At 66.7% G+C, this 57,671-nt stretch carries 51 protein-coding genes and 3 pseudogenes (2 of these 54 cut by a window edge); 32 read left to right on the top strand and 22 right to left on the bottom strand.

The window, feature by feature from the left end:
• Window positions 1-666, bottom strand: the 5' end (the start) of a protein-coding gene (locus HDA40_RS42055) for a sensor histidine kinase (protein ID WP_253754220.1). 735 nt of this gene lie to the left of the window's left edge; the window shows 666 of its 1,401 coding nt (coding positions 1-666); the start codon lies at window positions 664-666; the stop codon falls past the left edge of the window.
• Window positions 667-776: 110 nt separating this feature from the next.
• On the opposite strand from HDA40_RS42055, the gene HDA40_RS09925 reads away from it, so the two are divergent.
• The 10 genes from HDA40_RS09925 to HDA40_RS09970 all read left to right on the top strand — a co-directional run bounded on the left by HDA40_RS09925 (window position 777) and on the right by HDA40_RS09970 (window position 11,106).
• A complete protein-coding gene (locus HDA40_RS09925; RefSeq protein ID WP_253754222.1) occupies window positions 777-1,358 on the top strand; it encodes a hypothetical protein in 582 nt (193 codons plus the stop codon).
• Window positions 1,355-2,095, top strand: a complete 741-nt coding sequence (locus HDA40_RS09930; RefSeq protein WP_253754224.1) for an ABC transporter ATP-binding protein — start codon at window positions 1,355-1,357, stop codon at window positions 2,093-2,095. Before HDA40_RS09925 ends, HDA40_RS09930 begins: the two co-directional genes overlap by 4 nt.
• A complete protein-coding gene (locus HDA40_RS09935) occupies window positions 2,092-2,787 on the top strand; it encodes an ABC transporter ATP-binding protein (protein ID WP_253754226.1) in 696 nt (231 codons plus the stop codon). Before HDA40_RS09930 ends, HDA40_RS09935 begins: the two co-directional genes overlap by 4 nt.
• On the top strand, window positions 2,787-5,387 hold the full coding sequence (locus tag HDA40_RS09940) for an FtsX-like permease family protein (RefSeq protein WP_253754228.1): 2,601 nt from the start codon (window positions 2,787-2,789) through the stop codon (window positions 5,385-5,387). The genes HDA40_RS09935 and HDA40_RS09940 overlap by 1 nt, the downstream gene beginning before the upstream one ends.
• A gap of 228 nt (window positions 5,388-5,615) precedes the next feature.
• Window positions 5,616-6,302: a VTT domain-containing protein gene (locus HDA40_RS09945; protein WP_253754230.1), complete on the top strand. Its 687-nt coding sequence runs from the start codon at window positions 5,616-5,618 to the stop codon at window positions 6,300-6,302.
• A gap of 268 nt (window positions 6,303-6,570) precedes the next feature.
• The gene (locus tag HDA40_RS09950; RefSeq protein WP_253754232.1) at window positions 6,571-7,275 is read left to right on the top strand and encodes a phosphatase PAP2 family protein; all 705 of its coding nucleotides are present in this window, start codon (window positions 6,571-6,573) and stop codon (window positions 7,273-7,275) included.
• A gap of 360 nt (window positions 7,276-7,635) precedes the next feature.
• Window positions 7,636-8,391 (top strand): ABC transporter permease, encoded by a 756-nt coding sequence (locus HDA40_RS09955; RefSeq protein WP_253754234.1) that lies wholly within the window; start codon window positions 7,636-7,638, stop codon window positions 8,389-8,391.
• Between the two features lie 155 nt (window positions 8,392-8,546).
• On the top strand, window positions 8,547-9,815 hold the full coding sequence (locus HDA40_RS09960) for a serine hydrolase domain-containing protein (protein WP_308197684.1): 1,269 nt from the start codon (window positions 8,547-8,549) through the stop codon (window positions 9,813-9,815).
• 13 nt (window positions 9,816-9,828) lie between these two features.
• On the top strand, window positions 9,829-10,581 hold the full coding sequence (locus tag HDA40_RS09965) for a MerR family transcriptional regulator (protein WP_253754238.1): 753 nt from the start codon (window positions 9,829-9,831) through the stop codon (window positions 10,579-10,581).
• 234 nt (window positions 10,582-10,815) lie between these two features.
• Complete coding sequence (locus tag HDA40_RS09970) at window positions 10,816-11,106, top strand: DUF4287 domain-containing protein (protein ID WP_253754240.1); 291 nt, start codon at window positions 10,816-10,818, stop codon at window positions 11,104-11,106.
• Window positions 11,107-11,753: 647 nt separating this feature from the next.
• Here the strand turns inward: HDA40_RS09970 and HDA40_RS09975 are convergent.
• On the bottom strand, window positions 11,754-14,840 hold the full coding sequence (locus tag HDA40_RS09975; RefSeq protein WP_253754242.1) for a putative bifunctional diguanylate cyclase/phosphodiesterase: 3,087 nt from the start codon (window positions 14,838-14,840) through the stop codon (window positions 11,754-11,756).
• 494 nt (window positions 14,841-15,334) lie between these two features.
• Complete coding sequence (locus HDA40_RS09980; protein WP_253754244.1) at window positions 15,335-15,583, bottom strand: hypothetical protein; 249 nt, start codon at window positions 15,581-15,583, stop codon at window positions 15,335-15,337.
• 26 nt (window positions 15,584-15,609) lie between these two features.
• On the opposite strand from HDA40_RS09980, the gene HDA40_RS09985 reads away from it, so the two are divergent.
• A complete protein-coding gene (locus HDA40_RS09985; protein WP_253754246.1) occupies window positions 15,610-15,858 on the top strand; it encodes a hypothetical protein in 249 nt (82 codons plus the stop codon).
• 115 nt (window positions 15,859-15,973) lie between these two features.
• On the opposite strand, the gene HDA40_RS09990 is transcribed toward HDA40_RS09985, so the two are convergent.
• The 3 genes from HDA40_RS09990 to HDA40_RS10000 are packed head-to-tail and all read right to left on the bottom strand — an operon-like array spanning window position 15,974 to window position 19,450.
• The gene (locus HDA40_RS09990; RefSeq protein ID WP_253754248.1) at window positions 15,974-16,777 is read right to left on the bottom strand and encodes an amidohydrolase family protein; all 804 of its coding nucleotides are present in this window, start codon (window positions 16,775-16,777) and stop codon (window positions 15,974-15,976) included.
• A 1-nt stretch (window position 16,778) separates the two neighbouring features.
• Complete coding sequence (locus HDA40_RS09995; RefSeq protein WP_253754250.1) at window positions 16,779-17,909, bottom strand: alpha/beta hydrolase; 1,131 nt, start codon at window positions 17,907-17,909, stop codon at window positions 16,779-16,781.
• Window positions 17,910-17,947: 38 nt separating this feature from the next.
• Window positions 17,948-19,450 (bottom strand): FAD-dependent monooxygenase, encoded by a 1,503-nt coding sequence (locus HDA40_RS10000; protein WP_275978215.1) that lies wholly within the window; start codon window positions 19,448-19,450, stop codon window positions 17,948-17,950.
• Window positions 19,451-19,657: 207 nt separating this feature from the next.
• On the opposite strand from HDA40_RS10000, the gene HDA40_RS10005 reads away from it, so the two are divergent.
• The 8 genes and pseudogenes from HDA40_RS10005 (at window position 19,658) to HDA40_RS10035 (ending at window position 25,578) form a co-directional block, all read left to right on the top strand.
• A complete protein-coding gene (locus tag HDA40_RS10005) occupies window positions 19,658-20,281 on the top strand; it encodes a TetR/AcrR family transcriptional regulator (RefSeq protein ID WP_253754253.1) in 624 nt (207 codons plus the stop codon).
• Between the two features lie 1,216 nt (window positions 20,282-21,497).
• Window positions 21,498-22,079, top strand: a complete 582-nt coding sequence (locus HDA40_RS10010) for a hypothetical protein (protein WP_253754255.1) — start codon at window positions 21,498-21,500, stop codon at window positions 22,077-22,079.
• 138 nt (window positions 22,080-22,217) lie between these two features.
• Entirely contained in the window at window positions 22,218-22,556 is a 339-nt protein-coding gene (locus tag HDA40_RS10015) for a chymotrypsin family serine protease (protein WP_253754257.1), read from the top strand.
• Window positions 22,557-22,762: 206 nt separating this feature from the next.
• A complete protein-coding gene (locus tag HDA40_RS10020; RefSeq protein WP_253763599.1) occupies window positions 22,763-23,287 on the top strand; it encodes a SigE family RNA polymerase sigma factor in 525 nt (174 codons plus the stop codon).
• Window positions 23,274-23,984, top strand: a complete 711-nt coding sequence (locus tag HDA40_RS10025) for a hypothetical protein (protein ID WP_253754259.1) — start codon at window positions 23,274-23,276, stop codon at window positions 23,982-23,984. The genes HDA40_RS10020 and HDA40_RS10025 overlap by 14 nt, the downstream gene beginning before the upstream one ends.
• Before the next feature lie 168 nt (window positions 23,985-24,152).
• Window positions 24,153-24,470, top strand: a pseudogene (locus HDA40_RS42510) (prolyl oligopeptidase family serine peptidase); the annotation flags it as partial.
• 118 nt (window positions 24,471-24,588) lie between these two features.
• Window positions 24,589-25,302 (top strand): IS6 family transposase, encoded by a 714-nt coding sequence (locus HDA40_RS10030; protein WP_308197824.1) that lies wholly within the window; start codon window positions 24,589-24,591, stop codon window positions 25,300-25,302.
• A gap of 87 nt (window positions 25,303-25,389) precedes the next feature.
• The gene (locus HDA40_RS10035) at window positions 25,390-25,578 is read left to right on the top strand and encodes a DUF4287 domain-containing protein (RefSeq protein ID WP_308197685.1); all 189 of its coding nucleotides are present in this window, start codon (window positions 25,390-25,392) and stop codon (window positions 25,576-25,578) included.
• 57 nt (window positions 25,579-25,635) lie between these two features.
• Here the strand turns inward: HDA40_RS10035 and HDA40_RS10040 are convergent, their stop codons facing one another.
• Window positions 25,636-26,313, bottom strand: coding sequence for a helix-turn-helix domain-containing protein (locus HDA40_RS10040; RefSeq protein WP_253763601.1), 678 nt, complete (start codon window positions 26,311-26,313; stop codon window positions 25,636-25,638).
• A 174-nt stretch (window positions 26,314-26,487) separates the two neighbouring features.
• On the opposite strand from HDA40_RS10040, the gene HDA40_RS42060 reads away from it, so the two are divergent.
• Both HDA40_RS42060 and HDA40_RS10050 read left to right on the top strand, forming a co-directional pair.
• Window positions 26,488-32,079 carry a LamG-like jellyroll fold domain-containing protein gene (locus HDA40_RS42060; RefSeq protein ID WP_253754263.1) on the top strand — a complete coding sequence of 1,864 codons (5,592 nt, stop codon included), beginning with the start codon at window positions 26,488-26,490 and terminating at the stop codon, window positions 32,077-32,079.
• A gap of 38 nt (window positions 32,080-32,117) precedes the next feature.
• A pseudogene (locus tag HDA40_RS10050) lies at window positions 32,118-32,618 on the top strand (IS6 family transposase); the annotation flags it as partial.
• A gap of 376 nt (window positions 32,619-32,994) precedes the next feature.
• On the opposite strand, the gene HDA40_RS10055 reads toward HDA40_RS10050, so the two are convergent.
• Together HDA40_RS10055 and HDA40_RS10060 are read right to left on the bottom strand one after the other, a co-directional pair.
• On the bottom strand, window positions 32,995-33,537 hold the full coding sequence (locus HDA40_RS10055; protein WP_253754265.1) for a dihydrofolate reductase family protein: 543 nt from the start codon (window positions 33,535-33,537) through the stop codon (window positions 32,995-32,997).
• 74 nt (window positions 33,538-33,611) lie between these two features.
• Window positions 33,612-34,409 (bottom strand): alpha/beta fold hydrolase, encoded by a 798-nt coding sequence (locus tag HDA40_RS10060; protein WP_253754267.1) that lies wholly within the window; start codon window positions 34,407-34,409, stop codon window positions 33,612-33,614.
• A gap of 141 nt (window positions 34,410-34,550) precedes the next feature.
• Here HDA40_RS10060 and HDA40_RS10065 point away from each other — a divergent pair, with 141 nt between their 5' ends.
• A complete protein-coding gene (locus HDA40_RS10065) occupies window positions 34,551-35,189 on the top strand; it encodes a TetR/AcrR family transcriptional regulator (RefSeq protein ID WP_253754269.1) in 639 nt (212 codons plus the stop codon).
• Window positions 35,190-35,289: 100 nt separating this feature from the next.
• On the opposite strand, the gene HDA40_RS10070 is transcribed toward HDA40_RS10065, so the two are convergent.
• Both HDA40_RS10070 and HDA40_RS42515 read right to left on the bottom strand, forming a co-directional pair.
• On the bottom strand, window positions 35,290-35,559 hold the full coding sequence (locus tag HDA40_RS10070) for a hypothetical protein (RefSeq protein ID WP_253754271.1): 270 nt from the start codon (window positions 35,557-35,559) through the stop codon (window positions 35,290-35,292).
• Between the two features lie 1,582 nt (window positions 35,560-37,141).
• A pseudogene (locus HDA40_RS42515) lies at window positions 37,142-37,336 on the bottom strand (RHS repeat-associated core domain-containing protein); the annotation flags it as partial.
• Between HDA40_RS42515 and HDA40_RS10080 the strand changes: the two are divergent.
• From HDA40_RS10080 to HDA40_RS10090, 3 genes are all read left to right on the top strand, one after another.
• Entirely contained in the window at window positions 37,335-37,589 is a 255-nt protein-coding gene (locus HDA40_RS10080) for a hypothetical protein (RefSeq protein WP_253754275.1), read from the top strand. The pseudogene HDA40_RS42515 and the gene HDA40_RS10080 sit on opposite strands and share 2 nt — an antisense overlap.
• Complete coding sequence (locus tag HDA40_RS10085) at window positions 37,553-38,794, top strand: tetratricopeptide repeat protein (RefSeq protein WP_253754277.1); 1,242 nt, start codon at window positions 37,553-37,555, stop codon at window positions 38,792-38,794. The genes HDA40_RS10080 and HDA40_RS10085 overlap by 37 nt, the downstream gene beginning before the upstream one ends.
• A gap of 207 nt (window positions 38,795-39,001) precedes the next feature.
• Window positions 39,002-39,259, top strand: a complete 258-nt coding sequence (locus HDA40_RS10090) for a DUF4873 domain-containing protein (RefSeq protein WP_253754279.1) — start codon at window positions 39,002-39,004, stop codon at window positions 39,257-39,259.
• Window positions 39,260-39,306: 47 nt separating this feature from the next.
• Here HDA40_RS10090 and HDA40_RS10095 read toward each other — a convergent pair whose 3' ends face one another.
• Window positions 39,307-39,954: a site-specific integrase gene (locus HDA40_RS10095; protein ID WP_253754281.1), complete on the bottom strand. Its 648-nt coding sequence runs from the start codon at window positions 39,952-39,954 to the stop codon at window positions 39,307-39,309.
• Window positions 39,870-40,481, bottom strand: coding sequence for a tyrosine-type recombinase/integrase (locus tag HDA40_RS10100; protein ID WP_253754283.1), 612 nt, complete (start codon window positions 40,479-40,481; stop codon window positions 39,870-39,872). Before HDA40_RS10100 ends, HDA40_RS10095 begins: the two co-directional genes overlap by 85 nt.
• A gap of 689 nt (window positions 40,482-41,170) precedes the next feature.
• Here HDA40_RS10100 and ligA point away from each other — a divergent pair.
• From ligA to HDA40_RS10115, 3 genes are all read left to right on the top strand, one after another.
• The gene (gene ligA / locus HDA40_RS10105) at window positions 41,171-43,459 is read left to right on the top strand and encodes an NAD-dependent DNA ligase LigA (protein WP_253754285.1); all 2,289 of its coding nucleotides are present in this window, start codon (window positions 41,171-41,173) and stop codon (window positions 43,457-43,459) included.
• Between the two features lie 372 nt (window positions 43,460-43,831).
• Window positions 43,832-44,638: a class I SAM-dependent methyltransferase gene (locus HDA40_RS10110; protein WP_253754286.1), complete on the top strand. Its 807-nt coding sequence runs from the start codon at window positions 43,832-43,834 to the stop codon at window positions 44,636-44,638.
• A 231-nt stretch (window positions 44,639-44,869) separates the two neighbouring features.
• On the top strand, window positions 44,870-45,571 hold the full coding sequence (locus tag HDA40_RS10115) for a hypothetical protein (RefSeq protein WP_253754288.1): 702 nt from the start codon (window positions 44,870-44,872) through the stop codon (window positions 45,569-45,571).
• A 37-nt stretch (window positions 45,572-45,608) separates the two neighbouring features.
• Here the strand turns inward: HDA40_RS10115 and HDA40_RS10120 are convergent, their stop codons facing one another.
• A complete protein-coding gene (locus tag HDA40_RS10120) occupies window positions 45,609-46,559 on the bottom strand; it encodes a S66 peptidase family protein (protein WP_253754290.1) in 951 nt (316 codons plus the stop codon).
• A gap of 128 nt (window positions 46,560-46,687) precedes the next feature.
• Between HDA40_RS10120 and HDA40_RS10125 the strand changes: the two genes are divergently transcribed.
• Window positions 46,688-47,608, top strand: coding sequence for a phosphotransferase family protein (locus HDA40_RS10125; protein ID WP_253754292.1), 921 nt, complete (start codon window positions 46,688-46,690; stop codon window positions 47,606-47,608).
• Here the strand turns inward: HDA40_RS10125 and HDA40_RS10130 are convergent.
• Together HDA40_RS10130 and HDA40_RS10135 are read right to left on the bottom strand one after the other, a co-directional pair.
• Window positions 47,568-48,434: an HAD family hydrolase gene (locus HDA40_RS10130; RefSeq protein ID WP_253754294.1), complete on the bottom strand. Its 867-nt coding sequence runs from the start codon at window positions 48,432-48,434 to the stop codon at window positions 47,568-47,570. The genes HDA40_RS10125 and HDA40_RS10130 overlap by 41 nt on opposite strands.
• Before the next feature lie 91 nt (window positions 48,435-48,525).
• Window positions 48,526-48,750 (bottom strand): hypothetical protein, encoded by a 225-nt coding sequence (locus HDA40_RS10135; RefSeq protein WP_253754297.1) that lies wholly within the window; start codon window positions 48,748-48,750, stop codon window positions 48,526-48,528.
• 555 nt (window positions 48,751-49,305) lie between these two features.
• Here HDA40_RS10135 and HDA40_RS10140 point away from each other — a divergent pair.
• Window positions 49,306-50,415, top strand: a complete 1,110-nt coding sequence (locus HDA40_RS10140; RefSeq protein WP_253754299.1) for a helix-turn-helix domain-containing protein — start codon at window positions 49,306-49,308, stop codon at window positions 50,413-50,415.
• A gap of 17 nt (window positions 50,416-50,432) precedes the next feature.
• The gene (locus HDA40_RS10145; protein ID WP_253754301.1) at window positions 50,433-51,362 is read left to right on the top strand and encodes an inositol monophosphatase family protein; all 930 of its coding nucleotides are present in this window, start codon (window positions 50,433-50,435) and stop codon (window positions 51,360-51,362) included.
• Window positions 51,363-51,488: 126 nt separating this feature from the next.
• Here HDA40_RS10145 and HDA40_RS10150 read toward each other — a convergent pair whose 3' ends face one another.
• The 6 genes from HDA40_RS10150 to HDA40_RS10175 all read right to left on the bottom strand — a co-directional run bounded on the left by HDA40_RS10150 (window position 51,489) and on the right by HDA40_RS10175 (window position 57,592).
• On the bottom strand, window positions 51,489-52,208 hold the full coding sequence (locus HDA40_RS10150; protein WP_253754303.1) for a creatininase family protein: 720 nt from the start codon (window positions 52,206-52,208) through the stop codon (window positions 51,489-51,491).
• Between the two features lie 5 nt (window positions 52,209-52,213).
• Window positions 52,214-53,497 carry an NsdA family TPR-like regulatory protein gene (locus tag HDA40_RS10155; protein WP_253754305.1) on the bottom strand — a complete coding sequence of 428 codons (1,284 nt, stop codon included), beginning with the start codon at window positions 53,495-53,497 and terminating at the stop codon, window positions 52,214-52,216.
• 66 nt (window positions 53,498-53,563) lie between these two features.
• Window positions 53,564-53,767 carry a DUF397 domain-containing protein gene (locus HDA40_RS10160; RefSeq protein ID WP_253754307.1) on the bottom strand — a complete coding sequence of 68 codons (204 nt, stop codon included), beginning with the start codon at window positions 53,765-53,767 and terminating at the stop codon, window positions 53,564-53,566.
• 5 nt (window positions 53,768-53,772) lie between these two features.
• The gene (locus tag HDA40_RS10165; RefSeq protein ID WP_253754309.1) at window positions 53,773-54,645 is read right to left on the bottom strand and encodes a helix-turn-helix domain-containing protein; all 873 of its coding nucleotides are present in this window, start codon (window positions 54,643-54,645) and stop codon (window positions 53,773-53,775) included.
• A 232-nt stretch (window positions 54,646-54,877) separates the two neighbouring features.
• Window positions 54,878-55,828 (bottom strand): FAD-dependent oxidoreductase, encoded by a 951-nt coding sequence (locus HDA40_RS10170; RefSeq protein ID WP_275978216.1) that lies wholly within the window; start codon window positions 55,826-55,828, stop codon window positions 54,878-54,880.
• Between the two features lie 9 nt (window positions 55,829-55,837).
• Entirely contained in the window at window positions 55,838-57,592 is a 1,755-nt protein-coding gene (locus HDA40_RS10175) for an NsdA family TPR-like regulatory protein (RefSeq protein ID WP_372502852.1), read from the bottom strand.
• Between the two features lie 8 nt (window positions 57,593-57,600).
• On the opposite strand from HDA40_RS10175, the gene HDA40_RS10180 reads away from it, so the two are divergent.
• Window positions 57,601-57,671 carry the 5' portion of a hypothetical protein gene (locus tag HDA40_RS10180; RefSeq protein ID WP_253754315.1) on the top strand. Its footprint extends 268 nt past the window's final position, so 71 of the gene's 339 nt are visible here — the first part of the coding sequence; its start codon is at window positions 57,601-57,603; its stop codon lies off the right edge, out of view.

Here is a 57,671-nt window from a genome sequence, read left to right on the forward strand (position 1 = left end):
CGGGACCGGGACGCGGGCTTGCAGATCGCGGGCGGTGATGCCGGCGACCCGGCGGCGGATGGCCTCGACCGGACGCAGCGTGCGGCCGACGAGGATGAACGTGGCCGCGCCGACGACCACGGCGAGGATCGGCATGCCCACCGCGGTCAGGCGTGAGATCAGCTCGATGGCCTCGTTCACCGGCCGCAGGGACTGGGCGACCAGCACAGTGCGGCTGCCGTCGTCGGTGGCCACGGTCGTGGCGACGATGCGGAACGGGTCTTCGCTGTCCGGCTGCAGGTATGCGGTCTCCCAGGTGGTCGCCTCGACGGCCGGGCGCTGGGTGAGGATGGGCGGCCGCTGGGCCAAAACTGGGGAGGCGGCCACGACCTTGCCACTGGAGTTGACGATCTGAACGAGGGTCTGATCCCCGGCGGCCGGGCGCAGGGTCTGATCGAGCAGCCCTGGGTCGCCGGATTTGATCGCGGCCACGACCTGCCCGGCCCGTTGGCTGGCCGCGTCGTCGATGTTGCTAGTGAGGGTGTGACGGGCGATGATGACCAGCCCGACGGCGGCGAGCCCGACCGCGGCGAGGACGACGACCGCGGCGGCGAGGGAGGTGCGTACCCGGACGCTGCCGAGACGGGCGCGGGCGGCGCCCGCCGCCCTTTTCCAGGTCGCGGTCACCTTAAGAAGAGTACGGACCGGTGGCTTAGTCTCCGCTGAACCGCACCTGCCACCTCGCCGCCCGGGCGTTTCAGGCGGGTCTCAGGACGCACTGCCTAGCGTCGGCAGGTATGACCACGATGCGACTTCGATGGGCGGCTGCCGCGGCCGGTTTGGCGGGCCTGCTGGCGGCGGGTTTGGCCGCCTGCGGTGGGCCTGCCCCGGTGTCGTCTGCACCGAGCGACTCCAATCCCATCGGCGACATTCCCGACAGCCAGGCGTTCGTCACCTATTCAGGTCTGCCGGGGTTCACCATCAAAGTCCCGGAGGGCTGGGCGACCACCACTGATGCGGACGGCTCGACCGTGCTGACCGACAAGCTCAACAGCATCCGGTTGCGGGAAAGCCACACGGCGACCGCGCCGAACGAGGACAGCGCCCGTACGGACCTGGCAGATCTGAAGACGCACGCTCATGGATTCGCCGGCGGAGCGGTGTCGACGGTGTCACGCCCGGCCGGGCCGGTCATCCTGACGACCTATCGCAGCGACGCCCCGGCCGACCCCGTCACCGGCAAGATCATCAATGATGATGTGGAACGGTACCAGTTCTTCCACCAAGGGTTGCTGGTCACGGTCACGCTGGCGGGCCCGCACGGTGCCGACAACGTCGACCCCTGGCGGATCGTGACCGACTCGGTGGCCTTCACATGAGCCGCGTCGGCGCCCTCGACACCAACTGCGGCGACCAGCCGGGCGCAGCTGCGCAAGTCCTGACGGCGCATCGGCTGTTCCGGTTCTATCGGGCGGCCGGTGAGGAGATATTCGCATTGGTCGGGGTGTCGCTCAGCGTCGACGCCGGTGAACTGGTCGCCGTCGCGGGCCCGTCCGGGTCCGGCAAGTCGACGCTGCTGGCGTTGCTGGGCGGGTTGGACGAGCCGGACGGTGGTTCGGTGGTGGTCGATGGATTGGTGATCAGTCACCGGCCGGAAACCGAGCGGGCAGCGATCAGAGCCCGGTCCGTCGGCATCCTGTTCCAGTACGGCAACCTGCTGGACCATCTGACGGTCGGGCAGAACATGCGGTTGGCCGCCCGCCTGTCCGGTACCACCGTGGCGCCGCCGGACGTGTCCGGTCGCCTGGCTCAGGTCGGCATGGCCGGAACCGAAAATATGCTGCCGCGGCAGCTGTCAGGCGGCCAGGCCGCCCGGGCGGGGCTGGCGGTCGCGCTGGTCAACGATCCACCGGTTGTGCTGGCCGACGAGCCCACCGCGGAGCTCGACTCCGGCAGCGAGCGGCAGGTCCTGGGCCTGCTGCGCCTGGCCGCAGACGGCGGCACCGCCGTCGTCATCGCCAGCCACAGCCCCCGCGTGCTGGCTGTCTGCGACCGGGTGGTGCACCTGGCCGACGGTCAGATCAGCCGCATCGACCAGCTGGGGGAGGTCCGGTGACCGCCCCGCAGCAGATGACGCCCACCCTCGTCGCGGCCGCTCGCGCCGAGTGTCGGTTCGGATCGCTGCGTGCCGTACGCGACGCGACGTTCGCCATCCGCGCCGGACAGCAGATCGCCGTGACCGGCGTGTCCGGCTCGGGTAAGTCGACGCTGTTGCACCTGATCGCCGGGCTGCTACCGGTCGCGGCGGGTTCGATCACCTGGCCGGGTCTGTTGGGCGACCCGAGGCTGGACCGGACACTGATAACGGTGGTGTTCCAGCAGCCCAGCTTGCTGGAGTCACTGACTGTCGTGCAGAACGTCCAACTGCCGTTGCTGCTGGCCGGTCACGCCGAGCCGCAGGCGGCCAGGGCCGCCGAAGCCGCATTGGCGATGGTCGGGATCGGCGATCTGCGTGACCGGATGCCCGGTGAGCTGTCGGGCGGGCAGGCTCAGCGCGCCGCCGTCGCCCGGGCCATCGCCGCCCGGCCGCGGTTGATCGTCGCTGACGAGCCCACCGGCCACCTCGACCATGACATCGCCCGGCACGTCATCGGCACGTTGCAGCAGGCAGCGAGATCCGCCGGCGCCGCGCTGGTGGTGGCCACCCACGATCCGGCCGTGGCTGGCGCCTTCGCCCGACGCTGGCACATGCGCGACGGGGACCTATTCACCGAGCCGGCCCCCACCACCGTCCAAGAGGCACCGTGATGCTGTTGTTGTGGATGTCTGGTCTCATCCGCCGCCGTGGCGCACGGATCGTGGCCGCCGCGCTGGCCGTCGCAGCGGCGGTCGCACTGACGGCGTACCTGGACCAGTTCGTGACCACGTCACAGTCGTCGATGACTGCGCGGGCGGTCAGCCGGGTCGCCGTTGACTGGCAGGTCGCCGTGTCCCCCGGCGCCGACGTCGCGAAGGTGCGGTCGGCGGTCACCACGCAGCCGGGCACCGCCGCCGTGTTTCCGGTCTCCTACGCGCGGCTTCCCGGGCTGTCGGCGCGCAGCGGCGACGAGCAGCACACGACCGCCGACGCCGTCGTTCTGGGAATTCCAGCCGGATACCGGGACGTGTTCGCGGGTCAGATCAGGGTTCTGTCCGGTGATCCGGCCGGGGTGCTGATAGCCCAGCAGACCGCGTCGAACTTGCATGCCGCGCCGGGATCGCAGGTCGCCGTGCACCGTCCCGGTCTGCCGCCGGCGACGGTCACCGTCGGCGCGGTCGTTGATCTGCCGCAGGCTAACACCCTGTTCCAGGATGTGGACGCGCCGCCGTCGGCGCAGCCGACCGCGCCACCGGACAACGTGCTGATCCTGCCATCTGCGTTGTACAGCCAGGTGATCGTGGGCCCAATGGCGTCGTCCCACGGGCAGGCGCTGTCGACGCAGCTGCACGTGCGCCGTGATCACCCGCTGCCTTCCTCCCCGTCGGCCGCATATGTCGCGGAGACCGCCGCCTCGCACCACCTCGACGCGGTGCTGCACGGGCTCGGTCACACCGGCGACAACCTGGCCGCCACCCTCGACGCGGCCCGTTCCGACGCCTCGTACGCGACGGTGTTGTTCTTCTTCCTGGGCTTGCCTGCAGTGGCGGTCGCAGCGGGGATCACGGCGGTCATCGCCGCCACTGGCGCGACTCGCCGGCGCCGCGACTATGCCCTGGCCCGCACCCGCGGGGCCACCACCGGCCAGCTGCTGCTGCTGGCCGGCGGCGAAGCGGCCCTGGTCGCGGTGCTGGGCTGTCTGCTCGGCATCGCCGCAGCCGCTGTGGGCGGTGGCGCCGCAACCGGCGGGTTCCGGTCCGCTGCGCTCGTGGCGAGTCTGGCCGGGATCGCGGTCACCGTCGTGTCGGTGGCCGTCCCGGCGTGGCGCGAGGTGCGGTCAACAGAGATCCACGCGGCACGCGCCGTCGTCGCCACGCCACGCCGAAAGGCGGTCTACCCAGTCGCCGCAGTGGTGTGCGCGGCCATGAGCGCACTGGTCTGGCAGCACACTCGCGGGCACAGCTACAACCTGGTCCTCGCCCCGGAAGGAGTGGCGGCGATCTCGGTCGACTATGGGGCGTTCACCGCACCGGCGCTGCTGTGGATCGCGGTAACCAGCGGCGCGTACGGGCTGACCATGGTGCTGCTGACCCGCGGCCGGCCGGTCGCCGGTGCGCTGGTGCGCGTCTGGACCGGCCGACCGCTGGCGGCAACCGGCACGTCGATGCTGACCCACCAGCGGGCGCTGATCGCCCGCACGGTGACGCTGCTGGTGGTCACCCTGGCATTCGCCATCAGCACAGCCACCTTCACCCGCACCTACCAGCAGCAGGCCACCGTCGACGCCCGGCTGACAAACGGCGCGGACGTGACCGTCACCACGACCGCACCGGTCGAGACCGTCGCATCCGTGGCCGGTGTCCGCTCCGCGCAGCCGCTGCAGCACCGGTACGCCTACGTCGGCGCGGATCTGCAAGACCTGTTCGGGGTTGACCCAGCGGGCATTCGCACGGTCGGGCTGCAAGACAGCTGGTTTACCGGCGGGTCAGCTAACCAGCTGCTCGACCGGCTGGCCCGGCAACCCGACGCGATCTTGGCTTCGGCCGAGACGGTCGCCGACTATCAACTGCGACCGGGTGACCCGATCACGTTGCGGATCAACGGCTCCGGCACCGCGGCATCGACGGCGACGTTCCACTACGCCGGCGTGGTCACCGAGTTCCCCACCGCGCCGAAAGACAGCTTCTTCGTCGCCAACGCCGCATACCTCAATCACGTCGGCGGGGCGCCGACCACGACCACCTACCTGGTCAGCGCAGCCAGACCGGCGGCCACCGCCCAAGCCATGCGGAAGCGACTCGGCGCGCAGGCCACGATCACCGACATCACCACCACGGCAGCCACCATCGGATCCAGCCTCACCGCCGTCGACCTGACCGGCCTCGCCCGGATCGAGACGTCGTTCGCGATCGTCCTGGTGCTGGCCACAGCCGGGCTGCTGTTCGCGCTGACACTCGCCGAACGGCGGCGCACCTTCACCCTGGCGGCCCTGATCGGCGCCCGCCGCCGGCACCTGTTCGGCTTCGTGGCCGCGGAGGCGTTCGTAATCATCGTCGCCGCGCTGGTGCTGGGTGCCGCGTCCGCCGGGATCATCACGGTGATGCTGGTGCAGGTGTTGCACGGAGTGTTCGACCCGCCGCCGGACCATCCGTCGGTCGCGTGGGCGTACACCGCCCTGGTCGTCGCCGCGGCGATCGGATCCCTGGCTGTGGCGGCGCTGTTCGGCGCCCGGCACGCGCGGCCGGACCCCGAGTTCGCCCGCGAGCGGTGAACCGCGGCGAGGGCCCGCCCGGGTGGGCCAGGTCACGGCAGGCGCGGTTCATCGGATTCTCAGCTTCGCCTCCATAACCTACTGCCCTGTAGGAGCAGACCTGCTCATATGCGGGATGTGCCCAGGTCGGCGGCGAGAAGCGGCCGCTCGACGGCGGCGACCCACGCAGCCGCTTGGGGCACCCGCCGAAAGACACCGATATGACGGCCGCCGGGGAGGATGGACATGGTGAGTCAGCTCGCCTCGACCACGTCTGGGGTGCTCGACCCCACACAGCTGATCTCGGCGTTCGGGCTGATCGGCATCATGGTGATCGTCTTCGCCGAGTCGGGTCTGCTTGTCGGTTTTTTCCTGCCCGGCGACTCGCTGTTGTTCACCGCTGGCCTCCTGGTGGCTTCGGATCGCTACCTGCACTACCCGTTGTGGGTGGTGATCGCGGCGATCTGCGTCGCGGCGATCATCGGCGACCAGGTCGGATATCTGTTCGGGCGCAAGGTCGGTCCGGGGCTGTTCCGTAAACCGGACGCCCGGCTGTTCAAGCAGCGATACTTGACGCAGGCCCAGCATTTCTTCGACCACCACGGCGCCCGGTCGATCGTCCTGGCCAGGTTCGTTCCGCTGGTACGCACGTTCGCACCGATCGTCGCCGGCACCGCCGAGATGCGCTACCGCACGTTCGTCCTCTACAACATCGCCGGCGGTGTGGCCTGGGGAACCGTGGTCACCGTCGCCGGCTATTTCCTCGGCCAGCTGCCCGTGGTGGCCAACAATATCGAGGTCATCCTTGTAGCGATCGTCGCGGTCTCGTTCGTCCCGGTCGCGATCGAACTCTTGCGGGGGCGGCGACGCGCCCGCAAGACTGCGGCGGGTTCGAAGCCCGCAGACGGTCCCGCGGCAGATACGCCGCAGCCGTGATCACCGCATCGACCACACGAAGGGCTGGCGCAGGTGATTACTACGGTGACGGGCCCGGCCAGGCACGGGTGGCTCGCTGTTTCCCGTCTGCCACCGATGGCGAGCAGCCGAGGCGTCACCTGGTCGCCCACATCCGTGATTGTCACGGTCGCCGTCGTGCTGTTCCTTGTGGCCGCCTCCGTCGGGATGGCGCTGGCGCTGGCGGGATGGCGCACGGCCCGACGCCACCGCAAAACCTCGCCCAGGCAGTAGCCCGGGATGGGATCTGATGGCGTTCGCTGGCGGCAGATCGGCCGACCCTGTGACGGTGCTGCCGTGCGCCCCGTCGCCAGCGCAGCTCGCCGACCGTCCGCGGCATACAGCGGCGGTGGTCGCCGTGCTGGCGGGGATCGCTTTCAGCGCGTTGATGACGGCGGTGTGGTTGGGCTGGCCGCCCCTGATCATCCTCGATCAGCGAGTCGCCGAGTGGCTGACGAGCGGAGTGAGTTCGCACCCTGGTCAGCTGACCACCCTGCGAGTGATCACGACGCTCGGGTCGACGACCATGCTCGCCAGTGTCATGACCATCACGGCGATAGTCATCGTCGCGCGGCGCTGGTGGCGGGCGGCTGCGTTCCTGGCCGTCGCCGAGCTCGCCCCGCTGCTGGTGGGTCCAGTACTGAAGCTGCTGATGGACCGGGCACGTCCCGTCGTCGCTCATGTGCTCGTCGCGCCGCCGGCCACGTTGAGCTTTCCCAGTGGCCACGCACTGGGCTCGACGGTCTCCTACGGGGCGATCCTGTGGCTATGCCTGCCGCTGTTGCCGCAACGACGTCTGGAGGTCGCGGCATCCACGGTGGCGGCGCTGGTTGCGCTCGTCGGGTTCAGCCGGGTGGCGCTCGGCGTCCACTACGTGTCCGATGTGGCCGGCGGATGGCTGCCCGGGCTGGCATGGCTGGCGATGTCGGCCCTGCTCGTGACGCGCCGACGCTGATCGGACACGGGTGTGTCGCCTGGGCTGCCTACGGCCTGCCGGAGCGGGCCGAGTTCCTATTCCGCCGACCGAAGATCGCGGCCCATGCCGCCGCCGACAAGCCCTCCGTCGCCGCATCGACCACCGGAGCTGGTCACCACGCTCGATGCCCAGTTCCAGCAGGCCCACACCACCCTGAACCGTTACGCAACCGGTGACACTGGAAGCTGCACAACCAGCTCACCGCCGCCGACCTGAAGACGCTGTCAGACTCGATCAACGCGCTTGCGGATCCGGTCAGCCAGATCGCCGCCGACATCGCCCACTGACCAGTCCGCACGAGCAGCGCCTGCCGCTCAGACAACAGGAGACAAGAGCACGGTGAGTTCGACCGGTGTGCAGTTCAGCGTGACCTTCGGCATCGTACTGGCCGTCCTCACCCTCGCCGCAGCGGCGGTCACCGCCATCGCCGGGCTACATGTCTGGCGGGCGATCTTGACCGCGACCTTGCGCGCCGTCGCTCAACTGGCGGTCGTGTCGGCGATCCTGGCCTGGGTCCTCACCCGCTGGGGCGCCACAGTCGCGTTCATCGCGCTGATGGTCGTCGTCGCCACCGTCACCAGCGCCCGCCGGATCGGCAGGCAGCGTCGTGCGTGGTCAGTGGGCATCGCGATCGTTTCCGGTGCGGGACCTGTCTTGGCCTTGATCCTGGCGACAGGGACTGTTCCGGCAAGCCCCATCGCGATCGTGCCGATCGCCGGGATCCTCATCGGCGGGGCGATGACCGCGACGTCGCTGTCGGGCCGTCAGGTGATGGACACGCTGATCGGACGGCGCGGTGAGTTCGAGGCGCTGTTGTCGCTCGGATTCGTCGAATCGGCCGCCGTCCGCGAACTGTGCCGCAATCCCGCCGGCCGGGCGTTGCACCCGGCGCTCGATCAGACCAGGACCGTCGGGCTGGTCACGCTCCCCGGCGCGTTCGTCGGCGTCCTGCTCGGCGGCGGCAGCCCGCTGCAGGCTGGCGCGACGCAGCTACTCGTCCTCATCGGGCTGCTCGCCGCCGAAGGCACCGCCGTATGGATCGTGCTCGAACTGTTCGCCTGGAGCGTCATCAGCCCACAGCGTGAAGGCGGTTGACCCGCTACGCGGGCGTGCAGCCACCGCCTCGTTCGGGCAGCGGAACCTCGTCTTCACGCCGCGTACGCCACGGACCCGGAGGCGTGCACTAGCGTCGGCCCCGTTGGACGACACGCGCAAGCCGCACCGAGGACCCGGCGAGCGGTCGCACCGGAGTGCTCACCCCCAAGGCCACCGGGGCGCCGATGCGACAGGACACCGGCTTCCTGATTGGATCCATCACCAAGATCATGACCACCACGGTCGTGTTCCAGCAAGTCGAGAGGGGAACGCTGGACCTCGACGCGCCGGTCGTCGACTACCTGCCGGAGTTCCGGCTGGCGGTGCCGGGCGCGGCCGAGAAGATCCAGGTTCGCCACCTCGTCACCCACACCAGCGGCATCGACGCCGACCTGTTCTTCCCCGACGCGTCGGGCCGCGACGCCCTCAAGACTTACGTGGAACGGCTGGGCCGCGAATGCGGCGCGCTTTTCGAGCCCGGCGAATGTGTCAGCTACTCCAACGGCGGCATGATCGTCGCCGGCCGGCTGCTGGAGGTCGTCACCGGCCAGCCGTATCACGAGCTTCTCGAGCGGGACGTCTTCGCGACCGCTGGGATGGCCGACGCGTGCACCTCCGCTGAGCGCGCGATCCTGCGCTCCACCGCGATCGGGCATTTCCCGGATCCGGCCACCGGAGCCGTCCGGCCGACTGGCATGTTCACCCTGCCACCGACCTGGGGACCGGCCGGTGGCACCGCGATCGGCACGATCGCCCACCTGCTCGCGTTCGGCCGCGCCCACCTCAACGACGGCATCGGCCCGTCGGGAGCCCGCCTGCTGTCGGCGGAATCGGTTGCCCGGATGCGGTCGGTCGCCTTCGACACGGGTACGCCGAACACCTCGCCGGTCGGTCACGGCTGGCTGGTGCGCTCGCTCGGCGGCACTACGGTCCTCACCATGTCCGGCGCCTCGCCCGGCGGCGTGGCGGTGCTGGTCGTCGTGCCCGAACACGACCTGGTATTCGCCGCGTACGGCAACGACTCGCGTGCCCTGGCGTTGCACGACGAGCTGCTGCTGTGGCTGGCCGGGCTATTCGGCCCGGTGGAAACACCCACCTACGCACCTCAGACCGTCGACCTCGCACCGTACGCGGGAACCTACCGCTCCAACCAGCTACGCATCGACGTCAGCGTCGTCGACGGCGCACTGGAGGAGCAGATCACCTACGAACCGCACGACCAGGTACAGGAACGCATCTTCACCGGGTTCATCGGCGGACCGCTCACCGCACCGCCCCTGCGATACGTGCCGATCGGCAAGGACCTGTTCGCCCCGGCCGGGATCCCCCTCGACGGGCTGCCGCCGCACTACCTGATCTCCTACCACTGCGAAGCGGCGTACCGGTGTGCCGGCGGTCGCATGACCCGGCGCACCGCCGTCTGACACGATGCGACATATGAACGACGAGCTGGCCGCGGGGCGGCATCTGCTGACCATCGGCCAGCTCGCCGACTACACGGGCGTGACGATCAAAGCGGTACGCGTCTACCACGACCGGGGCCTGCTGCCCGAGCCGCCACGCGACTCCTCCGGCTATCGACGCTACGGCGCCGACCACGCGATCCAGCTGGTCAAAATCCGCACCCTGGCCGAAGCCGGGGTGCCGCTGGCCCGGATCAAAGAGCTGCTGAAAGCCACCCCCGAACGGTTCAGCGCCGCGCTGGACGAGATCGACCACAACCTGGCCCAACGAGCCGAGCGGATCCAGCTGACCCGGCAGCGGATCGCCGCGCTCGACCACGGCGACCGACTGTTCGTGACGCCCGAGGTCGCCGAGTACCTCGACCAGCTACGCCGGCTCGGCATCAGCGAACGCAGCATCCTCCTCGAACGCGACCTGTGGATCCTGCTGCAATCGGCGGCACCACAGGAGGCGGCCGCCTGGATCGCCGACAAGACCTCGGCCATCACCGACCCCGAGTTCCAGCAGCTGTATCGCGACTACGACGCCGCCTTCGACTGGTCACCGCACGATCCCCGCCTGCCCGAGCTGGCCGAACGCACCCACCACTGGTACGGCTCACGACAGGCGGGCGAGGACGACGGACCCGCACCCGCCCCGGCGATCACCCGCCTGGCCAATGTCGCCGCCGGTGCATCCTCCCCCGCCTGGACCAGGATCGGCGAACTGGCCCGGCGTACGCCGTGAACCTCATTCCGGCGCACCCCAGCGAACACGGAAAGGCAACCTCGTCGGCGACGGCCGGCAACCCGTCGTCCAGGCACAACCCGACCCCGGTATGATCCGCAACCTGCAGCTGGAGGTGTTCCGACCGCCCGGCTGTTCGCCACCGAGGGCGACCGCACGGCCAGACAATCCGGACACGGCGGCCGCCTGCCACCGGTGTCGTTCACCAGCACAACTGTTTCGGAGGCATACCCCATGTCGTTCCAGGCCTACCTCGACGCGATCGAGGACAAGACCGGAAAGACCCCGCGTACCCTGGTCGAGCAGGCCAAACAACTCGGCTACGATGCAGACGGCGTGAAAGCCGGCGCGATCATCGACTGGTTGAAAGAAGAATACGGCCTCGGGCGCGGACACGCGATGGCCCTGGTCCACGTCATCACGAAGGGGCCGAAGATCAGCACCAAACACGTCGGAACAGACGGCACACACCGCGACGCCACCGACACCCTCTGGCTGGACGGCAAGGCCACGCGACCAGTCTGACAGCGACACCTAGTCGCATAACGCTCAACGGGGCCACCCGCCTGACCAGTCGCGGTCCCGGCGACATCGGCGGTCCCGCGCGGTGCGTGCGCCGACCGCCGAAGCGAACAAGATCCCGACAGAGTTTGGCCGAACGAGAAAGGCTTTGGTGCCAACAGTCCAGCATCAAAGACCGAGAGCAAGCTGCCGACCAGCGAGAGATCCGCTCTCGACTGGCCGATGTCGACCACATGGGGCTAGCTGACCGCAGGAGCGGTTCGCTGGCGCGACGTGATATCGACGCTGAGGCTGCGCGCCCAGAAACATTGTCGACCGGATAACCCCGGCGTGATTCGACGTGTCCCACGATCAAGCCGATGCCCGGCTGCGACAGTCACCTGACGCAAGTCGGATCCATCGTGAATGGATGAATGGGGCTCGTCGCAGACACTGCTGAGGCTGCGCTGTCCATCAACTGGTTGGTGGACAGGAGCGGCCCGGACGATGTCGAGACCTACGAGAGTCCCGAATTCTGGCTATCTATCCCGGCGATCTCATGCGGCCGCCGTACGCGTATGCACGATGGCAGGACGACGCGGTTGTCTGGGGCTGTTCCCGCAGCACTCCCATGCGCCATGGACCAATGGCGGGGTTTGAGGCGTGCACCCTCAACCATCGGCTCCGGGGACGACCTCGCCCACCGCCCACCGCACAGCTTCCGGGTCGGGCAGGGGTCGGCTGAACAGGAATCCTTGGCCGAAGTCGCAGCCGGCCTGCCGGGCCGCCTCAGCCTGACTCTGCGTTTCGATGCCTTCGGCGATGACTTGCAGGTTGAGGATTCTGGCCAGCGTCACAATGCCCGCGACCAGTTCGCGCTGCTTTCCGGACTTGGTCATGGCGGTGATGAATGCCCGGTCCAGTTTGACGATGTCTAGCGGCACGTGGCGTAGGTAGCTCAACGCCGAGTATCCGGTTCCGAAATCGTCGATCGCGATGCGCACGCCGGCCGACCGTAGCCGTTGCAGGTCGGACCTGATCCGATCGTCCTCGCCGAGCAGCAGGCTTTCGGTGATCTCCAGCACCACGCGGTCGGACGGTAGTCCGCTTTCGGCCAGCAGCCGGCGGAACGAGCCGGCGAAGGTTTCGTTGCGGAACTGGCGGGCGGAGACGTTGATGGCGACGTATGGCGCCCGGCCTGCGGTCTGTTCGCCCCAGCGGCGTGCCGCGTCCAGCGATGTTGTGAGGACCCAATCTCCGATCCTGGTGATGAGGCCGGTCTCCTCGGCGACGCCGATGAAGGCGTGCGGCGACAAGCGTCCACGGGTCGGATGCTGCCAGCGTAGGAGTGCCTCGAAGCCGACAGTGGTCCGCGACTGCAACTCGACGATCGGCTGATATTCCAGGAAGTACTCGTGGTTGTCGACCGCGTGCTCGAGGGAGGTGCGCAACGCCAGCCGGTCCATCAGACTCCGGCGCATCCACGGCTCGTAGCGCCGCCATTGGCTCTTGCCGGTTCCCTTCGCCGCGTACAACGCCAGATCAGCGTTGCGCAGCAGGTCGCGGGCGGTCCTTGCATCGACGGTCGTCGCGACCCCGACGCTAGCGCCGCACGGTATCTCTGCGCCGGCCACGTCGATGGGCTGGGCCAGCTCGACGGTCAGGGCGCTAGCGGCCAGCTCGAGACTCCGCGGGTCCGCGATCCCGGTCAGCAGGACCGCGAACTCATCGCCTCCGAGCCGTGCGGCTGTGTCCTGCGCAGGCCCGTTCCGCTCGACAAGGAAATCGGTCAGACGGCGAGCGACCGCGGTCAGAACGGTGTCGCCCACTTCGTGGCCAAATCCGTCGTTGATCAGCTTCATGTCGTCAAGGTCGACGAAAAGCACCGCGGCGACGGCATCAGCACGGTCCGGCTTCGCCAGGACGGCATCGAGCTGTCCGGTGAACAGCAGCCGATTGCCCAGTCCGGTCAGCGGGTCGTGCAATGCGCGCTGGGCGAGTTCGTGCTCCAGCCGTCTCTGCTCGGTGACGTTGCGCAAAGTGAGGACAAGCCCGCCAATCGACGGGTCCGAGCGCAGGTCGCGGCAGGAGACCTCGACGTGCGCGATCGCTCCGTCAGCCGATGACAGCGTCCAGTCAACGCGCTCAAGCGAATACGGGCCCGAGGCCGATGGTTGTTGCGCTGCGCCGCGACGGGCACGGGCGAGCAGTTCCGCCGCCGCTGCCCGGCTCAGCGGTTCCACCATGTTCAGCACGGACTCCCCATCCAGCGACCGCTGTCCCAGCAGCGAGAATGCCGAGGGTGTCGCATACCGGATTCCGTCGTCGTCGTCGATGATCAGGATGATGTCGGTGCTCTTCTGCACCAGCGTGCGGAAATAGGTCTCTCGTGTGTGCCGCGCGATCTGCCTGTCGAGCCCGATGCGCTGCAAGGCCAGGCCTGCCTGTATTGCCAGAGCCTCCAGTCGTAACCCCAGATCCGCCAGAGTGCGCGGGTCGGCTTCGACGACCATTACATTGGCGTTGTCGACGCCGTCAGGGGTTGTCAGTGGCTCGGCTGTGCTCCGTCGCGGGCCGGCATGGTCAGGTTGGCCCGTCGCAGCGTCCGTGAGAGCGAATGACCAGGTTGCGTTGCGTCCGCTTGGCTCCAGGGCCGGGGGGATGGGCGACTGCTCATCGGCCGGGACCAACGCGACCCGGTATGGCCGGCCTGGTTTGACCAGGCGCCGCACGGCTCGATCCACGACGGATGCGATGTCGGCCGTGTCATGCGCGTAGGCGAATTCCGACACCGCTTCGCCGACGACCCGCTCCCCGCGAATCTGAGCCCGCAGCTGTGACGTCACGTCCAGCAGCCGGGCGAAGATCAGCAGCAACACCGCGGTCGCTGCAGCGGCGAGCAGGCTCTCATACCAACGCGGCACCCCGAAGATGGTGATCACCAGCACCATCGAGGGCATCAGCGCGGCAGCGAGCACCAATCCGAGCCGTCTGCGGGTGGGCTGTTCCGCCAACGACATCGCGACGGCCGCCGGATGATCGAAATGGGTCATCGACGGCACCAACGCCGCGGCGCCGACCGCGGCGAAGAACAACAGCCATATGACATCCAGCGGCGTCCCGGACAGCCACTCACCGCGGATCCGACCGAGCCGGAACAGCACGTCGTAAACCACTACAGCCACCAGACCGATCTCCAGCAAGACCCTGGAAGCCGTTGCCCGCGCCGTCATCGCCAGCACCGCCGCCAACGTGAAGATCGCGACGTCACGAGCGACATACGCCACCCGTACGACCTTCCACAGCACGCCGATACCCGGCTGGCCCGCGTATGGGAGCGCAACCAGCACACCGAGCAGCAGGCCCGCGCCGAGGGTGATCGTCACGGCGTCGATGATCACCGAGGTGCGCCGAGTGCCCGTGCGGACCAGGCCCAGCACGGCGCATCCCAACGCGAGGAGTGTGGCCAAGTGCAGCAGCCACACGCTCCAGATCCCAGACTTGAGCGTCCCGGGCTGCCCGGGCAGCGCGTCATACGTGACGCGCGCTGCGGCGGTCGTGGCCAGCGACGCGCCAACCAAGATCCATGCCGCGCGTCGCTGCGGTCGGTGGCGTTCTACGCCCACCGCCACGGCCCCAACAGCGATCGCCGCCACCCCGGCCACCAGCAGCGAAGAGCCCGCAGGCCACAGCACATACGCCACGGTCAAAACAATCATGGCGGCGACATACAAAATGATCAGTCGACTTGTGCTCATACCCCTGAGTCCGTCACTACAAGCTAACGATAATCGCGGTCGCGAGTAGGACGGACGGCATCAGAACAAATCCGGACGACCCCTAATTCTGCCTCAGCACATTCGCCCCAGCTGCCAACATGCCTTCCAGCCGTCCGCATCGCCCGGTCGAAGATCGTGTCGATCGGCCGTCGCCAGCGCAACCCGGGCGGATGTCGGACTGATTGCCTGCGCCCCTGAACTCGGCTTGACTGGTACGTCGATCCCCTGAAGGAACAGCTCTCGAACGGCAACAAGATCATTCCCGGCGGCCGGGCAGTCTTGCCGCCGTTCGAGATCAACGGCGGGCGCAGCGCTTCGAGCGTAGGGGGCCGGATTGAACGCTGGAGGCGTGCTGGTTCGCTGGACTCATCGCCGTGAGGCGATCAGGCCGCTCAGCCCGCAGCATCAACTCTCCTCAGGTCGGCTTCCTGCCGCCATCCGGATGACCAGCGCATGCGTCGCGGCAACCGAGGCTACCGATTCTGTGTCAGGGCGGCTACTAGGCCGCTAATCGCGGTGATCGCCAGCGACAGCAGACCCATCGGCAACGTCAGGAAGTACACCTCGTGCCAGCCAATGCCGATGACGGCAGACCAGGAGAACGCCAGTCCACACAGCGGTCCCGCGACTACGACATCGCCGACCGCAGCGAGCATCTCCACACGCCGCTGGCCGATCTGACCTTCCACGGCGACCGTTGTTGCGGCGACGGGCACCGCCACCGAGCCCGATGAATACCGATTCAACGATGACCATGAACGCGTTGTCGGCCAGCGCCATGACGAGAATCCCGAAGATCATTAGCCCTATCGCCGGACCGGCCACCCGGGTCGTCCAGCGTTGGCCGGACACCTCGCTCGATGGCGTCATCGTCCGCCTCATCCACGACGACGTCGATCTGTCCGTGCAGGATCACAAGGTGTCAATGAAGATAGCGACCTGCCCGGAACGTCAGGCAGACCGGTTAGCGTCACCTTCAACGACGGGTCGCAACTGACGCTAGTGCCTGGACCTGTTGCCGATTTCTTTGCCGTTGGGTCGCACCACGTCGAAGTCTGTGCTGCGGGACAACGTCTGTCAGCGCTGTTGAAGCCCATCATGGATGGAGTTGGCTATGGCCAGTTGATCCACTGCGCGAGCGCCTGGCCCATGACGAGTTCCAGTTGGCTGCCGGTGAGCCACGGCAGATGGTCAGTGAACATGGTCAGGCATTCGGTCCAGGTGCTGCGCATCCTGGTGATGTCGGTCCCCCAGAACATGCGCTCGGAACCGTAGGCGTGGTGGACGCGGCGGAGCAGGCCGTGGGTCGAGGCATACGGGAATTCGTCGGTGGCCATGCTCGGTACGGCGGTGGCCTTGACTGCGACGTTGTCGTAATGCGCGAGGCCGAGCAGCGTGTCCAGGTGTTTGGCCGCATCGGGCAGTTTGAGGTGTGGCAGGACGCCTAGATGGTCGATCATGAGTCGCATCCGTGGAAACCGTCCTGCGAGTGTTCCCAGGACAGGCAGGTCGTCGGGCATCGTCATCAGGCTCACTGGAAGGTCGCGGTGGTGGGCTGCCGACCACAGGGAGTCGAGTTCGCCGTGTACGGTGCGGGCGACGTCGTCGGGGCCGAGGAGAAACCGAAGGCCGACCACGCCGGGCTGGGTGACCGTTGTGGCGGCGAGTTGGTCGAGGTTGTCTGCGTCGAGCGGGAACCATGCCATGGTGGCGAACCGGGTGGGGTGGTTGGCGGCGGTGGACGCGGCGTAGTCGCTGGCGTTGAGGTCCCAGATCGGCGGGCAGTTGATGGCTTGGGCGATGCCAGCGGCGTCCATTTCAGCGAGAGCGGTCTCGGCTGTGAAGGGTGCTCGCCAGTGGTGCGGCGGAGCATCGGGGCCGGTCCACAGGTGGATCTGGGAGTCGATGATGCGCATGTCATTCTCCGGCTGTGGCGAGGCGGGCGCGCATCCAGTCGCCGATCAGCGCGTCGCGGTCCTGAAGGTGGTTGTAGATGCAGTGGTCGCCGTCGCTGAACACCGTCATCTCCTTGTCTGCGGTGGGCGCGTGGGTCAGCATCGCCGTGGCGAGGTCGTCAGAGATCAGTGGGTCTTTGGACCCGTGCACGATCAGGAGCGGGTAGCCCGTGTTCGGGCCGTCGGCGATCGGGTTCACGTCGGTCCAGATCCGGGCGGCGGCGTCCGGATCGCTGGTCCCGCAGAACAGCACCATCTTGGTGTGGAAGGTGCCGACGCTGGACGTCACCATCGAGGGCGCGACGAGACCTCCGTTGTCGCAGCAGGCGCGGATACGTTCGTCGGCGACGGCGATGGCCATCATGAGGCTGCCGCCCATGCTGTTGCCGACCAGCCCGATCGGCACGCCGGGGGCGCGCTTTTGGACATAGTCGAGAACCGCGCCGTAGGAGGCACGCCATTCGGCGGTCAGGTATTGGCCGTGTGTGAACCGGGTCTCGCCTTGGCCGGGGCCGTCGAGCACCAGCACGTTGAGGTTGCGCTGGGCCAGGGCCAGGCCCATGGAGGCGAAGTCCATGGCCCAGCCCTCGACGCCGCCGATCACCACTACCGTACCGACGGGCTGCGGCGTGGCGTGGAACCACCAGCCGACGAGGGTGCCTTGCGGGCCGTCGACGTTGACGCGCTCGCGGTCACCAAGGATTACGGCCGCTTCGGCGTACAGGACGGCGGCGCGAGCGTAGATTTCTCGGCGCTCGGCGGTGTCTTGGAGGAACATCATCTGGCTCATCCGTAGCAAGGCCGAGGCCCGCAACAAGAACGGTGCCCGCACGACCTCGATCGCTGCGGCCTGGGCGTATTGCAGGCACTGCTCCGCCAGACGGGTGGCGGCCTCCGCCCAGCGGTCCCCGGCCAGGACCCGGCCGCGTAACTCGACAGCGTCGGCGTAGTCCACGCCGTAGCCCAGCATCCGTTCCAGGGAGAACTGCCGAAGTCCCGCAGCGGACTCCACGGAAAGCCCGGCCAGTGCCTGCTCCGTCTCCGGCTGGCGGCCGGTGAACTCGCGGATAGTGACCCGCGGCTGATCGGACATGAATGCTCCCGGAAGGATGGGGCGGCGGGGAAAGTTGTTTAGGGCAGTGCGAGCGCAGCGAACGCGGCCAGGTCGGCGGCAAGGGTGCCGTGGGCGACGAAGGCCACGTATCCGTCCGGCCGGACGAGAACGTCCACCGGGGCCTGGACGCCGAGGTCGTGAGCGACTGCTCGGGCCTGCTCGGACTTGATCTGGATGATGCGCAGTGGCGCGCCGCTGCCGGGCCAGGCGATCCCGGCGAGCCGATCGGGCTCGCCTTCACCGATCGCCAGCAAGGTGAAGTGCGGCCCACGCAGGTGGTCGAAGAGGTGCTGAGAGGTGCCGTCAGGGTTACGCCACCGCACGCCCGGCATCCGGTCTCCGGCCCGCAGCCCCGGTCGGCTGTCGGTGGCCTCGGCGGCCAGCGGCCCGTCCCGGTAGGACAGCGACAACTGGCGTTCCTCGTCGCCTCGACTCATCGCCGCGGTCGGGCGGCCTTTCATGCTCGCGTACAACTCGCTGGACAGTCCCAGCACGCGGGCGGCGATCGGTTGCCGTTCTGCCTCGTAACTGTCGAGAAGGGGCTGTGGTGCGCCTGCGAGCACCTGGGCCAGCTTCCAGCCCAGGTTGTAAGAGTCTTGGATTCCGGTGTTCAGGCCCTGCGCACCGGTAGGCGGATGGACGTGCGCGGCGTCGCCGACCAGGAGCACCCGCCGTTGCCGGTAGTGCTGGGCCAGACGGATGTTGGGTCGCCACACCGACGTCCACCGGACCTCATCGACGATGACGTGACGGGCTCCGGGAAAACCGGTGATCGTCTTTTGCAGCTGTTCGATGGTCAGCTCGGGCTCGGCTGACGGCGCAACCTTCAACATCAGCTGGAACGCGTCCGAGCCGGTGGGCATCGGGCACAAGGCCATGAACCGGGTGCCCAGCAGGCCGGGCCAGATGTGCCAGCAGCTGCGCGACAGCCCGCGCAGCCCCAGATCGGCCACGACCATCCGGTCGCTGTCGTCGGTGGTCCCAGCGAACTCGATGCCGACGGCGTTGCGCACAGTACTGGCACCGCCGTCGGCGCCGACCACATACCTGGCCCGGATCGTCTCGACCCGGCCCGCCACCTCGACGGTCGCCGTGACGCCTCCCTCGTCCTGCGTCAGAGCGGTGAGCCGGCTGTCGAACTGCACCTGGATGCCCAACTCGCTAAGCCGATCGCGCAAGACCTCGTCGGTGTCGTTCTGCGCGACGAGCATGACGTTGGGAAAGGGAACAGCATCGGATTCCCGGTGCAGCTTCATCATCGTCTTCGGGATCACCAGCGGCCCAAGGTGCAGACCCAGCTTCGGATAGAGGGCGCCTCTCGACCGCAACGCGGGCAAGACACCCAGATCATCCAGAACTTCCTGCGTACGCGGCTGCACCCCCTTGGCGCGCGACCCGGGGAAGCCACCCGAGGACGCGCTGATGATCCCGACGTCCACGCCCCGGCGGGCCAGATCACACGCCAGGACCAGACCCGCGGGCCCAGCTCCCACCACAAGCACATCCACCTGGCTCGGCATGTTTCTGACCTCCGGCCGTCACCACAAGGGCACAAGCCCTCTGAACTGCACAGGAAACGGTCCCGTATTATGGCTACATCGTATCCATAAATAGGGGGTCGGTCAACGGTAATGAGCCTGGACGCCCGTCATACTGAGCAGATGTCCGCCGCCACACCCGAACCCAGGCCACCCCTGCCTAACTCACGGCGGCGTGGCCGACCCCGCATGCCGCGCGACCGGATCATCCAGGCAGCGGTCGAACTGGTCGACTCCGGCGGGGTGGAGGCACTGACGTTCCGCGCCCTGGCTGAACGGCTGGGATCGGGCACAGCCACCCTCTATCGGCACATGGCCGACCGGGCAGAGCTGGTAGGCGAGGTAGTCGACCACATCCTCGGCGAGATCGACCTCACCGCCGGCAACCGACCCGACGAAGACTGGCAGACCGCCCTCGCGGCGTTGTGCGACGAGCTGTTCACCGTCCTGGCCCGCCATCAACACGCCACCCCGCTGCTCGCCGAACACGTCCCCACCGGCCCCCGCGCAATGGCCTTCCGGGAGGCATGCCTCGCCGCAATGCTCAACGCAGGGCTCGCCCCCACGACAGCAGCCATCTCGGCCGCCACCCTCGGCCGCTACACCCTCGGCTTCGCCATGCAGATGCACACCACCGGCGATGACCGACAGCAGATCAGCGAAGCATTTGAACATGCCGACTCTCAGCGGTACCCCAGCATTCATGCCCTCGCCGAGCACCTGCCCGTGCCGCTGCACGCCGAGTTCGCCCACGGCATCCGCATGATGATCCGGGGGATCGCAGCCACGACGGCCGAGAACCCCAGTGGGTAACCATCGAAACTGCTCACGTGAGGGCGCCGACACAGGTGGCGTCCTCCGCTGGGTCATGCCGCACCCGGAAACCCGGATCGCCTAAAGTCTGACCCGGCTCACGTCGACGACATGCATGGCAACGGCGTCGCGGTCACCAGATGGGCAGGTCAGCGGCTATCGCCAGGTACCCAACGGGGCAGTCTTGGGGTGTATCCCTCGCAAGGTTGCGACGATCGCTGGAATCCGCCCCGTGTGGCCGCTAAGGCAGAGTCGAGCGTTCAGTACCTACTCGATCTGGATTCCGTTTCCTGGGTGCGCCACGGCCCATCGCCTGTGGCGTAGTGAGGTGACGTGGCGGCGTTGACGAGGCTCGGCGGGCGGATCGACCGCAGCGAGAGGTGCAGGTGCGGACGCATTGGGGCGTCGAGGGAGTCGACGACGGGCAAGTAGCCACGGGTGTGACGCTCCGGATTGCGATTTGCTGCCGCAAGGTGATGGTGCCCCGGACCTGCGGTCCAGGGCACCCGATAGATATCGGTTCCTCCTGCGCTACTCGTCGGGGCGAACGACGTGTACGCGCTCGGCGAGTTCCATCAAGGGGATGAGGTCGCCATCTACCGGCTCAGTGCCGCGAACGCGTACTTCACGTAGACCAGGCATGTTGAGCAAACGCCCATAGGATCTAACGCCGCTCTGATAGACGAGCCGGAGTTCCTCGATCGCGTCCAACGTCTCGAGGTCTGCAAGATCGAGAATGTCTGTCGCCTTGCCCTCGCATCCGGGTCGCCGAGTACGCGGAGCTCCTTCAGCGAGGTCATGCCTCGCAGCTGCGCAAAGCTGGAGACTTGGAGCTCCGACAGCTCGAGACTGACCAGCTCTCTGAGCGAAGCCAGCCCATTGAGCGAGATCGCTTGCCGTTTCCGCCCGCGGCCGCGGCTTCTTCCACGGTGCCGCCAAAGCAAACAGCTCGGCAGACGCACCGGACCGATCACCGCCGACCAAGAACGCACCAAGCCCGCCGAGCAGTCCCGACACCCGTCAGCAACGCCACGCCGATCCAAGCGCCCAGTCCGCCCGCGTAGCGGTTGACAGCACGACATGCAACCAGCATGATTGTCAAGCCTGTCAATTAGCACAGGCGTTCGACTGCGATGCGCTTCCTCGCAGTCTCTTTGTGTTCTCAGATCCATGGGGAGGAACTATGAGACACAGGCTCATTCGGATCGTCGCGATCATGGCGCTCGGAGTCGCCACAACGGGCGCCACCGCGTTGCCGGCGGTCGCTGGCCAGGACAGTGCCGGGGCGGCCTCCGGCTCCGTTCTGGCGATCTCCGAGCCCGTCGCCGGCGGGTTCGCCAGCTGGGGCGAGCTGTTCGAGGTACAGGGCCGGATGAACGCAGCTGCGGCGGCGATCGCAGCCGCAGCCAACTCGTCCGCGCACTCGGGGCTCGGCTCGTTCATCGCCGCCCCCGAGAATCGGGAACTGCGGGTGTATTGGCACGGCAACGTTCCCTCGAATGTCGAGGCAGTCATCAACCAGATGCGCACCAAAATCCCGGTGAAGATCCTTCCGGCGCGCTTCACACAGGAGCAGCTCCTGCGTGAAGCGGCGATCCTCTCCCGGCATCGGGAGCTGGTCGAGGTTGGGCCGCTTCCCGACGCCAGCGGGCTTCAGGTGAAGACGCGGCGTGGCGCGGATCTTCCAAGTCAGGCGCAATCGGCGCTCGACAACGCCAAGGTCGCCACGGTCCATACACAGGATGCGACCACGCTCGTCCAACTGGTGTCACGGCAGGACGACCAATCGCCCTACTGAGCGGGTGGAACCCTCCTGATCGGAAGCGGTGCCTGCACGAACTCGTTCACCGTCAACCACGGCGGGCGCACGAAGCTGCTGACGGCCGCGCACTGCGGCAGCAGCGGTGCCAGCGTCTACGACGGCGGCAACGACTACATGGGCACGCTCGGCAACAGGAACACTACCCGTGACATCGCCCTGGTCGACGCTCGCGGGACCGGGCGCATGTGGGACGGGCCGTGGAACGAGTCCAGCGTCACCAAGGGCGTTCAATCGGCGACGTTCAGCGCCGTCGGTAACTGGCTATGCACGTCGGGCGCCGCCTCCGGTGTTCGCTGCGGAATCCAGGTCAAGAGCAACAACCAGACCATCGGTGGACAGTCGCCGATGGTGATCGCCGAGCAAACCGGTCATCTGAACGCGGCCGGGCAGGGTGACAGCGGCGGTCCGGTGTTCGAGATCCCCGCCCCGGACAACGGCAGGGTGATCGCTTAGGGCATCATCAGTGCCGGCGTGGTCGGATACTCGGCGTCCTGCACGGGAATTGCATATAGCTGCTACTACCGGATCGTCTATGCCGACGTCACGCAGACCGTCTCGTATATCGGTGCCACGATCGTCACTGGGTAGTAACCGTAGGGAACCACAAGATCTACGCCGGGCGGGCAACCATTCGCCCGCCCGGCGTTGTTAGACCAGTGATGGAGCACACCGGCCAAGACTTCGACGAGTACGTGCGAGCGGCGTGGCCCCGCCTCGTGCGCTCCGCGTGGCTGCTCACGGGAGACTGGTACCGCGCGGAAGATCTCGTGCAGACCGTGCTCGCCCGCGCCTACGGCCGGTGGCAGCGCATCCGAGACAATGCGCCCGACGCCTACCTGCGCAGCATGATGGCAACCACCCACCTGTCGTGGTGGCGGCGCCGCTGGCGCGGCGAAGTCCCGCACGATGCGGTTCCCGAACCATCCTCACAGCGGCCGTCCGACGATCTCGACCTGCGAGCGACACTCGCCGCAGCACTACAGCAACTGCCCCGGCAGCAACGCGCAGTGCTCATGCTCAGATATCACGCCGACCTGACCGAGACGGCAACGGCGCACGTGATGGGCATAAGCGTCGGCACGGTCAAGTCCTACACCGCCCGTGCCCTCCACGGCCTACGTCGTGATCAGGCGATTCAAGCCCTTGCCACCGGGGAGCTGGAGGTAACCGATGAGCAACGATGACCTGCGACGGCTCCTGACCGACGATCTCCCCGAGCCGCCGGCCAGCCTCTCAACGGCTCCGCTGGAAAACATTCATCGCCGCGCCCGCCGCCGCCAGATCAGCATCACTTCTGCCGCAGCGCTCGTCGTGCTGATCACCGCAGGAGTAGCCATCGGCGTCGAAGCTTACCGAGGCGGTGCATTGGCACCACTGTTCGGCAGCGACGCATGCGCCGGCTCCACCCTACCGACCACACCCATGAGCCCAGCTCCCGGCGAGGCCACCCCACAGCCGGGCGGCTCGGCGGGGCTATCCGAGCTCGCCGATGCCGTACATCGCCTGGGCGACGACCAATACCGCACGACCTACGCCGGGCTGATCATGGACACCGAGCACGATCGAGTCCTGGTGTGGCGGATCCCGTCGCGCGAATTCGATCGTGCCGTGGCGGCCATGCCCGGACACGAGAAGATCGTCATGATGTGCGCGACCCACTCCTACGCGGATCTCCTCGCGACGACCGATCAGCTCCTTGCTGATCAAGAGTATTGGAAATCGCGAGGCCTGGCACTGAACCAGTTTGGCCCGGAATACCGCGACAACTGCGTGCTGGTGACCACGTTGGATCCCGTTCGCGCTCAGGCGGAGTTGACCGCCCGCTACCCAAAATTGCCACTGTGCTTTACGTATGGAGCGGGCGAACAACTGGCCCGATAATCAAGGCACTGACGGTTCCGGTCGCGACAGCCGTAACAGTGGTCGTGACTGCCCACTGTCACTGTGAACCTTGTCGGGTCATACACGCTGGCCGTGCTCTTGGCATGGCGCTGGACGGCAACTCGACTCGATTCTGGTGCGGGCTGAAATCGCAGCCATAGTGGTGCCGTGGTATCAACAGACGACGACCCGTGGCGATGGCTGGAAGAGATCGACAGCCCACCGGCCTTGGCCTGGGTTCGCGCCCGGAACGCCGAAACCGGGCACCTGACAACCGCCGACGGCTTCGACGATCTTCGCTCCCAGATCCGGGAAATTCTGGCCGATGAACGCCGGATCGCCTACCCGGCGGTTCGTGGGGAGTATTGGTACACCTATTGGCAGGACGCGGCTAATCCGCGTGGGCTGTGGCGGCGCACCACCGCCGACTCCTACCGGAGCGACAACCCGCAGTGGGAGGTCCTGCTCGACCTCGACGCTCTGGCCGCGGCCGAGGACGAGAACTGGGTCTGTGCCTCGATCAACGTGCGGAAGCCGGATTACGACCTGGCCCGGGTCTGTTGCGTTAGTCGTCGGCAAGATCGTGCAGGCTTGGCCGGTGAAGGTGTCGACCCGTCCTCGCCCGTGCCCACCGCCGGAGTCGGCGTTCGCCGGCTTCCGGTTCCCGCCCGAGGTCATCATGGTCGCGGTCCGCTTGCATCTGCGCTTCAATCTGTCCTACCGCGACGTCGAGGAACTCCTGGTCGAACGCGGCTTCGAGGTCGACCACGTCACGATCTACCGGTGGGTGCAACGGTTCACGCCGCTGCTGGCCGACGCAGCCCGCTTCGCCCGGCACTCGCCCGGTGACAGGTGGTTCGTGGACGAGACGTACGTCAAAGTCAACGGCGTGTGGCGGTACGTGTACCGGGCGGTCGACCAGCACGGGCAGGTCATCGACGTGCTGGTGTCCCGGCGACGTGACGCCGACGCGGCCCGCAGGTTCTTCCGTCGCGCCCTGGCCGCGCTGAAGGTGACACCCACCGAGGTGGTCACCGACGCCGCCACGGTCTACCCCCGCGTACTCGACGAGCTGATTCCGTCGGCGTGGCATCATGTCGAGCGGTACGCCAACAACCCGATCGAGGCCGATCACAGCCGACTCAAACACCGACTGAGATCGATGCGCGGGCTACGAACGGATAAGACAGCGCAGGTGATCCCCGCCGGACATGCCTTCATGCAGAATCTTCGCCGCGGCCACTACGAACTCGGATTCGATGCCTCGCCGGCAACCCGGGTCGCCGCCGCGTTCACCGAACTCACCCAAGCGATCTAACCAAGGGCTGCTCCCAGGGTTCACCGTGTCCGCCGATCGCCTAATGCAACAAACCCGGCCAGACAACTCGGCTACGACGCAGACAGTGTGAAAGCCGGTGTGATCATCGACTGGTTGAAAGAAGAGTACGGTCTCGGGCGCGGACACGCGATGGCCATGGTCCACGTCATCAAGAAGGGTCCGAAGATAAGCACCAAGCACGTGGGATCCGACGGCACACACCGCGACGCCACCGACACTCTCTGGTTGGACGGCAAGGCGACGCGACCGGTCTGACGAAGCCGGCTGCCTTCGCCAGCGAGGCATGCTTGGGTGGCTGCAGCAGCTGTACTGTTAGGACAGCGTGACTGCGTCGGTAAGGTGGTCGGCGGCGATCTGTCCGTCGATGTAGACGCGCACGCTGCCTTGCAGCGGTCCGCCCGATGTGAGCAGCAGATCGCTCCAGTGCACATCGAAGGCGTAGTCCATGCGTGCTCGCTTTTCGAAGTTGTCTGCGTCACGGACGATGGCGAGGTCGATCTCAAGATGGTGAAGGCTGGCGAGGTGCTCTATGGAGTGGAAGCCTTCGAACCTGACCCACGCGGCATGATCGACCACCGAGTGACGGATCTCGATCGTGCCGATGATGATTCTCTTGTCGATCAGGCTGACACGTTCGGCGTGCGCGGTGATCGCGTTCGCGGCGCAGCCGGCTTGCTCAGGGTCGGCGCCATCGGCGACCGGCTCTGGCGTCCACGGCTGGCGCGCAAGGATACGGGTGTTGGCCATCGCGACGGCTTGCGGCGCGTCGGCTCTGTATTGCTGGGTCATGGCATTGAGCCAGAATTGTCGCCAAGGTTCCGGGTCCGCGCCACACGCGCGGGCGAAGGCGAGGGTGACCTCCAGCGTCGGCATACTGTGTCCACTGGCGGCCCGGGCGAGGGTCGCGGCCGAATATCCGGCTTGCCTGGACAGCCGCCGGTAGGTCGGCTGGCCCGCACCGAGCCGCAGGTCGCGCAATCGTGCGGCCATTTCCACTGCAGGAGTTGATCCTGGCTGCAGTGGTCGCTGCGGGCGTGCCATCCGTGCCCCCGAGTTGACGCAGATTGTCGCGTGCGCGTGCGTGGAGTCTAGACGACAAACGCTTCTAGCCATAGACACACGAACATGCCTATGGGAGCGTCGGCGTTTCGTCGGATGTGGATCGTGGCGGCTGCGGTTGCCGTTGTTGTGTCGGGCCTGGCCAGCCAGCCCGCGTCGGCCACGGTGGCACCGCAGGGTACTGGTGCCGGATTCCGGTACGGCGACAACGGCCGGCTGGTATCGGCCGAGTTCGGCTGGGACGGCGACCGCTCCGGGCTGCTGCGCGCACGTGGCGCCGAGCAAGGTCCTTGGGAGGGTTGGCGCACGATCGACCTGGGATTCGGCGAGGTGGCGTTGCAGTCGACGGTCGACGGCCTGTATGTGTCGGCCGAACTGGGCTGGGACGGCGACGGATATGGCCGGCTTCGGGCCCGCGCCACCGCCATTGGCCCATGGGAACGCTTCGGCGTCGTGGAGATGTCGCCGGGCGAGTTCGCGATCCAGTCGACGGCCAATGACCTGTTCGTGTCGGCGGAGCTCGGCTGGAGTGGTGACGATTACGGCATCTTGCGCGCGATATCGCCTTCGCCTCGTTCCTCGGAGCTGTTCGTTGACAGCACGCCGGCGCCCGACAACGTGCGCGGATCCGTGGTCGACGCGACCACGACGTATCTGGCTTGGCACGACTATTCGCGAGCAACCGTGCGGTTCGAGATCGACGACGGCAACATCAGCCGGTTGACCGACATCGGCTCGACCTCGTTCACCTGGACTGGCGAGGTTCCTGGATCATCGCTGTGTTTCCGGATCCGTGCGGTCAGCACCTCCAGCGGCGAACGATCGCTATGGTCGGACCCGGTCTGCACCACGACGCCGATTCCGGTCGCGACCGAGGTGACGGCAGCACCGGTCGACTCGCACGTCGCGCATGTCACCTGGGCTGATCACACCGGCCACCAACTGCGGTACGCGATCACCGACGGTTTGACCGTCTACACCACTGACGTGGGAGCGACCAGGTTCGACTGGGCCGGACTGGCCGCCGGCCAGTATGCCTGCTTCGCGGTCGCTGCGTTCAATGGCCGCAACGTGGCCGAGTGGAGCGACTGGGGATGCACGGCCACGGTCGCGCTGCCGGCGCCGACGGTGACCGCGACCGGGGTCAGCACCAGCACCACCCGGATCCGGTGGAGCGGTAACTATGCCGGACTCGACCATTGGGAGATCACCAACGGCAACGTCGATCGTCCGATCAACGCCGGCGCGTCCAGCTATGACTGGGGCGGTCAAACCGCCGGGCAGTATCAGTGCTTCGCGATCCGGGCGGTCGTCGTCGACGGCGGGGTGTCGGAGTGGTCCCCGTGGCAGTGCACCGTCACCCCCGTTCCCGGGCCAGACAATGTGCGTGCCTCGGTGCTGAGCGCCGGTACCGCCAGAATCACGTGGAACGACACCTCCTCCGGCGTCGCCGGCTTCCAGATCGACAACGGCAACACCAGCCGCACCGTCAGCTCCGGGGCCACCAGCTACGACTGGGGCGAGCAGCTGCCTGGCCAGAGGATGTGTTACCGGGTACGCGCGACGCATGACTTCGGCGCCTCCGACTGGTCGCCCTGGACCTGCACGACAATGCCGGTCGACACCCCAGCTGGCGTGACCGCCAACGCCACGAGCACCCACACCGTGCTGATCACCTGGAACGACGTGCCCGGCGCCCGCTTTGTCGTCACCGACGGAACCACCAGCTCGGCAGAACTTCCCGCCGGGACCACGAGCTACACCTGGACGGGCCTGGCCCCCAACCAGGCCGCGTGCTTCACCGTCGCGGCCAGACAGAATGAGGGCCAGTCCGCCTGGTCGGCGAAGGCTTGCGCGACCACCTGGAGCCTGGCGGCGCCTACCCTCGTCACGGCGATCGCGATCGACCCGACGACCCTCGAGGTGCGCTGGCCCGACCCGGCCGCAGCATCCGTGCGCTACGAGGTCACCGACGGCGCCGGCCTGCACACCACAGATCCCGCCGCGACCAGCGATCAGTGGACCGGCCTCGCCCCCGGCACCCGGCGATGCTTCCAGGTCCGCGCCGTCGACGGCACCAGTCATTCGGACTGGCGGCCCAGCTCACCGACCGCTGTCTGCGCCACCACCCCCGCCGCGGACGCCGTACCGCCCAGCCCCGCCACCGCCGTCACCGCGACCCCGGACAGCTCCCAAATGATCCACCTCAGCTGGACGAACCCCACCGCAGGCGCCCGCTACGAGGTCAGCAACGGAACCGCCTCGATGTTCACCCCCAGCGACGCCACGTTCTTCGACTGGGGTGGCCTGAACCCGCAAACCACCTCCTGTTTCCGCGTCCGCGCGCTCACCACATCCGGTGCGTCGGCCTGGGCACCGGACACCCTGCCGTCAGCCTGCGCCACCACGAGCGCCAAATCCTGCCAAGCCACCAACGACCTCCCGGACACCGGCGGCACCGTCGATCTCTATCACGGCACCAGCCAGGCCTACGCCCAAGACATCCGCGACCACGGCATCGACATCGCCAAGGGCGAACGGTATGTCGACTTCGGCCGTGGCTTCTATCTGACCACCGACCTTGCCCAGGCCCGGGCCTGGGCCGAACGCAACTTCGCCGACGACCATCCCACCGTCTTGCATTTCCGGGTACCGCTCAACGCACTGTCACCCGGTGGCCTGTGCGGCATGGTGTTCAACCCGCCCGCCGCGGGTACACCCGGCTACCTGGCCTACGTCCGCGCCATGCGCACCTTCCAGCCCCTCGTGGGCGGTGCAGACTACGACTTCGTCGAAGGACCCCTGCTGGACAACCCGTTCGACTTCATCTCCGGCACCGCCGACGCCCGCTACCACGGCCACCAGGACTCCTTCCACAGCCCGCAAGCGATCAGCCTGCTCAACCAGAGCCTGAGCGAGACCATCCCGGTAGAGCAGCTGCGCCCGTACGCGATCGTTGGTGACTCATATTCGGCCGGACAGGGCACCGCAAACTACGACCCGGGCACCGACACCGCTACCAACAGGTGCCACCGCTCCGCGCAGGCGCCCGGCCGCCTCTACGCAGCCGGACCCCCACAGAAGTACCGGCCCGAATCGATCGCGCACCTGGCCTGCACCAGCGCCACCATCGCCAACCTCACCGTCCTCGGCCAATACGGCGAACCCGCGCAAATCTCGGCCATCCCGGCCGACGCGAGCCTGATCACCGTCACCATCGGCGGCAACGACGCCGGTTTCGCCGACGTGCTGACCCGCTGCGTACTCGCCCAGGCCTCCCGCACCGCATGCGAGGACTACTACAGCCAGAACGACACCAACAACCTCGAACGCAAAATCAACTTGCTCTTGCCGGCCTTGGCCGCGACCTACACCGCGATCAAGAACCAGGCGCCCACGGCACGCGTCATCGCCGTCACCTATCCCAACCTGTTCAAACCCGGAAGCGACGGCGCCTCCCAATCGTGTGCCGGAATCGGGTTCATATCGTCCAGCGACATCTCCTGGCTCATCCACGAAACGCTGCACCTCGACAACGTCATCGCCACGGCAGCCAAAGCGGCCGGCGTCGAGGTACTCGACGAACGGTGGGTCTTTCAAGGCCACGAACTGTGCACCAGCACCGCCTGGGTCAACAGCCTGACGTCACAGCCGCTGACCGACCTGTCGGAGTCGTTCCACCCCAACGCATCCGGCTATGCCCGGATCGCCGAAGATCTCGCAGGCAAGGCCAGCCAGCCGCCCGCGGCCGACCCCAGCCCAACCTTCTGGCATTGGGACAACCGCCGCAACAGCGTCATGCCCCGCCTGGCCGACGCACGCATGATGGCAGCAAGCCTGCCGGTCGCCACACCTGTCACCACACCGCCCTATCGGGAGGGACTCTTCGGCGGCTGGGAAGGCGACCCCGATCGCGCATGCCCCGTCAACGACGTCGTCATGGCCCGCGACGCCTGGACCGGACCCGGCTCGTTGCCACTGCAATTCTCTTCCAGCTATCCCGTCGCCGGCTGCTACGTGGTCAAAGGAACGTGGATCAGCCCCTACGACGCAGCGGGCATCAGCGCCAGTAACCGGACGGAGATCACCGGTAACCCTGCGCTGGGAATAGCCGCACGGTTGCAGATCGACCATGTCATCGCACAGAAGAACGCGTGGATCATGGGAGCCTGGTCGTGGACCGCCACCCAGCGCGCCGACTTCTTCAACGACTACGACGGACTGGAACTGCTGGTGGTATCCGGGTCCAGCAACGGCAGCAAAGGCGACCGCACGATCGACGCCTGGACGCCACCCAACGCTGGCTTCCTGTGCGACTACGCGATCATCTACGCCACGGTCAAATACCAGTACGGCATCGCCACCACCACGCCGGAAAAAGACCGGCTTCTCGACATCCTCAACAACCGATGCACTCCCGAGGCCGTCGACCCACCCGGGCAACCCGACGGACACTGGCTCGCCGACGAAGCAAGCGGCACGACACTGGCCGACTCCTCCGGCCACGGTCACCCCATCACCCTCACCGGCGCCACCTGGACGCAAGGCCGAACGGGCGGAGCCGACAGCGCCATCAGCGTCGACGGATCCGCCACCACCAACTCCACGGCCGCCCCGGTCATACGCACCGACCGAAGCTTCAGCGTGGCGGCCTGGGTCCGCTACACCGCCGACGGCAATTGGCGCACCGCCGTCAGCCAAACCGGCGACCACGTCAGCGCCTTCTATCTGCAATGCTCCGGCGAGACCAACACCTGGCGCGTGGCCATGACCACCGCCGACGTCAACGGGCCAGGCGTCGACTCCGCCGTGTCCACACAAAAGTGCCGCAGCGGCACCTGGACCCATCTCGCCATGGTGTACGACGCCGACCGCCACGAAATGCGGCTCTACGTCAACGGCGCCCGGGCCGCCACAGCCACACACACCACAACCTGGAACGCCACCGGACCATTGACCATCGGATCGGCCACCTGGGAGAGCCACGGCGTCGACTACTGGAACGGGCAAATCGACGATATCCAAGTCTGGAACCGTTCCCTCGCCGACAACGAACTCGCAGCCATAGCGGACGCCACCGTCGAACAAGCCAGCTGGGACCTCAACGGCAGCGGAGCCGACGACACCACCTACGACCATCCGCTGACCCCGTCCGCCGAAGCCGCCTGGGATACCGGGCACAACGGCCTTCAGGCGGCCGTCTTCAACGGCACCAGCAGCTACGCATGCACCGCCGGACCCGTCGTGCACACCGATCAGAGCTTCACCGTGGCCGCCTGGGTGCGGCTGTCCACAGCCCCCACCGGCTGGGTGACCGCCATCAGTCAAAACGGCACCACCAACAGCTCCTTCGTCCTCGGCAGCAACGGCTCCCAATGGGCCTTCGCCGTCCACGGCGCCGATGCCGTCGGCACCCCCGCCTACCGCATCTACTCCGCCGGACCCGTCGCCGTCGGCATCTGGACCCACCTCGCCGGCGTGTACGACGCCCGAACCCACCAGATACGCCTCTATGTCAACGGCCACCTCGCCGCCACGGCAGAAAACGCCACCGCCTACGACGCCCGGACAACCTTTGACATCGGACGCGCAAAATGGGAGAACACCTGGCGAGACTGGTGGCCCGGACAGGTCGACGACATCCGCGTTTATCTCGGCCCAGCAGACACCGACATCACCCAGCTGGCCAGCCAGTGACACCATTCCGTCACAGCATCGCCGGCCGGCGTCCGCGCGCCGCCCGATTCGGCCGGCACTCGCCAAGCGACAGGTGGTTCGTCGACGAGACCTACGTCAAAGTCCACGGGGTGTGGCGATACCTGTACCGCGCGGTCGACCAGCACGGGCAGATCATCGACGTGCTGGTCTCGGACCGCCGGGACGCCGCCGCGGCCCGTAAGTTCTTCCACCGGGCGCTGTCCACGCTGAAGGTCACGCCCACCGAAGTGGTCACCGACGCCGCCGCGGTCTACCCAGCCGTGCTCGAAGAGCTGATCCCGTCGGCGTGGCACCACGTCGAGCGGTACGCCAACAACCCGATCGAGGCTGATCACAGCCAGCTCAAACACCGGCTGCGACCGATGCGCGGGCTACGAACGGACAAGACCGCACAAGTGATCATCGCCGGACACGCCTTCATGCAGAACCTGCGCCGCGGACATTACGAACTCACCGCCGACAGCTCGTCCGCTCTCCCGGTCTCCGCTGCGTTCACCGAACTCGCCCAAGCGATCTGACCGGCGACCCCGAGCGGGTTCACCACGTCCACCGATCCCACAACGCAACGGCCCCGGCCATCCCCATCTCGTTGAACCGGTGAATGACCTGCCGGATCGTGTCCTCGTCGGCCTGCGCCAGGCGAGCGATCGCCGGCACCGTGTTCCGCCGGCCGAGGCGAGCACGACCATCGCCCGCCGTAACCGGATCGGCGAGCCGGTACCTCTACGAGTGATCCTCAGCAGCTGCTGACCCTCCTGGTCACTGAGCCGCCGAACGCGAACGGGTTCTGCCACCAACACAGCCTGAACCACCTACACCGTGTGGCCGGCACCCCCGACGGCGTGTCATCCAACACCGTGAACGTTCGTGGTCACGGCACTAGGGCTGGCTTGCTCAGGCCGGCTGATAGGTCAGGCTGACGACGCCGGTACTGAACGTGGTGGAGTCGGCCAGCCGCAGCGGCGTCGTCGCCTTCTCGTCCTCGAACAGGCGCCGCCCGCTGCCGAGGACGACCGGGTGGACCAGGAGCTGGAGTTCGTCGAGGACACCGTCGCGCAGCAGTGATCGCACCAGGGTGGGGCTACCGCTGATCGCCATGTTCTTGCCGGCTTGCTGCTTGCGCTTGGTCAGCTCGTCGGCGATGTTGCCGCGGATCAGTGTCGAGTTCTGCCACCGCACCTCCGCCAGACTGGTCGAGGCGACCAGCTTGGGCATGGTGTTGAGTTGGTCCGCGAACGGCACATCGCTGCCCCGATGCGGCCAGGAGTCGGCGAATATCTCATACGTCGCCCGCCCGAGCAGCATGGTGTCGGCCTGCGCCAGCAGCTTCGCGAACGCCTCTCCCATCTGCTCGTTGTAGTACGGGAAGTGCCACTCCTCAGGCGCTTCCATAACGCCGTCCACGGATACGAAGAGTTGCGCGACGATCTTTCTCATGACATCTCCTTGAGGTACTGGGCGAACACGCGCCGAGCGCCGGTGCGCAACCGGCGCCCGGCGCGAGCGCTGCTTCAGTCGGCGAGTTCAGCGGATGAGGTGGCGAGGAACTCGGTCAGCGCGGGGAGGATCGCCGACGGGTCGACGTTGTGCGGCTGGCCCTCAAGCGTGCGGCGCTGCGCGTGGGGGAGCGCGGCGGCGACGGCCGCGGCGGTGGTGCTCAGCCACGGGGTGGTCCCACCGTCGATCACGACGGTCGGCACCGCGACGGAGGCCAGCCGCTCGGCCGGCAACGAGAAGTCTCCGGTGATTGTGGCGTCGTAGACGAGCGTTGGCGCCACGGCCTCCATCGCCTGCCAGAACGGCGCGCCACGCATCGGGGTGACGAACTCGACAGGCATGCCGACCGCGTCGGTGAAGAACAGCTCGATCATGTCGCCGCGGCGCCCCTCGGCGAGCAGCGCGACCAGTCGATCCCGGTAGTCGGCGGGCACCGGAGGACGGCTGTCGTCGACGATGTACGCCGGTTCCCACAGCGCCAGCTTGCTGATGGCCAGCCCGCGGGCCGCAGCCTCCAGCGCCATGATCGCACCGCCGGAGGTGCCGTAGACCATCGCCGATCCGCCGGCTTCGGTGATAAGGGCTTCGAGGTCCTCGAACTCGCGATCGACCGCGTACGGAGCCGTGTCGCCGCTGTCGCCACGACCGCGGCGGTCGTAGTTGAACACTGTGAACTCCTTCGCGAGGAGCTCGGCCAGCTGCGCGTTGGCGGATCGGTCGGTCGGGCCGGCGCCGATCATGATGATCGCCGGCCCGTCGCCCTGGCGGTCGAACGCGATCGGCGTGCCGTCCTTCGAGTTGACCTTGTTCATTGGGTGTCCCTCCTGATCGTGCACGGGATCCGGGATCGGATCCGTCCTCGTCCGCCCAACTGGCGGGTACTGATCGGTACAGTACTCAAACGAGTACTGCTCCGTCTAGTACCATTCTGGCGAAGGTGAGAAGGAGGAGAGATGGCAGACGAGCGTCCGCAGGAGGAAGGCCGGTCCGCGCGCAAGCGCAGCGCGATCCTTGAGGCAGCCACCGAGCTGTTCCTATGCAACGGCTACCAGGGCACCAGCATGGACGAGATAGCCGCGGTGGCCGCGGTCTCCAAACAGACCGTCTACAAGAACTTCACCGACAAGGAGCAGCTCTTCGGCGACATCATCCTCGGCGCCACCGACCGGGTCGGGGAGTTCGTCGACGTCATCACCGCCGCCCTCGCCGAGACCGAGGACCTGGAGCGGGATCTGGGTCTTGTGGCCCGGCGGTACATCGCCACGGTCATCCAGCCCCGGGTGCTTCAGCTCCGCCGGCTTCTCATCGCCGAGGCCGGTCGCTTCCCGGATCTGGCCCGCGCCTACTACCAGCGCGCCCCGGAGCGCACCATCACCGCGTTGGCGGCCTGCTTCCAGGATCTCGCCGACCGGGGACTCCTGCGCCTGGACGACGCGCACCTCGCGGCGAACCACTTCGCCTGGCTGATCCTCTCCACGCCGATGGACAAGGCCATGTTCCACGAACACGACGAGCCCTTCACCGCCGCCGAGCTCGAACGCTTCGCCGACGAAGGGGTACGGGTGTTCCTCGCCGCCTACCGCCGAGCCTGACCCGACGGCCGGGGATGCTGGCTGAGCTGCGCCTCGCCACCGGCCGGGCCGCCGGGTACGAGGACGGCGGCGGCAACGGACATGGTCGCGGTGGTGACGGTCAGCGTGTCGAGCCGCTGGGACAGCGGCGCTGCGACGTTGGCAGACAGTGCGTACGCGGCCCTGATCCGAGGGCGGCGAGGATGCCGAGTGCGGGGTTCGGTGCTCGGCCACCGGCACCGCCGACGAGGCTGACGAGCAGCATCCCTATGACGGCGATCGTGACCGTGAGGACGCGACCAGTGGAGGGGAGTCGCCGTTGTTCGGTACTGCTGACGGCGAGCAGCAGGACCGGGGCGAAGCGGAGGCAGAGCACGGTCGCCACGCTCACCCCGGTCGCGACGACGGCTATAAAGAAGAGTCGACTAGGGCGTCAGAAACGGCCTTGCCGGGGCGTGGCGGAGCGTCGACCTGATCGAGGTCGTCGGGTTCTTCGCCAGGTAGGACGGCTGTGGTGTCGCGCAGTCTTCGGGTCTCCATCGAACCTCACTGTATGCGGAAGCTGGGTGTCGGTCGCAATCTCGACGCGTCCGACACCCCAGTCAGGCTTGCCGATCGATCCCTTCCCGACGCCAGGGCGTTGATGCCCTTGCGCTGCCACGCCGCTTTGTCCTCGCCGCCGAGGGTCTTGGTGGTGTCGGTGTTCACGGTGACGGGCTTCCGGCGTCGCGGAGTTGATTTTCCAGTGCCGCCGTAGGCTGGTCCATGGGCTGGGCCAGCCGGACTAGTATCGCCGCCTGGGGCTTCCAACTCGAGGTTGCCAGTCTTTCAGCTGCTGCCGCAGCTTGAACGCTTCGGCCCGCAGGTTGTACTGCCGCACGCGGATCCTGCTGAGCAGCATGTTCCTCGGGTCGCCATCGGAGAGGCCGGTGGTGGCTTGGGGGGCCGACTGTCCAATCCAGCGCAGCACCGTCCTGGGGATCGGCGGCATCGCTCAACACGACGGCAAGGGGGACGACCGAAACCGGCCGTCCCCCTTGGGGTTTCCGCTGTTCCTACCGGCCGTGGCGGTTGTGGAACATGCCACCAGAGCCCTTGCTGACGATGCCGCCGTACCCGCGGCCACCGTACCCGCGACCCGGCTGACCCGATGGTTGTCGCCCTCGCTGCCCACTACCGGGCCGCCGGTTACTGCCGCTCGCGGGCTGTCGTTTGAAGGTTCCTGAAGAGCGGCTGACCTGACCGCTGCCCCTGCGTGTATGGCCGCCGAGGCTGCGTTTCACCGGCCCCGTCGGAGTCTGCGGCCGGCCGACTGCCGTCGGTGTCCGAATACCGGCCGTGCCTCTCGCCTTGCCCAAGCCTCCACGCGCGGTCGCCGCCATGCCGCCGCGATCGGCAGTCGTGTCCCGCCACCAGGTTTGGTCGCCGAGCAGCATGTCCAGGAGGACTCCGATTTTGAGGTCCTCTCCAGTCTTGCGCTTGTAGATGATGGCGGCCAGGGTGAAGTACTTGGTGTAAATGAAGAAGAACCCATTCACCGCCGCGACGCTCTTGCATTCCGGGCACGCGACTCCGGCGAGCTGAAAAGCGACTTGGGCAATCGCCAGTCCACAATCGATGGTGATCGTTCCATCGGCGATCCCGCTCTCCGAGCACTCCTTGTAGGCTGCCGCGATGGCGAATCCGAGCGAGGCGAGGTTGAAACCCATCGCGGCCGATTGCGTCTCCGGGAACATCCCCAGTCCGGTCCCGACGGCCCCGAGCCCGAACGAGATCTTATCGGAGTATTCATACAGAAAGCCCCCGACCGCCTTGAATCCGGCTTCGCTTCCACCATACTGAGTGTTCGGGTCGGTGCCCTTCTCTACGGCGTCACCGAGCCCGGGCTCGAGGGCTCTCGCCGTGCCCAGGCCGTCCTTGACCCATTCGACGCCCTCGGCAAGCGCACCGGCCAGCGGGCCGACCAGGCTGATGTCGGGGAATAGGCCGTCTGGGTCACTTGCGGTAACCGGCGCGTTGTTGGCGTACGAGTATCCGTGCAACTGTTGCGGATCGTTCTCGTCGAGCACCGGATCGACCGAGATGAACCTGCCGGTGGCGGGATCGTATTCGCGGGCGCCGAGGTGGGTCAGGCCGGTGCCGTCCTCGGTGCCACCGACGAAGCCCTTGTCCATCGTGGCCGGCGACGAGGAACGCGCGGTGAAGGCGGTGCTAGATCAGTCTTTCGATGCCCTTGCGGAGACCGGACGCCGCGCGCTGAGCCTGCTCGGTTTTGTACCGGGCACCGACTTCACCGCCGAGTTGCTCGCGGTGTTGTGCGAAGGCAGCCCGCTGACGGCGGTGGCTATCTTGGAAGCCTCGCCGCCGCCCACATGGTGGAGCCGGTGTCGGCGAACCGTTACGCCTTCCATGATCTGGTGAGAGTATATGCGCGGGCGAAGTCCGAGACCCAGGACCGCGAAGCGCTGCGGCGGCTGCTGGAACACCTGCGGGACACGATGATCGCGGCACGCCGCATGATCGAGGACCTCGTCGAGACCGCCAGCCCGTATGTGTCACCGTTGAAGTCCAGCGCCGAAGCGGCGGATTGGCTTGAGGCGGAACGGGTCAACCTGCTGCGTGCTATCGCGGCGGCCGTCGCGGCGGGCTGGAGCGAGCTTGCCTGCGAGCTTGCCGGAAACGCGGTTCAGTTCCTAGTCCGCGCGGGCTGCCTCGGCGATGTCGAGACGAGTTCTGCAGCGATCGCCGAGACAATAGGGTCGATTTCCGACACTCCAGAGAAGTTCTTTGTGCTCAACGCGCTCGGCGTCGCCAACAAAAACCTCGGCCGCTACGGTGTTGCCGAGCAGTTGCTGCTGCGCGCCGCCGAAGGCAGGCAAGCGCTCGGCGATCGGCGGATGGCCGCCAGCTCACGGCACAACCTCGCCAACGTCTACCGCCTGACCGGGCGTTTCGACGACGCACTCAAGCTGGAGGAGGCGGCGCTCGCCGTCGCGCGCGAGCATGGCGACCGCATGTTAGAGAGAAAGATCGTCACCATCGGCCTTCCCAATATCTACCAAGCACTCGGGCGCCACGAGGAGGCACTCGCCACCCTGCGGATGTCGCTGGAGATGATCGACAGTCGCGCGTCGCCGCACTCCGTCAGCATCACACACCACAACATCGGGCTGTGTTATCTGAGCCACGACGACCTCGCCAGCGCGGAGCATCACCTCACGCAATCCCTGGCCATCAGTAAACCGTTGCGCAGCCGGATGATGGAAGCACACAACATCGGTGCGCTGGCGATGGTGCACAGCCGCCGAGGCGAGCACGAGAAGGCCATCGAGCTTGCCGAGCACGCGCACGACGAATACGCGGTCGTCAGCCCATCACAGATCGCCGAGTCCTTCGCCGATCTCGGCGAGATCCATGCGGCAGCAGGGCGGCGTGAGTCGGCGCGGGAGTGCTTTGAGCGTGCCCTTTCCCTAGGACGGCAACGGGGTGAGTTCGCGGCGCAGGCACGAGCGATGGCAGGACTGGGCAGACTTCTCGATTCACCGGAGTACATGTCGGCGGCGATAGAGATCTATGACAGGATCGCGCCCTACGAGGCGCAGGTGATGCGTCTGCGAGAAGCTTGACTCGCATGATTCTCCACGAGATCGTCACAACCCCGGTGCCCGCCGAAGCGCGCATGGCGATGAACATGAAAGGGGACCGCCCCGACAAGCAAGGCTCGTGGAGCCGGACAATCACACATGGCCCTCTGATTAGCCTCCGGCACGAGCTCCGCGCCACGCCGAGCGGCTGGCATCAGAACCGTCATACGGCTCCCACACACTCAGACCATGACGGCATACAGCGGCCCGGCAACACTCGTCCTCCCCGACGGCACCGAGCACCAGGTGATCCTGGCAGCCCGGATCGAGCCGGGCGGAGCCATCCGCCGCTGGAGCGGCCTATGCGATGCCGACGGGCAGACGCTGTGGGACGCTCTCAACGCTGCGACCCCTGCTGTACTGCGCCTGCAAGACGGACGTGAAGGCCGGGCGCTGTTTCAGGCTGACGGGAGCTTCTCTGGAAGCGGGCCAGCGCCCTTCGAGTGAACAACGGCAGAGGGCAGACCGTCGGCCGCCGGTATCCCCCGCAAGCGCTAGGTCAATGGGCTGCCGCTGAGCCGAGAGCGTGCCGTGAATGGTTGCGGTCCCGCCCGCCGCGCACGCACAGCCTTTGCGGTCCTGTCGGCGGCCGCCCGGCTCTGCGTGGACAGCACGCTGGTGTAGGTGTCGGCGGTGAAGGCGTAGTTGGTGTGGCCGAGCATTTCTTGCACGATCCGGATGTCGGCGCCGGCAGCGAGGGCGAGGGTGGCCGCACCATGGCGCAGGTCGTGCAGCCTTATCGGGGGCAGCTTCAGCTCTGTGATGAGCTCGGCGAACCGGTGGGTGAGCCAGTCCGGGCGCAACGGTCGTCCATCGGGCCAGCAGAACACGCAGCCGTCAGCGTCTGGGGATGACCACTCCGATGACCGGTGACGGTCCAGCGCCTGGGTGGTGTCCTGGTCGAGGGCGATGGTCCGTACGCCGGCGTCGGTCTTCGGAAGGCTGTCGAGGACCTGCCCAGTGATCTCGATGCGCTGCCGGCACACGGTCAGCTCCCGCGACTCGAGGTCGACGTCGATCCACTTCAGGCCGAGCAGCTCCCCACGCCGTAGCCCGGTCAGCGCGGCCAGATGCCACAACGCGTACAGCGGATCGTCTGCCACACCGTCGAGGAACTTGGCCAGCTGATCGACGTTCCACACGCCAACCACGGGACGCCACCCGTCCAGGCGCCACGCCTCGACTCGGTTGTGCGACCACACCGTCGGTCGCGGCCTGCGCGCCGCAGGTAGGACCAGGCCGACCACAGGATTCCGCTGAAGCACCGCTCACGGACGGCGACGTTGAGGCTGCGGCGTAACGTGGCCCGGATCCGCTGCAACGTCGCTGGCGCGAGGGGCTCGGCGTACCGGTTGACCCGTGTCGCCAAGGCGTCGAACAGTTCCTGGATCTTTCCCGCGGTCAGCTCCTGTAGCAGGATGCGGCCGATGCCCGGCGACAGGTACTCGATGATGTGCGACCGATACGACTGCCAGGTTGTCGGCCGGATGGTGCCCTCGATATCGGCCAGCCACGCATACAGCCAGTCGCGAACCGTGGCGACTTCGCCGAACCGCTCATGCAGGTCGCGATCGGCGACCGCCGACTGCGCGGCCCGTGCGGCGGCTGGCGACGCGTAGCCGCCGCGGCGTAACCGGATCCGACGGCCGTGCGGGGCGGTCGCCTGCACTGCGAAGTACCAGGTCCCATGATCTGGATCCGCCAGCCGAGGGCAACGATTCCCCCACCGTCGGCCCGTAGCCGGATCCTTACAGCCACACCGCCGGTAGATGCCCACCGGTTCCCCGGTCGCCGTCGCGGCCATGGTTCTCACCGCCTCGCCGAACCTCTGCGGGGGTGTGACAGAAACACTGGCCAGGGCACTCACGCTATGGCAGGCACCTTGGGCTGGCCGGAAAAGACCCTGACAAACCGATGTAGACCCACATCAGCCGACGCCGGACCAGCGACGGAGAACGGGAGGACCCGTGTGCTCGCCGTGTGCTCGTATGCGATGTACGGGGAAGGTACGCGGTGGCACAGGGCGGCAGACGCGCCGACCCCGCCATCTCGACGCTCAACTAGCGCCGAGCCGCCGCCCTCTTAATCCGCGGGTTCGGGGTTTCGAGTCCCTGGCGGCGCACAAGATCAAATCCCATCTGACCTGGTCGGATGGGATTTTTTGCGATCAAGGCTATAGATCCTTGGCGATTGATGTGCTCGATGTGTGCTCGGATGCCGATTCGGTTCAATGAAACCGGCCGCAGCCAGGCGATAGTCCATGACCAACGGGCGAACTGTGACCGGCGACACATCAGAATTGTCCCACGGCTTACCGGAGATCGCTTTGCCCAGTCGACCCGCCGGGTGACGTACGCCATGTCCTTCACGCCCGAGGGGCGGAGCGCTTGTTCCCGAGATGAGCGCCATCAGCACACTATTGATCTTCGATTATGGCTGGTCACAGCGCATTTTTGTCGTACCCGACCGATAGCGTGGGGGCACCGGTTGGCCGCTAGCCTGGCTCGAAGGAGAACGATGCAACCCGCCCCCACCGATCCTGTCGTCGACCCCGCACACGCTCAACCGTTCTACACGCACGACGAATACAGCACCGCCGTCGCACAGGCGCGGGGTGCCTCGGCCGCGTATTTCAAGGGCGGCGACCTCGTCCTTGACGATGCGGACTACGACGCGTTGATCGCCCGGATCGCCGCCACCGAAGCGCACCACCCCGGATGGCAGACCGACGACTCGCCGACCAACACCATCGGGGCAGGGATGGCCGTCGTTGGCGACGTCGTGCACAGCCAGCCGATGCTGAGCCTCGACAACGTCTTCGACGAGCCAACGTTGCGCGCCTGGGCTGCCCGCCTGACCAAACTGGTCGGTCGCCGGGTGGCCCAGTACACGGTGGAACCGAAGATCGATGGCCTCGCCATCGCCGCCACCTACATCGACGGTCTGCTGACCATGGTCGCGACGCGTGGCGACGGCCGCGCTGGCGAAGACGTCACCGTCCAGGCCCGCCTGGTCGCCGGCCTGCCGCTGCGGCTCGCCGCCCCGGTCTCCGTTGAGGTCCGTGGTGAAGTCTTCATGACCGACGCCGACTACGCCCAGGCCAACGTGATTCGCACGGCGCATGGCGAGCAGCCGTTCGCCAACCCGCGGTCGGCGGCCGCCGGATCCCTGCGCGCGCAACGGGTCTATGACGTGCCGCTGTCGTTCTACGCCTACGCCGCCCACGGCGTGCCCGACGACCATTCCGACACCCACTCCGCCGCCATGGAGTACCTCGCGTCGCTCAGTGTCGCCACCACCGCCCAGTCACCGGCCGGTCTGACGATCTGCACCAGCATCGACGAGGTCTTCGACACGATCACCGCTCTCGGCGCCAGCCGCGGCGAACTCGGGTTCGGAGTCGACGGAGTCGTCATCAAAGCCAACACGGCGACCGATCGCGACGCCGCCGGATTCTCCACCCGGGCTCCACGCTGGGGCATCGCCTACAAGTTCCCGGCCGACACGCGCACCACCGTGCTGCTCGGCATCGACGTGCAGGTCGGCCGGACCGGCGTGATCACACCCGTCGCCCGGCTCGAACCCGTCCAGGTCGGTGGCGTCGTGGTTGTCTCGGCGACCCTGCACAACTTCGCCGACCTGATCCTGCGTGATGTGCGAGTCGGCGACACCGTCTTCGTCCGGCGCGCTGGAGAGGTCATCCCAGAGATCACCGGCGCGAAGCTCGACGAGCGCCCCTCTGACGCGGTCGCGTTCGAGCCGCCGACCGTATGTCCCCGATGCGGTGGCGAGATCGACATGTCGCAGAAGAGGTGGCGGTGCGTCCGGGGACGGGTGTGCGGGGCGAAGGAGGCGCTGAGCTACTTCGCCAGCCGCGACGCGATGGACATCGAGGGCCTCGGCGACAAGATCATCGTCGCGTTGATCGGCGCCGGACTCGTCGACGACCCCGCCGACTTGTACGACCTGACCGTTGAGCAGCTCGCTGGCCTGGATCGGATGGGCCAGACCTCGGCCACCAAGCTCGTGGCCAACATCCAGGCGTCCAAGGCCCAACCGCTGTCGCGAGTGCTGACCGGGCTTGGCCTGCGGATGACCGGCCGTTCGCTGTCCCGCCGGATCGCCAGGCATTTCCACACCATGGAGGCGATCCAGGCGGCCAGTACGCAGGAATGGGAGCAGGTCGAGGGCATCGGCGCCGGTCGCGCCCCGGTCATCATCGAGGAACTGCTGGAAGCCGGCCCGACCATCGCCAAGCTGACCGCGCACGGCGTCACCATGAGCGAACCTGGCACCCCGGAGGCGGACGCCGCGGCCGGACCCGGCGACGACACGGCCGGGCTGCCGTTGCGCACCGGCGATGGAACCCCGATGACCGTTGTGGTCACCGGCTCTGTGCCCGGCCTGAGCCGCAACGAAGGAAACGAAGCCGTCGACCAACTCGGCGGCAAATCGTCGGGGTCGGTATCCAAGAAGACCGACCTAGTCGTGATCGGCGAAGGGGCGGGCTCCAAAGCCGACAAGGCCACCGAACTCGGTATCCCGATCATGACCGCTGAGACATTCGCGGCGCTGCTCACCGCGCACCGTGACGGGGACCACAGCACGGTCGTCAACCTGCTCGCCACGGCACTGCCCGCGCATTAGACGCTCGGGTCCGCGCCTGCCGATCCGGGTGATCGGCAGGCGCGGAACGTCCTGTTCAGAGCAGCCCTGTCGCGCAAATTTCATTGGAATGCCCGGCATGTGCGGTGACTCGGTCAGCCTGTGTGGAATGGGATCTAGTCGTCCGGCCAAGGCTCAGACGGAAGAGGCGCGTCCTCATCTACGAACTCCAGTCAGACAATGCGGGCGAGGCCGGACGCCTTCCAGGCGCGGCATCCATCGCGGGCATCCCTTAGCGGATCACCAATGCCCGACGAGAGCATGTGATCAATCCGAGCACGCCACCGACAGCCGGCAGTCCCAAGCCCCGAATGTCGATCGCTGTCGAGGCCGGCCGTTGCCTACGCTCGCACAATGCCCGATCGTCAGGAGAACCAACGCCGTCTCTCGTTCGACCGTGATCCCGTCGAATATGCAGTCGGACGCCCACCCTATCCGTCCCAAATCTTCGACCTTCTCGCCCGCGACTGCGCGCTCGGCAGTGAATGCGATGTCCTAGAGATCGGTCCCGGTACCGGGCAGGCAACCGACGCTCTGCTGGCCGCCGGCGCCTCGGTCGTCGCCGTTGAACCCGGCCCTCGACTGGCCGACCATCTTCGTGAAAGGTTCCCTGGTCAAAAGCTACGGGTCATCGACGGCGACATCGAGCAAGCTGACATCTCACCCGGGGCATACCGGCTATGTGTCGCGGCGACGTCACTGCACTGGGTGAATCTGCCCGTGGCGCTGCCGAGGATCGCGGCAGCATTGACGGCCGACGGAGTCCTTGCCGCCTGGTGGACCGTATACGACGCGCCCGACCAACCGCCGACAGCGTTCCGCACAGCACTCGACGCCCTCTACGTCCGACACCTTCCAGGCGAAGTCCGTGAACCCGGTCTGCCCCTGCCGATGCGGACACCACAATGGCAAGCGCGCCTAGCCGAGGGCGGCTGGTTTGAGCCTGCACAGGTCGACACGATCCGCTGGACAAACCAGCTCACACCGACATCAGCTCGACGATTATGGGCGACGTTCCCAAACGTGGCCGAACTCGCCCCCGGCAGCCGGAAGAGGTTCCTCGACGCCATCGCTGCCACCGTCGACGACTTGGGCGGCCTCGTCGACGACCCATGCGTCACCATCATGTACCGCGCCCGGCGTCGCGTCCCGGCGTCCTGACACCGGACTGCGAACACGGAGCCAGCTGTTCTTGCTCCGAGAGGTCACGCCCCGCAGGGATACTTGGCATCAACGCTGGCCGACCTAGAGAACGAGGGCGTTGGCCATGGCTGAGTCCATCGTGCCACCCACGTCGGCGGCCAATGCTCACGTGCAAAGGGACACCACAGACCTGCCCGGCGTCCCCGCAGCGTTCAGCCGTTGATTGGCGTAGCGGTCTACGATTCGATCGTGAGATGGTTCGAGCAGCGAACTGCCGACTCTGCGCAGGGGGCGTTTCGGTTTCTCGCGTGCGGGATCGGCGCTGTCGGCCTGCATGTGTTCGTGGAAGGGCCGTTGCCGCGTCATTTCGCTGGCGCCGTGGGTGAGCCAACGCCGCCGTACCACTTGCGTCATCTTGAGGCTTCCACAGAACAGGACGGGGTCATTGATCTGTTCGGGGCGACGATGGGCATCGTTGGCCATCGAGGTCTGCAGCAGAGTCGTGAGTTGATCGGCTATGACTTCGTGCTGCCCGATCCCGTCCCGGGTTCGGTCGGCCTGCGCTTCTTCGACGATGAAACCGGCGACATACTGTATTCGACGACGGTCGTCGAGACATCGGGGCCGCCACGCTGGACAGTGCTGATTGAGCAGGGACTTTGCCGGCTGTTGGGCATTGGAGCCGGCGAGGGCCTGTTATATGCGTTCGCTGAAGGCCCATATCAGGGCGGGCGCACCTTCAGCTTCAGGTTGTGGCGCGATGACCAGCCCGAACCTGAGCGGGGGCACGCAGACGCCAACGCGGTAGGCCGCTCCCGCATGGCAACCCGAATGACGGTGGCCGTGAATGTCGCCCTTCCAGCGCCGCAGCGCCTATTGAGACTTCAGCTCATCGATGACGCGACCGGTCACGTCGCCTACGACTTGTCCGCCGAACGCGCCGTCATCTGACCGCGGGTCGGTTTGTTATCCCGGCCTTGCGGCGCCCTCAGTCCACCTGGACTTTGCAGCTGATCTTGTCCCCCTCCACGAGCAGGGTCGCCTCGACGCCGAGAGGGATGGTCACGTTCTCGACGTCGTGGCCGATGTCGGCCTCGGTGATGATGGGGAATCGATCGCGGAGCCCGACGATGTCAAGGAGCAGGGTGGCCAGTGGCGCGATCTGTTCGGGACGGTAGAAGTTCTCGGGGAGGCGCGATGCTCGGCCGATGATCATCCCGGCTAGTCCATCGAATGCCCCAGCAAGGCTGAGTTGGACGAGGTCCTGTTCGACGGAATGAAGTTCGTCGCCCGCTTCGATGAACATGATCTTGCCGTGCCAGTCTGGCCACCACGTTGTGCCGGCAAGCCGCGATATCGCACGCAGGTTGCCGCCGAGCAGTGTGCCGGTGCCCGCTCCTGTCTGCATAGGTCGCCAGTTGACGGTCCCGCCAACATCGAAGCGGCCGTGGCGGATGACGTCGAGGATGTTGTCCTCGGACAGCCGGTAGTTCTCGCCGTCGAATCGACCGAACCCGAAGGTCACATCGCATGGACCGTGGAAAGTGACGGCTCCAGTGCAGGCGGTTGTGACCAGCGGCACGATCGAGTTGTCGCTGAACCCGAACAGTGCGGTGCCGCTAGCTGCGATGAGGTCGAAGTCGATGAGGGGCAGTAATTGCGCGGCCACGTGGCCGCCGATCGATGGCAGGACGACGTGGACGTCCGGATCGGCAACGAGGTCATGAAGATCCTGGACGCGGTCGGCGGCCGGTGCGGACATGTGGTGCCACGCACCACGGCAGCGAGCCGACTCCCGGACGGAGAATCCGTAGTGCTGCAGACGCCGGATGCCGGCGTCGAACAGTGCAGTTCTGAAGGCGCTGTCGGAAAACGAACCCGACGGCGAGTAGACACCTAGTCCGGTGGCGTTGCTCAGGCCGGACGGCAGCGTCGGCATGTTTTCCTCCACGGCATTGCGATTGTCGTCTGCGGACGCTAACGCCGTCACCGTGTCATGCGTGACGTCTGGTCGACCTCTCTCGAATTCGGAAGACATACCCCGTGGTGTTCGCGGATCGTATGACAATGGATATCCCTGTGGCGATCGGTGGTCATCGGCTGCTTTGGTCGCAGCTTCCTGATGCTGTGCGGACCGTGATCGAGTCCGCGGCCGGTGATTCGGTGGTGTCAGCCTCCAGCCGACCGGGCGGGTTCTCCCCAGCATTAGCGTCGATGCTGACGCTCGCGAACGGGAGCAGTGTGTTCGCCAAGGCGGTCACCGCCGAACGGAGCGACTTCGGTGCTCGATCGATCCGGCGCGAAGCGGTCGTCCTCGCAGCGTTGCCAGCGCGGGTGAACGCGCCGGGCCTCATCTGGAGCGGCGACCTTCTAGACGAGAGCGGGACTTGGGCGATCGTACTGACCGAAGCGATCGACGGCTGGAGTCCCGCGCAGCCGTGGAGGCCTGCCGAGTTGCGACGGTATCTTGACGCGGCATCTGTGCTGGCGGACGCACTGAATCCAGCACCGATGGGGGCCAAGGCAATGGCCGATCACGCAGAAGCCTTCACGAACTGGTCTGACCTGGAGCACCCTCGCGCATCGGAACTGGCAGTCCTTGAGGCTCACTGGGCCGAGGCAACCGCCGGACCCTCCCTGCTTCACGGCGACCTGCGGGCTGACAACTTCCTGATCACCAGCATCGGGTTCGCAGTCGTCGACTGGCCGTCGGCGTGCATCGGCGCACCCTGGCTGGACCTCCTCCTCGGCCTGCCGAGCGTAGCGATGCACGGCGGAGGCGATCCGGACGACATTTGGCAGGCGCATCCGCTGAGCCGAGGAGTGCCCGGGGAAGCGGTCGACGCCGTCCTCGCGGGAATGGCCGGCTACCTGTTGTCCAGGTCGATGCAGGAGCCGTCGGCGCTTCTGCCGACACTGCCGGCGTTCCAGCGCGCTCAGGCCGATGTCACATTGCGCTGGCTGACCGCGCGACGCGGTTGGAGATGACCGAACCGTTGTCAGCCGGCCGGCGTGCGGCTCGGCGGCCACGCTCGAGGCGGAGGACTGCGCCGACGATGTCGGGAAACGTCGCGAGGTACGCGGCCACCTGATGGCCGTCGAACTGTTCGCGGCTACGCAGTTCGGACTCCAGGCACGCCACGAAGGGTATGCCGGCACCGTTGGCGGCGGCCGCGTCGCCCGGAGTGTCTCCCACGTACAAGCAGTCCGCTGGGTCAATTCCCGTGTCGGCGAGGAGCTCGTCGAACACCCTCGGATCGGGCTTGGCGTGACGCGTGCGGTCCAAATGGTACGTAGCGCTGATCCGCGACGCGAGCGGTGCTGACTCGACGATCAGGTGTTCCACCTCGATGGCGCTCCGCGAGGTTAAGATCATCACCTGACGGCCTTCGCCGCGCAGCACGTCGATCGCCACGAGATTCTGCTGCGGCACCACATCGACAAGCCCAGCAGCGTGGTACCGAAAGAAGACCTCCCGAAACGCGATGCCGAACGCCTCAGGATCAACCCCCGGAGACCTGTACTCCATGGCCTCCAGCAGTGGCATGCCCCACGTGGCTCGGTGCGTGGCCCGGCTCATCGGAAGCCTACCAACCAGATCTAAGGCACCATTTTCAATCTCGAAGCTGACCGCTTCGTTCAGAACAATGGTGTCGTCGACGTCGAGGACTACCAGCCGGATCGACGCCAGCCCACGAAAAAGTGCAGGCCGCGTCGGAGCTCTCACCGGGAACGTATCGGCGACGTCGCTGGGATGGGTGTCGGTCCGGAGACCGGCGCTGATCCGTGGCTCAACGACCGGCACGCTAGACATCTCCGCAGGATCTTGCACGGCGATGCCTCCCCAACAAGCTGGAAATGCCATCCCCTTCATAATCAGCCGGCTGCGAACCCGTCGGAGACAATCATGAAACACTATCGCCGAATTGCCGCCTCCGGATATAGAAGCCGAGTTCGACGTACGTCGTGACGTCGAGGACCGCGCGGAACGCGTCGCGATACGCCTCTTGGGGCCAGCGGTGAACACCGCGCTCAAGTTTGCCAACGTAGCCAGCGTCGATCGGCGCATGCCGTATCTTCTGTTTCCCCAGATGAGCGTTGACGAGGTCAGCCAGATCTTGCCGGCTCATCGGCCTACCCGAACCCGACGGTGACGTACGGTGAACGCGAAGGCTGCGCAGTAGATCGTTGGGAGGCAATTTTGCCTTGCTCCCGTGGCCCCTCCCCACGGTGCCGAAGGAGTCACGACACCGGGTTTCAGGCTCCGCAAGGACCAAGTCAATGCGTGCGAGCAAATCCAGTATCGCGGCGCTGTTCGCTGTCCGCCTGGGGGCGCGGCGGGTGTCCGGCAAGCCGCTGCGGGTCGAGGCGGCCAAGATCTGTGTTCCGATCACCGTCATCCCCCAATGCATCCCGCCGCGAGGCACCCAGCCGGACGGAGCACACCTCACGTCCAGCCGGGGCACATCGGTGCGCATCAGCAAGGCGCCACTGGCGCCCTCCCTGATGCGTAGTTACCACCTTGCCAGCGGCTACGAATCAGCACACCTCCGTGACGGAGCGCAATCACCCTGATATCTGCGTGACGTTGACCAGGACCAATTGGGGTCGCGCACACCGTTGCCCATCCAATTGGGCAACGGTATTGTCCGATGTGGCGTTTCGATGGTGAACGGGGTAGAAGATTGGACGGGGTCGCCGACCGCACCGTAAGTCCCCAGGCGCGCGGGCGGGAACTTGCCCGCCAAGGACGGCAACTCTGGCACGATCTCGGGTCAGTTGAACTCGCGGCGCTCGAACTTATGAGTCGTCACAGCGAGGTCCCGTGCATCCAGGCATATCGGTATGCAGCCGGGCTGTCCCAAGATCAGGCGGCCGCTCGCTACAACGAGATGACCGGCCACCAGACCAGCATCGGTGGGACAACGATCAATGCCTGGGAAACGTGGGCGCGTGTGCGCAGCGGCGGATCTCCACCGACTTTCTCGAGCTTACTCGTCCTCGCCACCGCCTACGGGAGAGGGCCACTCGGGATCGGGGAAGAACTCCTATCTCCGAACGATTTGGTTGCTGACTCCTACGAGAGGCTCGCTCCGGAGGACCAACTCTCGTTGAAGCAGCTCGCCGGACGGCCGAGTAGCGCGCCGGATCCTGCTATCACCCCGGTGGGGACGCCGGCGTCCGGCACGAGCTTCATGGGCCCCGACTTCAATCTGCCTGTTCCGACTGTGCCGAACGGCAACCCGGAGGTCTGCGCCTTCACGCTGCCCAACCCCATGCCGGGCCAACTCTTGGACCTGCCCTGGGAGGTTTTTGGTTACGGAATCGAACGTCTCATGCGTCAGATCAAGAGCGTCGGCCGCCGGCTGGAGGTTGATATCTGCTTCGGCGTCAACGAAGCCGGCCTTGTGATGGCGACGTTCCTCGCGTCGGCGCAGTTTGGCCGCTGCGCCATCGGGTACCTGCGCTGCAACAAAGTACAAGATGCCGTCGCTCTCGCCGAGCAATGCCTGTTCCCACCCGCCGCCGAGGCACCGACCATTTTGCTGTGTGATTTCGAGGTCAAGCATGCTGACGTGGTTGGCTACATTGCCAACGAACTACGAAGCCGATACCCCGGGGCGGCACTGTATTTCGCCGTGTTTGGTGCGATGACCAAAGGGCGTGATCTTGAGGTGTCACGGTTCGATGATCTCACCGGGGCAAGCATCATGCGCGCGGCTGGATTCGAAGCGGTTTTCATCGCGGCTACGATGAGCCCGCCTGGCATTGAGCCACCACTTGAACTGCGATAACAGCGGCTGGAGATCGTATGACACCGACGGCAGGGCTGTCGGAACTAAGCGACATCCTCGTCTCGGCGGTGCTCACCGTGATGGCCGAGGTGCGTCCCAAGCTCATCGAGGCTGCGTTTTCGGGCGAGCATGGCGAAGGCGAGAACAAACGCCATGCCGACAACTTTCTCTCCCAACACGACCTGTGGATGCACAGCCGGTACCGCGCCTTGCTCGCCAGCCAGCTCCGTTCCTTCATCTACGCCTCCGAGGAAGCCGAGCCTGAACTGATCGGCGAAGAAGCCGCGCCGGACCTGCTGATACTCGTAGATCCTCTCGACACGAGCGAGCTAGCTGTCCGCGGCCTCAACGGCTATACCCACATCATGGCCTACTCGCGATCACGCGCCCGGCCGGTAGCAGCCGTAGTCGGAGACATCTACCACCACGTGCAGCTTTATGTCGCCACGCTCGAGCCTGACGGACAAGACCGGGCATACGCAATCACCGCCGACGGCACCCGCCGCCGGCTCTTCGCCCGAGAGCCAAAACTGCTCTCAGAGTCGATTGTCACCAACTACCTCATGCGGCCCGGTGAGCGCTTCGTTCCGCTGAGCCGACAATCCGCGCTCCTCGCTGCGCTGGCCGCTGCCGCGCCTGACGGGAAGCAGCGCGGTCGAATCGGTGTGGACTTCGGCTCGATCGGCCTATGTCATGTCGCCAGCGGCTTCACCGACGCGATCATCGAGTTCGCCAAGGGTTTCGCGATCTGGGATTTGGCGCCAGGCCACTACATTCTGTCTGCTGCTGGCGGAGCTGTGGTCGACCTCGGTGGCGTCCCGCTATCGCTGGACTACGACCTGTCTACGAACGAACGGATCGTCGAGGCGATGAAGCCTCGGCAGAAGTTCGTGGCTGCTGGATCCGCGCAGCTTGCTGAAGAGATCGTCCGGGTCCTGAGCAGGTGACCACCACAGGGTCAGACCGCACAAGATCTTGGACGCTCAGCGACCATCAGGCCATTGCTTACGAGTTGTTTGTGCCGTCTTGGGAACAGGCTTGAGCTCTGAAGCAACAACGGTTGCTGGCGCATGTCACGGTTCGGGCTCTAGGAGTTCGATGACGCGTGAGAATGCGGCCGTCAGGCTTTCGAGGACCGCGGCTCCCTTGCTGGCCGCTGCCAGTGACGGTCGCCCGATGACTCCGGTCGTCGTGTAGGCGCCCATTCCCAGGGTGAGCAGGTCGCGGCGATCGTCGGCTAGGTGGTCGGAGGTTTCGTACCCGGGGCGCACGAGCCAGGGAGTCGCGTGAAGGAGCATCGATACTTCTAGTTCGCCGGCGTGCATGTCGTCATGTGATTGGCTGCCACATCCCGCGGCGGTCCGCGCGTCGGCCCAGTCCTCTGCGGTCGGGAAGAGCGCCATGCGGGCTTCGTTGGGAATGTTGGCCTGTTGGACGACATTGCGTAGTGCGTAGTTGCCGCCGTGGCCGTTGACGATCACGAGCCGGTCGATGTCCGCTGCCTGCAGCGACTGATAGACGTCAGTCACGATGGCGATCAGCGTTCTGGCGGAGATGCTGACAGTGCCGGGGAACGCGGCGTGCTCGTGGGAGCAGGACATCGTCACAGGTGGCAGCTGGAACAAGTCGTAGGTGTCTGACAGGCGCTTGGCGATAACACCGGCGACGATCGTGTCGGTGCAGAGGGGCAAGTAGGCACCATGTTGCTCGAAGCTGCCGACAGGCAGGATGGCAATGCGCGGCGAGCGGGCTCGCTCATCGGCTGAGGTTGCGCTGGGCAGCAGTATGTCCACGTCGGTTAGCCTGCCACCCCGAAGCCATGGTCGAGCGTGTTCTTCGCCTGGAATCGTCGGCGGCTGGTGGCGGTCTGCCGCCGTGCTGTGATCCTGCGCGTAGCCGAGCTGGGCGAGGGGCTGCGGAGTCCGAGTTCGGTCGGGGTGTGCAGCGCGCGGAGGACGCGCGCTGACCCGGTGGCGGATGCCAAGGCGTAGACCTGTTGATACTGGTCGATTGCTTCATCGGTCCGGCGGAGTTGCCGATATGCGTGTGATAGCCAGGCGCGGTACAGGGCTTCGTCGTGGCGCGATGTCGGGGGCTTTCCTGCCACTACCACTTCGAGTTGCCTTGCAGCGAGATCTGGCTGGCCGAGAAGTAGGTGGCAGTATGCGTCGTACGCGTCGATGTACTGCGGGGTGCAGTGGTGATCGAGGTCGGCCTCATCATCGGCGGAAGTTCGTCCTGCAACCCGATGGGCGTGCCGGATCGCCGCGTACGCGGAATGGCCGTCGCCGAGTAACGCGTGACCGTGTGCTTCGCGCACGTAGGCGAGCGCATGTGTTCGCGGCGCTGCTGCAGAGTGACGGCGTGCTTTGATCGCGAGATCGACGGCGTCGACGCCGCGGCCGTGTTCGGCGCACTGCTGGGCCTGCCGCATGAGCGTGTAGCTGGCCAGGCGCGTGTCTGTGGCCGCCAGGGCGAGGTCCCGCGCTTGTTCGATCCATCTGGCTGCTTCGTGGTCTCGGAGGCTGTTGTCTGCTGCCCAGGAGAGGAACTCGAACCATCGTGCTTGTGCAGTGAGCATCAGGCTGGGAGGTCTGGTAAGTGATCGCAGGTGCGTCTGGAGAATGTGCGTCTGCGTTTCGCCGGCCCGCAGCAGTTGGCTCGTGTTGTGACTGTCGGTCCACGACACGAACATTTTGAGCAGTTCGAGCCAATGGCCGGCCGAATGAATCAGGTCATCGCTGCTCTGGCACTCGTCAGCTGCTGTCGCATCGGGTGATGGCTGGTGTCGGTGGCCGCGGATGATGTGGAAGCCGAGTGCGCTGGGGTCGGGAACCCCGAGGACGTGGCATAGCGCTTCGCGATATCGGGCCGTCGGCCATCGGTGTTCGCCGCGTTCGAGCTTGCCGATGTACCCGTCGTCGATGCTCACGTGGAGCCCGTGCTGGGCGTAGATGTGCTCGGCGACGGCCTCGGCGAGTTCCTGTCGTGACATCGGGCGGCCTGAGCCGGTCGGCGAGGCCTTGGCCCGCCGTGCGTCCATGAGCAGGCCGTTGGCTGAGGGGGCCGTTGATGTGGACATGGCGTTTCCCGGGTTGGTGGTCAGGAGCAAACGTCGCTCGCGGCAGGCGGCTGTTTCGTCGGGTGTCTAGAGGTCGAACTCGCCGGCTTGGATGCCCGCGACGAAGTCGCGCCAGGTCTGCGCCTGGAAGGTGAGTGTCGGACCGTCAGGGTTCTTGGAGTCTCGTATCGCGATCTGGTCGGTCGTGGTGGCGACTTCGACGCAGTTCGCGCCGCCTTGCGAGCGGCTGGACTTGCGCCAGCTCAGCGGAGATTCTTGAGTATTTTCCATGTTCGTTATCCCTTCAGTGAGTGCAGTTCCTCGGCTGCGCAGGCGAGGAAGCTGAGGCTTTCGGCCTGTGACAGGCTTGCGCTTTGGAGGTGCTCGTAAAGTTCGAGGTAGTAGTCCACCTCTGGCTGGTAGGCCAGGAGGAGATCAGCCGTGGCGGTGTCCACGGTGACCACGACGGGGTCGGCCGGGTCTGGGTAGGTGTAGACCGAGAACGCTGACGACGGCACGGCGTGGCGCGTGATCCGGGCGGCTAAGGGCAGCACCCGGACGGTCAGGTGTTCTCGGCTGTGCCCGACCCCGGCAAGGTATTCAACCTGTCCAGCCATGGTGTGTGGATCGACTGCAGGCCGGCGGACGGCGAGTTCGTCGATGATGACCTCATATCGAGGTCCGTCCGGTCTCGCCATCATTTCTTGCCGCACTTCGCGTGCCTCCAGCGACCGAATCCGGTCGAATTGCGGTCCGCGGGTCGGGTGGTCGATGGTGGCGCGGGCATCCGTGTAAGCCGGCGTCTGCAGTAGGCCAGGCACCAGCATCAGCTGGTACTCGCGGATCGTTGCGGCGCCGGCTTCCAGGTTGGCGGTGAGGGCTTGCCGGGGACCCATCTCGTCGGCCCATTTGTCCCACCAGCCGCGTTCCTGCGCCTGCCGGGCGACGTTCATCAATGTCGTCCACTCGGGCTCGGCGACACCCAGCCGGGCAAGGACTCGCCGGACATCGTCGAGGTCGGGTGCCACATGGGCGTTCTGGAGCAGGGAGATCCGTTGTCGGGGAACGCCGATGTCCTGGGCGAGCTTTGCGGCAGTCAGCCCTTTGCCCTCTCGTAGCCGATGGAGTTCCATCGCCAGTCGGCGGCGGCGCACAAAAGGGCTGATCATCGTCGCTACCTTCGGACTGGGGCCTCTCGGGAGGGGTCGCTGAAGGCCGGTTGACAGCAAACGTTAGCCCGGTGAATCTGATGCTGGCGACACTCTCGTCCGCGGGGCCAACACAAAAGCGCAGCTCGTGACGATGTCGCGCCGCAAGTCTCCTATTAAGTCTCCCAACGGCAGCTTCCCGCGGCGAGCGGTAGCGGGCAGCCTCGGTTGTGGGCCAGGTCGGATCGGGGCCTCACCAGCCCTCGATGAGGTCGCGCACCTCCGCCGCGCAGCCCCAGGAAAGGGAGACCCCGGCGCCGCCGTGACCGTAGTTGTGTATGACCTTCACCTGGTAGCTGCTGTCGGCTTCAACGCGGACCTCGGGCCGCGTCGGCCGGAATCCGACGCGATGCTCGACGATCTGGGCGTCGGCGAGCCGCGGGTCGATCTCGGCGCAGCGTCGGATGATCGCCGCACTGGTGCTGGCGTCGATCTGACTGTCAGCGATGTGCGGCAGCGCGGTGCCACCGAGGACGACCGTTTCGCCGTGCGGGATGAAGTGGGTCAGGTCCGGCGAGGTTCCGGTGTCTTCGGAGAAGAACTCGGTGATACCGGGGTTGGTGACCACCACGAGTTGGCCGCGGATCGGGAACAGGCTGTCGTCGGCGGCGAGCGCGACGGCGCCCAACCCCGCAGCGTTGACCACGGCATCGAACTGACGCGCCAACTTGTCGAAGGCGCCAACACGCTGCTGGACCATTTGGCCCCCGGCCTCCTGTACCCGGCCGATCAGCGCCGCAAGATACACCGGCATGTCGACCACCGGAATCGTGTACCGCCACCCGCAGCTGAATCCCTCCGGCAGATCGCCTGGCGGGCATTCGCGGACGTCGGGCAGTACGGCTGCCCAATCGGGAAGCGTGGACGCATCGCGCGAGGCCTCCAGTCCGGCCAGGACGGTGACCCCGTAACGCGGGTCGGCGGCCAGGTCGGTCAGGACATGCAGGGTGTGGGCTGACCATTGCTGGACCCGGTCGTAGGGCTTGACCAGATACGGGCCCCAGGACGCCCCTGCGGCCAGCGATGTCGCCCCGGGGATCTGCTCGGCATAGACGACGACCTCGTGACCGGCCTCGGCGAGCACCACCGCGGAGGTCAATCCGATCACGCCCGCCCCGACAACCGCGACACGCTTGACGCTCATGGCATGACGCTACAGGGCAGACACAGCCCGCAGGTCCCCAGCCAGAGCCGGGCGGGCTAGGGCGAGGAAGTCGCGTACGTCCTGGCGCCGGTTGTGGGCGGCCAGCACCTGAACCAGATCGTGCAAGACGGTGTTGCTGCGCGGCGACCGGACTCGCGGCAGGCGCGAGATGGCTGTCTGGCCGATTCTGCAGGCGTTGGCGTACTGGCCGTCCAGGGCGTATGCGAGGCCGAGCCAGGCACCTTCGTACAGCGCGCGGCGCTGGGCCGGCTCGTGCAGCGACCGCTGATGAGCACCTGCTTCCAGGAGTTGCTGGCCGCGGTGCAACGCGGTGGCGGCACCCCGCTGGTCGCCGTCGTCGATCTTGCGTTTGGCGAGCATGACGAGGGAGTAGCCGGCTTGGCAGTCGATGTGGTTGTCGGTCAGGTAGTACATCCAGTCGGGTTCGTCGGCCGGCTGCCCGTGGAATGCCTCGCGCGCCTGGGTAAGGGTGTCATTGAACCTCAGCAGGTCACCGGTGCCGGCGTATGCGTGGGCGAGGCGGCTGTGGATCGAGGCTCGCACGCGCGGCGGTGCGCTGGCGCTGACGCGGACAGCGGCTTGGCCGAGGTCGACAGCGTCGGCTCCTGCGCCCATGAGGGTGGCCTGCCCGGACAGGTCGGCGAGTATGTGCCCTGCCATGGATGCGTAGTTCGAGCTGTGGGCTGTTCGCAGTGCGGTGAACAGGTATCGCTGGCTCAACCCGTTCTCGCTGGCGTCGATGGCCATCCAGCCGGCCAGCTGACACAGGTCGGTCATCGCATGCAGCAGCTGCCGGCGGGTCGCGTCGCTGCCGCGGTGCTCGCGCAGCACCACCGCTACCGCCCGGACCTGGGCGCCGATGTAGGCCAGGTTCGCGGCGCCGCCTTTGGCGTCGTCGAGGCGCTGCAGCATCGGGATGGTCTGCTCGATCTGTTCCACGAGCAGGTCCGGTTGTTCATCGACGGCGGCGCTGTCGTGCGGTTCGAGCAAGGCCGGGAGCACGCGCAGCGCTGCTTCGGCCAGCGCGCCGCCGGTGACGGCGAGGAACATCCGGCGGTCGATCAGCCCGCTGGCGATCCAGGCGTCGACGACTTGCATGGTCGCCGTCGTCGACCAGGGCATTTCGAAACCGGCCGACGCCGGCACCGCTGCGGGCGCGGCTGGGGCGTGAGTGCCCCACAGTTCCTCGGCCGTAATGGTCCGCCCGATGTGGCGGGACAGGACATACGCGACGAGGGTCGGCAGCGGCGTGTAGGGCACCCGGCCTTGGTCACGCCAGTGATACGGCGCGGTCTCGGACACGGTGCCGGTGCCGAACATCTTGTTGATTTCACGGGCAAGCCGACGCGGTGACCAACCCGCCAGACCCAGCGCGTCAGCCAGAGCAGGATTTGGCCCTCCCATGCGATGCCCCTCATCTATGCCTGCTGACCACTGTAGTCGCCGCCCGGGGGCAAACCTTGCCGACCTTGACGGTCCATTCGGCTTCTGCACCCGTCCGCTGATGAGGTCAACTGACATCCACAACGTTTGAGCGACCTTCGCACATGGGGTTGCCTGCATATTTGCTGGTCTCGGGGGCACGTTATGGATCACGATAATCAGCTGGTAGCCGCCCCAGGCACACACGAGCGTCTGCCTGGGGAGCAGTGATGCGGCTTCGCGTGCGTGACCTGCTTGCTGAGCGCGACAGTGCCAGGACGCAGCCACGCATAACTTCGCAGTCCACGCCGCCGTCGGCATCAGCGCCGATGTCGCTACGCCGCCCGCCTCGCAACGAGCAACTGCGCAGAGCCCGGCTCGTGCGCCTGTCCCCGACCGG

This window comes from Hamadaea flava (assembly GCF_024172085.1).
GTDB classification, from domain to species: Bacteria; Actinomycetota; Actinomycetes; order Mycobacteriales; family Micromonosporaceae; genus Hamadaea; species Hamadaea flava.

Bases quoted from the DNA above. Each gene is read 5' to 3' on its own strand.
- HDA40_RS09925 (WP_253754222.1), top strand. From the start codon at position 777: ATGACCACGATGCGACTTCGATGGGCGGCTGCCGCGGCCGGTTTGGCG.
- HDA40_RS09930 (WP_253754224.1), top strand. From the start codon at position 1,355: ATGAGCCGCGTCGGCGCCCTCGACACCAACTGCGGCGACCAGCCGGGC.
- HDA40_RS09940 (WP_253754228.1), top strand. From the start codon at position 2,787: ATGCTGTTGTTGTGGATGTCTGGTCTCATCCGCCGCCGTGGCGCACGG.
- HDA40_RS09950 (WP_253754232.1), top strand. From the start codon at position 6,571: ATGGCGTTCGCTGGCGGCAGATCGGCCGACCCTGTGACGGTGCTGCCG.
- HDA40_RS09965 (WP_253754238.1), top strand. From the start codon at position 9,829: ATGAACGACGAGCTGGCCGCGGGGCGGCATCTGCTGACCATCGGCCAG.
- HDA40_RS09970 (WP_253754240.1), top strand. From the start codon at position 10,816: ATGTCGTTCCAGGCCTACCTCGACGCGATCGAGGACAAGACCGGAAAG.
- HDA40_RS09975 (WP_253754242.1), bottom strand. From the start codon at position 14,840: ATGAGCACAAGTCGACTGATCATTTTGTATGTCGCCGCCATGATTGTT.
- HDA40_RS09985 (WP_253754246.1), top strand. From the start codon at position 15,610: ATGACCATGAACGCGTTGTCGGCCAGCGCCATGACGAGAATCCCGAAG.
- HDA40_RS09990 (WP_253754248.1), bottom strand. From the start codon at position 16,777: ATGCGCATCATCGACTCCCAGATCCACCTGTGGACCGGCCCCGATGCT.
- HDA40_RS09995 (WP_253754250.1), bottom strand. From the start codon at position 17,909: ATGTCCGATCAGCCGCGGGTCACTATCCGCGAGTTCACCGGCCGCCAG.
- HDA40_RS10000 (WP_275978215.1), bottom strand. From the start codon at position 19,450: ATGCCGAGCCAGGTGGATGTGCTTGTGGTGGGAGCTGGGCCCGCGGGT.
- HDA40_RS10005 (WP_253754253.1), top strand. From the start codon at position 19,658: ATGCCGCGCGACCGGATCATCCAGGCAGCGGTCGAACTGGTCGACTCC.
- HDA40_RS10010 (WP_253754255.1), top strand. From the start codon at position 21,498: ATGGCGCTCGGAGTCGCCACAACGGGCGCCACCGCGTTGCCGGCGGTC.
- HDA40_RS10015 (WP_253754257.1), top strand. From the start codon at position 22,218: ATGGGCACGCTCGGCAACAGGAACACTACCCGTGACATCGCCCTGGTC.
- HDA40_RS10020 (WP_253763599.1), top strand. From the start codon at position 22,763: ATGGAGCACACCGGCCAAGACTTCGACGAGTACGTGCGAGCGGCGTGG.
- HDA40_RS10025 (WP_253754259.1), top strand. From the start codon at position 23,274: ATGAGCAACGATGACCTGCGACGGCTCCTGACCGACGATCTCCCCGAG.
- HDA40_RS10040 (WP_253763601.1), bottom strand. From the start codon at position 26,313: ATGGCCGCACGATTGCGCGACCTGCGGCTCGGTGCGGGCCAGCCGACC.
- HDA40_RS10055 (WP_253754265.1), bottom strand. From the start codon at position 33,537: ATGAGAAAGATCGTCGCGCAACTCTTCGTATCCGTGGACGGCGTTATG.
- HDA40_RS10060 (WP_253754267.1), bottom strand. From the start codon at position 34,409: ATGAACAAGGTCAACTCGAAGGACGGCACGCCGATCGCGTTCGACCGC.
- HDA40_RS10065 (WP_253754269.1), top strand. From the start codon at position 34,551: ATGGCAGACGAGCGTCCGCAGGAGGAAGGCCGGTCCGCGCGCAAGCGC.
- HDA40_RS10090 (WP_253754279.1), top strand. From the start codon at position 39,002: ATGACGGCATACAGCGGCCCGGCAACACTCGTCCTCCCCGACGGCACC.
- ligA (WP_253754285.1), top strand. From the start codon at position 41,171: ATGTCCTTCACGCCCGAGGGGCGGAGCGCTTGTTCCCGAGATGAGCGC.
- HDA40_RS10110 (WP_253754286.1), top strand. From the start codon at position 43,832: ATGCCCGATCGTCAGGAGAACCAACGCCGTCTCTCGTTCGACCGTGAT.
- HDA40_RS10120 (WP_253754290.1), bottom strand. From the start codon at position 46,559: ATGCCGACGCTGCCGTCCGGCCTGAGCAACGCCACCGGACTAGGTGTC.
- HDA40_RS10125 (WP_253754292.1), top strand. From the start codon at position 46,688: ATGGATATCCCTGTGGCGATCGGTGGTCATCGGCTGCTTTGGTCGCAG.
- HDA40_RS10130 (WP_253754294.1), bottom strand. From the start codon at position 48,434: ATGTCTAGCGTGCCGGTCGTTGAGCCACGGATCAGCGCCGGTCTCCGG.
- HDA40_RS10135 (WP_253754297.1), bottom strand. From the start codon at position 48,750: ATGAGCCGGCAAGATCTGGCTGACCTCGTCAACGCTCATCTGGGGAAA.
- HDA40_RS10145 (WP_253754301.1), top strand. From the start codon at position 50,433: ATGACACCGACGGCAGGGCTGTCGGAACTAAGCGACATCCTCGTCTCG.
- HDA40_RS10155 (WP_253754305.1), bottom strand. From the start codon at position 53,497: ATGTCCACATCAACGGCCCCCTCAGCCAACGGCCTGCTCATGGACGCA.
- HDA40_RS10160 (WP_253754307.1), bottom strand. From the start codon at position 53,767: ATGGAAAATACTCAAGAATCTCCGCTGAGCTGGCGCAAGTCCAGCCGC.
- HDA40_RS10165 (WP_253754309.1), bottom strand. From the start codon at position 54,645: ATGATCAGCCCTTTTGTGCGCCGCCGCCGACTGGCGATGGAACTCCAT.
- HDA40_RS10170 (WP_275978216.1), bottom strand. From the start codon at position 55,828: ATGAGCGTCAAGCGTGTCGCGGTTGTCGGGGCGGGCGTGATCGGATTG.
- HDA40_RS10175 (WP_372502852.1), bottom strand. From the start codon at position 57,592: ATGCCGACGGCGGCGTGGACTGCGAAGTTATGCGTGGCTGCGTCCTGG.